A 57,671-nucleotide genomic window follows, 5' to 3' on the forward strand; every position below is an offset into this window, starting at 1 on the left:
TGGCTCATGCGCCTCTACCTCGCCTCAACCTCACCGGCCCGCCTCACGCTCTTGCGCTCCGCAGGAGTCGAGCCGTTGACGATCGCGCCAGGAGTGGACGAGCCGGCGACGGTCGCCGAAGCGGAGGCCGAGCTGGGGCCGTTGTCCGCGGCCGACATGGTGCAGCTCCTCGCCCGCGCGAAGGCGGAAGCGGTGGTCGGGGCGGAGGTGCATGACGCGCCCATCGACGGACTCATCCTCGGCGGGGACTCGGCGTTCGAGGTCGACGGTGTGATCTACGGCAAGCCGCACGAGGCATCCATAGCGCGCCAGCGCTGGCACGCTCAGCGTGGCCGCACCGGTGTGCTGCACTCGGGCCACTGGCTCATCGATCACACGGGCGGCCGGGTGCAGGGTTCGGCGGGGGCGGTGGCGGAGGCATCCGTGACGTTCGCCGACGACATCGACGATCACGAGATCGACGCATACGTCGCGACCGGCGAGCCCTTGAAGGTTGCCGGCGCGTTCACGATCGACAGCCTGGGCGGACCGTTCATCACGCGGGTGGACGGCGATCCGAGCACGGTCGTTGGCCTCTCGCTGTCGACGCTCCGCTCCCTGGTGAAGAGGCTCGGCTACCGATGGACCGACCTCTGGGGCTGAGCGGGACCTGCGCTTCTGACTGCGTGGATGCCGCGGCCGTTGTAGGCATCCGAAAGGCCTTTGGGCGAGGTTTGTGCTCGCCATTCAAAAAACGACACCTGTGCACCAATAGGCTTGAAGACTGTGCCCCACATCTCGAAGGTCCTGATTGCCAACCGCGGCGAGATCGCGGTGCGAGTCATCAGGGCGGCCAGGGACAGCGGAATCGCGTCTGTCGCGGTCTACGCCGACCAGGACAGGGACGCCGTGCACGTGCGCCTCGCGGACGAGGCATACGCGCTCGACGGCTCGACCAGCGCTGAGACCTACCTCTCGATCGAGAAGCTGCTCTCGGTGTGCCGCCGCTCCGGGGCCGACGCCGTGCACCCCGGTTACGGATTCCTCGCCGAGAACGCGGACTTCGCGCGTGCCGTCATCGACGCCGGCCTGATCTGGATCGGCCCCGGTCCCGAGGCGATCGAACGCCTGGGCGACAAGGTCTCGGCACGTCACGTCGCGGAGAAGGTGGGCGCCCCGCTCGCGCCCGGCACGCTCAACCCCGTTGCCAACGCGGACGAGGTGCTCGAGTTCGTCGACCAGTACGGGCTGCCGGTCGCCATCAAGGCCGCGTACGGCGGCGGCGGTCGCGGTCTCAAGGTGGCTCGCGAGCGCGACGAGGTCGCCGAGCTGTTCGAGTCCGCAACTCGCGAGGCGATCGCGGCTTTCGGTCGAGGCGAGTGCTTCGTGGAGAAGTACCTCGACAAGCCCCGGCACGTCGAAACCCAGTGCCTCGCCGACGCACACGGCAACGTCGTCGTGGTGTCAACGCGCGACTGCTCACTGCAGCGCCGCCACCAGAAGCTGGTGGAGGAGGCGCCAGCCCCCTTCCTCACCGACGCGCAGCGCGATCAGCTCTACGCCTCGTCCAAGGCGATCCTCAAAGAGGTCGGATACCTCGGCGCGGGCACGTGCGAGTTCCTCATCGGGCAGGACGGCACCGTCTCGTTCCTCGAGGTGAACACCAGACTGCAGGTGGAGCATCCGGTCTCGGAAGAGGTAACGGGCATCGACCTGGTGCGTGAGCAGTTCCGCATCGCCGAAGGCGGTGTTCTCGACTACGACGACCCGGAACCGCGCGGCCACTCATTCGAGTTCCGCATCAACGGCGAGGATGCGGGACGCGGCTTTCTGCCCGCCCCCGGCCCCGTGCACGTGTTCAAGCCAGCCGCCGGTCCTGGTGTGCGCGTGGACTCCGGCGTGCAGTCCGGCGATGTCATCTCCGGCGCATTCGACTCGCTCCTTGCCAAGCTCATCGTCACAGGCTCCAGCCGCGAAGAGGCGCTCGAGCGCTCTCGTCGTGCCCTGGGCGAGTTCGAGGTCGCGGGCCTTCCCACCGTGCTGCCGTTCCACCGCGCGATCGTGCGCGACCCGGCCTTCGCGCCCGCGGACGGGCATCCGTTCAGCATCTACACGCGCTGGATCGAGACCGAGTTCGTGAACGAGCTCGAGCCGTGGAGCGGCGAGGCCGCTGAACAGCCCGAGACCGAGCCGCGGCACAGCGTCGTGGTCGAGGTCGGCGGCAAGCGGGTCGAGGTGAGCCTGCCGACGAAGCTGCTCATCGCGGGCGGCGGCAAGGCATCCATCGGGCACGCGCCCAAGCGCAAGGCGGCATCGCACTCGGTTACGACGGCGACGGGCGACTCCGTCACCGCGCCCATGCAGGCCACCGTCGTGAAGCTCGCTGTGGGCGAGGGCGACCAAGTGGTCAAGGGCGACCTGATCCTCGTGCTCGAGGCCATGAAGATGGAGCAGCCGCTGACCGCGCACAAAGACGGCACCGTGAAGGGCATCAACGCCCAGGTCGGCACGACCGTCTCGAGCGGGCACCTGCTGCTCAACATCGTCTGACGGCCGGGCGCGAGAGCGTCCACGTTCGGCCGCTCGACGCCCGTCGCAATCCCTTGCAGCACTGCAACGGGGACAGCACCCTCTTCTTCTATGACATGCCGGGGTGTGACGACGCCCTCGGCTCACGAGAGGGAGGGCGCGCGTGACAACTCGAACCCATGAGGCGCCGTCGAAGGCGTCGACGGATCGCCGGTTGCGTCGGCACATCGGCCCGGTCGGCCTGCTGTTCGCCGCGATCGGATCGATCATCGGATCCGGATGGCTGTTCGGCGCATTCAACGCATCGAAGATCGCGGGTCCTGCCGCCATCTTCTCCTGGCTCATTGCCGGCGGCCTCGTGATGCTCATCGCACTCACCTATGCGGAGCTCGGACCGATGTTCCCCATCTCCGGCGGGGTGGTGCGGTATCCGCACCTGTCGTGGGGCACGTTCGCGAGCTACTCGCTCGGCTTCGTCACCTGGCTCTCCACGGTCTCGGTGCCGGCGATTGAGGTCGAAGGTGCTCTCACCTACGCCACGAAGTTCGCCGGATTCACCACGGCTGTCGGTCAGGGCCACGACGAAGTGCACGTACTCACTCCGCTAGGAATGGGCACGGCCGCGCTTCTCCTTGCCGTGTTCGTGCTGCTGAATTGGTTCGGCGTGCGTCTGTTCGCACAGATCAACAACGTGCTGGTGTGGTGGAAGCTCATCGTCATCGCGCTCGTGATCGTGGTCTTCCTGGTCACAGCGCTCGCAACCACGACCATGGGAACGCCCGCCAACTTCACGTCGCACGGATTCACGCCTGGTGGCATCCCAGCGATCTTCCTGTGCATCTCGACGGCGGGCATCACGTTCTCGTTCCTCGGATTCCGGCAAGGCATCGAGCTCGCCGGCGAGACGACCAACCCGAAGCGGAACATCCCCCTCGCGGTCATCGGATCGGTGCTGATCTGCTCTCTGATCTACGCAGCGCTTCAGGTCGCGTTCACGCTCGGAGTTCCCGGAAGCACGCTGGACAAGTCACACGGATGGCTTGGGTTGAGCTTCACGAACGATTTCGGCCCGCTCGCGGCCATCGCGACCGCCGGAGGACTTACCTGGTTGGCCATCCTGCTGTACGTCGACGCGGTCGTTTCGCCCGCCGACACCGCTTTCGTCTATACGACGATCGCCTCGCGCGTGGCCTACGCGCTAGGCCGAAACCGTGACGTTCCCTTGGCCGCTGCGAGGACGAACAGGTGGGGCGTGCCGGCGATCAGTCTCGTTCTCACGTGGGTGGTCGGCCTCATCCTGCTGCTGCCGTTCCCCAGTTGGCAGCAGTTGGTCGGATTCATCACGAGCGCGACGGTGATCAGCTTCGGAGTCGGTCCGCTTGTCGTCGGCGCCATGCGACGCGAGATGCCGCACCTCGAACGCCCGTTTCGCCTGCCAGGCGGCGACACCATACCGCTGCTGGCATTCTTCGCCGCGAACCTCATCATCTACTGGGGCGGTTGGGAGACGAACTACAAGCTGTTCATCTGCGTGCTGATCGGCTACGTGCTGCTCGTCGTGTTCCAGCTGATCGGCCGAAGAACGGGCGGTCAACCGCCCATCGACTTCCGACGAGGCGCAGTCTGGGTGCTGCCGTGGTTCGCTGCGATGGCTCTCATCAGCTGGACGTGCGATCCAGCGCATCATCCCGTGCTGTTCTGGTGGGCGTTCCTGTTCAATGCGGTCGTGACCGTCGCGATCTACTACATCGCCATGGCGACGCGTCTCCCGAGCGAGCGCACGCAGGAGCTGATCGCGAACGTCGAGGGCGAGTCGGAAGACGTGGTCCAGCCGTGACGCACGAGGCATCCTCGCGGCCGACGGCCCTATCGACTGCTACAGAACGATGTGCATTGCGCGCGCTGCGTCGGTGATGGAGTTCGACAGCGACGGGTAGACCGAGAACGCCCGGGCGACCTGGTCGACCGTGAGCCGGTGCTCCACGGCGAGCGCCAGCGGCAGGATGAGCTCGCTCGCACGCGGTGCCACGATGACGCCGCCGATCACAGTGCCGCTTCCGGTGCGCGCGAACAGCTTCACGAAGCCGTCTTTGATGCCCTGCATCTTGGCGCGAGGGTTCGACTTCAACGCCAGCTTGTAGATGTCGCCCTGCGCGATGCCCTCCTCGATCTCCCGCTGGCTCCAGCCGACGGTCGCGATCTCCGGAGAGGTGAAGATGTTGGATGCCACGTTGCGCAGCTCGATCGGCGTCACCGAGTCGCCGAGCGCGTGGAACACAGCGGTGCGTCCCTGCATGGAGGCGACGGATGCCAGCGGCAGCACGTTCGAGCAGTCGCCGGCCGCGTAGATGTTGGGCATCGAGGTACGGGCCACGCGATTGACGCGGATGTGGTGGCTCTCCGTGAGCTGCACACCGGCATCCTCGAGCCCGATGCCCGACGTGTTCGGAATGGATCCAACCGCCAGCAGGCAGTGCGAGCCCTCGACCTTGCGTCCATCGCTGAGTGTTGCGACGACGCCGTTCTCCGTGCGCTCCACGGATTCCGCTCGCGACTTCGATAGCACGGTCATGCCGTTGCGCCTGAAGACCTCCTCGAGCACGGTAGCGGCGTCGGCGTCCTCACCGGGCAGCACCCGGTCGCGGCTGGAGATGAGGGTCACCTTCGCGCCCAAGTATGTGTAGGCGCTGGCGAATTCGGCACCCGTGACTCCGGAGCCGACGACGATGAGGTGCTCGGGCACCGAGTCGAGTGCGTACAACTGCGTCCAGGTGAGGATGCGCTCCCCGTCGGGCATCGCGGACGGCAGCAGACGCGGCCTGGCTCCCACCGCGATCACCATCGTGTCGGCCTCTACGCGGTCGAAGTCCGTGCCGTTGTCCTTCGAGGTCGAAACGATCACGGCACCCGGCCCGTCGAGTCGGCCCTCTCCCGTGATGATCCGCACGCCGGAGTGCACCAGCTCGGTGCGCATGTCTTCGGACTGCTGCCTCGCGAGTCCGAGAAGTCGCTTGTTGACGGCCGAGAGGTTCACGGCGACCTCTGGGCGGATCGGCTTGCCCGCCTCTGTGCGCCCGAAGAACTGAACGCCGAGGTCGGCGGCATCCGGAATTGCGCGCGTCGCATCCGCTGTGGCGATCAGGGTCTTCGACGGCACGACGTCGGTCATGACGGCCGCCCCGCCGACGCCTGCGCGCTCGATGAGCGTCACCTCGGCCCCCAACTGGGCGCCGGCGAGCGCCGCCTCATACCCGCCGGGACCGCCCCCGAGTACAGCGATGCTCTGTTTACGCTCGAACTCGAAAGCCATGGCACCCATTGTCTCAGACCCAGAGAGCCCACTTTCCCGCGGTGCTACGCCTTGGCCTGCAGGAGGGGCCACCAACGGCGGATGCCGAACCGTGCGGAACGCTGGGGCCGGGGCAAGCCAATCTCCGAGAAGGCGAGACGCTCTAAGAGGCGGCGGCCTCGACGGCGCCGGACCCAACCACGCAGTATGCCAACCGCGGCGCGCCCCGCAGGGAGGGGCGCGCAAGACCAACGCAGCGGCGCGCGAGACCAACATAGAGTGGTCGACATGGCATCCGAGGACGCAGCTCATCCTTTCGACGATCCCGCGGCTGATCCGTTCGATATCGCGCGCATAGCGGCTCAGCAGCTGGCTGAGCGCACGGGCGTCGAGCATCACGACATCGCTCTCACGCTCGGCAGCGGCTGGGGCAAGGCCGCCGACCTGATCGGCGAGACGGTCGCGACCGTGCCGGCCGCGGACATCCTCGGGTTCCGGCCGCCCGCCGTTCCCGGGCACGTGGGCACCCTCCGCTCCGTGCGGCTCCCGAGCGGCAAGCACGCCCTGGTTCTCGGTGCACGCACGCACTTCTACGAGGACCACGGCGTCCGTTCCGTCGTGCACGGTGTGCGCACCGCTGCCGCCGCGGGTGCGACGACCATGATCCTCACCAACGGTGCAGGCGGCATCAAGCCGTCGTGGGGGCCGGGAACCCCGGTGCTGATCAGCGACCACATCAACCTGACCGCCTCCTCTCCCCTGGAGGGCGCGACCTTCGTCGACCTGACCGATCTGTACTCGAAGCGCCTGCGCGAGGTGGCACACGAAGTGGATGCCTCGCTCGACGAGGGCGTTTACGTGCAGTTCCGCGGACCGCACTACGAGACGCCCGCCGAGGTGCAGATGGCCAAGGCGATCGGCGGCCACATCGTCGGCATGTCGACGGCGCTCGAGGCCATCGCGGCCAGGCAGTCTGGCATGGAGGTGCTCGGAATGTCGCTCATCACGAATCTCGCGGCCGGCATCTCCGGCGAGCCGCTCAGCCATGGCGAGGTCATCGAGGCTGGGCGGGCTGCCGAGCCGGTGATCAGCGCCCTGCTCGCACGGATTGTGGAGCGACTGTGACCGGCGCGGCGGACGAGGCAGTGGCATCCGACGTCGTCGAGGCTGCTGAGGCGTGGATCGCGGACGATCCGGATGCCGAGACCCGCGCCGAGTTGCAGGCCCTGGTCGATGAGGCCGCCGGCGGCTCTGAGGCGGCTCTGGATCAGCTGCACGCACGGTTCGATACGCGACTGGCGTTCGGCACGGCCGGGCTCCGGGGCGAGATCGCCGCCGGTCCCAACCGCATGAATCGAGTGCTCGTGGCGCAGGCGGCCGCAGGGCTGGCCGCATATCTGAAGGAACAGGCATCCGCTGGAGGGGCGCGCGCGACGCCCCTCGTCGTCATCGGCTACGACGGCCGCAAGAACTCGCATGTCTTCGCCCGCGATACCGCGGAACTCATGGAGGGAGCGGGAGTGCACGCCGTGCTGCTGCCGCGCCTGCTGCCGACTCCCGTGCTCGCGTTCGCGGTGCGACACCTCGACGCGTCCGCGGGGGTCATGGTGACGGCAAGCCACAACCCGGCCCGCGACAACGGCTACAAGGTGTACCTGGGCGGCGAAGATCACGGGTCGCAGATCGTTCCTCCCGCTGACGCCGAGATCGCCGCGCACATCGACCGTGTCGCGAGAGGTCGCATCAGTGAGCTGCCGCGCTCGGATGCCTACGAGATGGCAGACGAGTCGCTGGTCGACGCATACGTGGCAGCGACCGCTGCCGTCGCCGCGCCGGGCGGCGCGGGCCTCGGTGACGGGGGTGAGCCGCAGCCGACCGGACGGCACGCAGCCCAGCCTTCAGCCGAAGCATCCGGCCTGCGTGTCGTGTACACGGCCATGCACGGGGTGGGCTGGAACACCGCACGAGCCGTGTTCGAGGCGGCAGGGCTGCCGACGCCCATCACCGTGCCCGAGCAAGCCGAGCCGGACCCCGACTTCCCGACGGTCGCCTTCCCGAATCCGGAGGAGCCCGGCGCGCTCGACCTCGCGTTCGCGCTGGCCCGCGAGAGCGCCGCCGACCTCGTCATCGCGAACGATCCGGACGCGGACCGGCTGGCCATCGGCATCCCGGACGCAGCCGACGAACAGGGATACCGAAGGCTGAGCGGCAACGAAGTGGGCACTCTGCTCGGGTGGACCGCCGCCGAGCAGGCGGCCGAGCGCGGTGCGAGCGGAGCGCTCGCGGCATCCATCGTGTCCTCGCCCGCCCTGGCTGCCGTAGCGGATGCCTACGGGCTCGGTTTCGAGGAGACGCTCACCGGATTCAAGTGGGTGAGCCGCGTCCCCGGCCTGCTGTTCGGGTACGAGGAAGCGCTCGGTTACCTCGTGAATCCGCAGACCGTGCGCGACAAAGACGGCATCTCGGCGGCAACCGCCGCGCTCGCCCTTGCGGTACGGCTGCGCGCCGAAGGCAAGACTGTGGCCGACCGGTTAGACGAATTCACGCAACGGTTCGGCGCATACGCGTCTGATCAGATCTCCATCCGAGTGACGGAGCTGAGCCGAATCGGCGGAATCATGGCGGGTTTGCGAGCGGAGCCGCCCGTGCGGCTCGGCGAAGCGCACGTCTCCCGCATCGATGACCTTCGCGACGGTTGGGGCGAGCTGCCGCCAAGCGACGTGTTGCGCATCCTGTTGGACGACGGATCCCGAGTGATGGTGCGCCCGAGCGGTACTGAGCCCAAGCTGAAGATCTACATCGACGCGTTCGACGATTCCGATACTGACGTGGCGGGTCGCCGCGCGGCAGCGCAGGCTCGCGTGGCGGCCTTGCGCGACGCGATCCGAGCGCTCGTCGACGAGGCTCCCATCGAATAGGAGGCCGGCGAAATCCGACGGATGTGTCGGATCCGGGGCTCGGCGTTCGTAGCAGTGGTGAGACCGTCCAGAACGGGCGGCACTGATGCGGAGGAACGCGACATGAAGCTCACCACAATGACGCAGATCACGGTCGACGGCGTGATGCAGGGAAACGGCGGGGCGACCGACGAGGATCGCCGGAACGGATTCGACCGCGGCGGCTGGGCGCTGGGCAAGGGCGACGACGAAACGGTCGCCTTCATCAACGAGGCATACCAGCGCGCCGACGCGTACCTGTTCGGCCGGCGCACCTACGACCTGTTCGCCCGCTCCTGGGGATCGCTGACCGAGCAGGATGTGCCCGGCTGGGAGCCCGTCATGCGCGCGCTGAACTCGCGGCCGAAGTTTGTGGCGTCGACGACGCTCACCGACACTGCCTGGTCGGGCACGACCGTCCTGTCTGGCGACCTCGCCACCACCATTGCCGAGTTGAAGGCTCGCCCCGGCGGCGAGCTGCAAGTGCACGGCAGCGGCACCCTGGTCAGGTGGTTGCTCGAGCGCGACCTGGTCGATGAGCTGACGCTCATCGTCATTCCCGTTGTCCTCGGACAGGGAGCACGGCTGTTCCCGGATGCCGGCCCCGACCGCGCGCTCGAACTGCTCGAGTCGCGCGCGGACTCGAAGGGCGTCACGGTGCAGGTCTATCGACCGGCGGGATCCGCGCAGTATGCACCGCCCCGATACTCCGACCACGACAACTGAAACCCGAGCCCCAGCGGCCTCGACACGAAGGAGATGATCGTCACATGCAGTATCTGGTTTCCGTGATCGATGAGAAGAGTAACCCGCCCGATCCAGAGAGGCGGCCCGCGATCAGCGAGTTCAACAAACAACTGATCGCGGCGGGTTACTGGGTCTTCGCCGGTGGACTCGCCGACCCCGACGCGGCAACGGTTATCGACAACCGGGGCGATGAGACGGTGTTCAGCGACGGACCATTCGTCGAGTCGAAGGAGTACCTCGCCGGCGTGTGGGTCTGGGACGTTCCCGATCTGGACGTGGCGCTGCGACTCGCGACCGAAGCCTCGAAGGTCTGCTTTCGAAAGCTCGAGGTGCGGCCGTTCCTGTGAGCGATGTGCGGGAGGCGATCACTCGAGCTCACCGAGACGAGTGGATGCGAGTGGTCGCCTCCCTGACGAAGCGTTTCGGCGACCTTGACATCGCGGAAGAAGCCGCTGCCGAGGCGTTCGCCACGGCAGTCGAGCGCTGGCCGGCCAACGGCGTACCGCCGAACCCGGGCGCCTGGCTGACGACCACCGCCAACCGGAAGGCCATCGACAGGATCCGACGCGAGAACAAGCGCGACGACAAGCACAGGGAGGCTCTGCTGGTGCACGACGCCGACCCGCCAGAACCGCTCGGAGCCATCGATGACGACCGCCTGCGACTGATCTTCACGTGCTGTCACCCGGCGTTGGCTATGGAAGCCCGCCTGGCACTGACGCTCCGCATGGTCGTCGGTCTCACCGTGCCCGAGATCTCCCGTGCCTTCCTGGCCCGGGAGGCTGCGATCGGGCAGCGGATCACACGCGCGAAGGCCAAGATCAAAGCCGCCCGCATTCCCTACCGGATGCCGACCGCCGAGGATCTTCCTGCCCGTCTCGCCGGCGTCCTCGCCGTTCTGTATCTCCTCTTCAACGAGGGCTACCTGGCCACGGGCGCCGACACGGATCCGATCCGACGCGACCTGACTGCCGAGGCGATCCGGCTCGCCCGTCTGCTGCACGGCATCCTGCCAGAGGATGGCGAGGTGACCGGCCTTCTGGCGCTGATGCTCCTCACCGAGGCGCGTCGGAGGGCACGCGTGTCGCCCGATGGCGAACTGATCGCGCTCGCCGAGCAGGATCGGAGCACCTGGGACCCTACCCTGATATCCGAAGGGCACGCTCTGGTACGGCAGCGCCTCGCGGCAGCCGCGGCCGGGACACCGCCGGGTCGTTACCAGATCCTCGCAGCGATCAACGCGGTGCACACGTCTGCCGCGAGCATCCACGACACCGACTGGGCACAGGTCGTGGCCCTCTACGACCAGCTCGTGCGGGTCGACCCATCACCCATCGTCGCTCTCAACCGCGCCATCGCCGTCGCCGAGCTGGACGGGCCCCAGGTCGCACTGGCAGCCATCGACGACCTCGAGGACAGGCTCGGCGACTACCACGCGTACCACGTCGCCCGGGCGGATCTGCTCCGCCGCCTCGGCAGCACAGAGCAGTCGCGAGTGGCATACGACAGGGCGATTCGGCTGACCGGCAATACCGCGGAGACCGCACACCTGCAACGCCGCCGGGACCAACTGGATTAGCGCCGGCCGGACGTGTCGGGCCGCGACGCCTTGCGGTCGTCTGCGGCGCTCCAACTCAGCCGAGAGCCTGCTCGAGCTTCTCCTCCAGCTCAGAGACGTCGAAGTAGTTGTCGACCACGACGATGTCGGCGTTGGTGCGCGGGATGCGCTCGACAAGTTCCGGCGACGTCAGGATGACCTGGGCATCCGCCCCCGTCGTGGCAAGGCTCGCGACATCGGACGCGCTCACATCGGCCGAGATGCCCAGGCGTTCCAACGCGCGTTCGGCGTTCACCTTGAGGATGGCGGATGTTCCGACACCCGCACCGCAGATCGCCACGATCTTCACTCGTGCCTCCGTCCGCCGTCTGTTGTATCGGCGCGCGGCCGCGCCGTTGATGCTTCGTTGCCTATTAGTGGTGCTGCTCGAGTCGTGACCGCCGCGCGCCTCAGCGTGCGGCCGCCGACACGTCGTTGGGCAGGTCTGTGGCGCCGATCACTCGCCACACGTCGTCCGCCGTGGTTGCAGCGGCCAACGCAGGTATGGCTTGCGGGTCGTTGAAGACGTTCGCGAGTTCTGCGACCGAGTGCACGTGGGCATCCGACGTGGCCACGGCCAGGCCGACCACGACGCTGACGGGATCATTGTGCGGATGCCCGAACGTGACGGGTGTTGCGAGCGTGACGACCGAGAGGCCGTCGGCCAGCACATCGGGGCCCGGCCGAGCGTGCGCCAGCGCGAGGCCGGGCGCGATCACGATGTATGCGCCGAATTCGTCGACCACCTGGATCATGCGTGCCGTGTAGCTGTCACGTGTCGCTCCCGATCGGCGCAGTGCATTCCCGGCCAACCGCACCGCGGCGCGCCAATCCGACGCGTGCACACCGAGGTCGATGGCAGAGTCGGGCAGCGGCGGAAGCGACATGATCACAAGCGTATCGCTCCCCCCTGTCAAAGCCTCGTCAGGCGGCGTCGAAGCCCGCCGAGATCGCGTCGGCGATGTCTTCCCGGTCTTCAAGCGGCAGGAAGGCCGACCGCGCCGCGTTGAGCTGGAACGTCTCGAGATCGTCGAGGTCGTAGCCGAAGGCATCCGCGAGCAGGGCGAGCTCCCTGCTGAGCGATGTGCGGCTCATCAGCCGGTTGTCGGTGTTCACCGTGACGCGGAAACCCAGCTGGTAGAGCAGGTCGAATGGGTGGTCGACCAACTCGTCGCCCCACGCCTCGATGGCGCCCGTCTGAAGGTTGGACGAAGGGCTCAGCTCGAGCGCGATCTCCCTGTCCTTCACCCACTGCGAGAGCCTGCCGAGCGAGACGTAGATGTTCTCGTCGTCCTGTCGCTCGACGGTGATGTCTTCGGCGAGGCGCACACCGTGACCGAGCCGCAGGGCCCTGCCGTCGATGAGCGCACCCTGGATGCTCGTGAGGCCGTCCGCCTCCCCCGCGTGCACCGTGGTCGGAAAGTAATGCTCGGCGAGGTAGTCGAAGGCGACGCGGTGGTTGCCCGCGGGGAACCCTGCCTCTGCACCCGCGATGTCGAAGCCGACGACGCCCGCATCCCTGTGTCGCACCGCGAGTTGCGCGATCTCGAGCGCGCGGTCGGCGTGACGCATGGCAGTGACGAGCTGTCCGACCCGGATGCCTCCTCCCGCTGCGCGCACGTCGGCCACGCCTTGCTCCAGCCCGCTCTGCACGGCCTCGACGGCCTGATCGAGGCTGAGTCCGCGGCTCACGTGCTGCTCGGGCGCCCAGCGCACCTCGCCGTATACGACACCGTCGGCGGCGAGGTCGAGCACGAATTCCCTGGCCACTCTGGCCAGGCCGTCGCGGGTCTGCATGACAGCGGTCGTGACGTCGAACGTCTTCAGGTACTCGACCAATGACCCGGAGTCCGACTGCTTCGCGAACCACGCGCCGAGGGCATCCGGATCGGTCTCCGGCAGGTCCAGTCCGATCTCGTCGGCCAGCTCGACGATGGTCTGCGGACGCAGCCCGCCGTCGAGGTGATCATGCAACGACACCTTGGGCAGTGTGCCCACCTCGACGCCGTCGACGACGTAGTGGGGGGTGCTGGTGGGCTCGGAATGCTCTGCGGGGACAGGGGCTTCGCTCATTGCTCCAGGTTATGGTGCTCGGGTCTCTCCCGCACTGCCGCAGCCGCCGGTCGGAACCTGTCGCACGCGCCAATGATCACAAGCGACGGGGCGCGCGGCGAGCCGTCAGTCGATGCGTTCGACGACGAGAGGTCCTCGCGGAGGCGCCGAGTCGGCGATGTCCCACGCGCCCTCGAGCGCCTCGAGTGCGCGCTCGAAGCGCACCGGGTCATCCGTCGACAGCGTGAACAGCGGATCGCCCTCTGACACCCGGTCGCCGAGCTGCGCGTGCAGATCGATTCCTGCCGCGTGCAGCACCGGGTCTTGTTGCCTGGCACGGCCAGCGCCGAGGCGCCACGCGGCAACGCCGAACGCAAGGGCATCCTGCCGCGCCACGACTCCCGAGCGCGACGCCGTGACCGTGTGGGTCTCTCGCGCGCGCGGCAGCGGGGCATCCGGATCTCCGTCCTGAGCCCGGATGATTGAACGCCACGAATCCATGGCCCTGCCGGACTTGAGGGCCTCCTCGACGTCGGCGTCTGGCTGACCGGCCAGGCGCAGCATCTCGCGAGCGAGCGCGAGCGTGAGCTCCACGATGTCGCCGGGGCCGCCGCCCGCGAGCACGTCCACCGACTCGCGCACCTCGTTGGCGTTCCCGATGGCCCGGCCGAGCGGGGCATTCATATCGGTCAGCAACGCGGATGTCGCGACACCGGCATCCTGCCCGAGCTCCACCATGGTGCGCGCCAGCTCGCGTGCGCTGTCGAGGTCGCGCATGAACGCACCCGAGCCGAACTTGACGTCGAGCACGAGCGCGCCCGTACCCTCCGCGATCTTCTTGCTCATGATCGACGATGCGATGAGCGGGATAGCCTCGACCGTTCCCGTGATGTCGCGCAGCGCGTACAGCTTCTTGTCGGCCGGCGCGAGTCCGGCACCTGCCGCGCAGATCACGCCGCCGACACCGCGCAACTGCGCCAGAAGCTCCTCGTTGCTGAGGGATGCCCGCCAGCCCGAGATGCTCTCCAGCTTGTCGAGCGTGCCACCGGTGTGCCCCAGCCCGCGGCCAGACAGCTGGGGGACGGCGACGCCGAACGATGCGACAAGCGGCACGAGCGGCAGCGTGATCTTGTCGCCCACCCCGCCCGTCGAGTGCTTGTCGACCGTCGGCTTGCCGAGATCGGCGAAGCTCATCCGCTCTCCACTGGAGATCATCGCGAGGGTGAGATCCCTGATCTCGCGCCGCGACATCCCGTTCAACAGCACCGCCATGGCCCACGCCGACATCTGCTCGTCGGCGACGTAGCCACGCGTGTACGCGTCGATCAGCCAGTCGATCTGCGCGGTCGAGAGCTCGCCGTGGTCGCGCTTTGCTCTGATGAGGTCGACGGCGTCGAATGCCTCAGGCATGGAACTCCTCGAGATCCCGGCGACCGAAGGCATCCGGGATCACCTCGTCGATGGAACGGATGCCCGAGACGGTTTCCAGAAGCATGCCGGGCACGGAGTGTTCATACAGCAGCTGCCTGCAGCGTCCACATGGCATGATGACCTCGCCGTCGCCGTTCACGCAGGTGAATGCGACGAGCTGCCCGCCCCCTGTCATGTGCAGCATCGAGACCAGCGAGCACTCGGCGCACAGCGTGAGGCCGTAGCTGGCGTTCTCGACGTTGCACCCAGACACGACGCGGCCGTCCGTGGCGAGGGCCGCGGCCCCGACGGGGAACCGGGAGTAAGGGACGTACGCCCTTCTCATGGCTTCTTCGGCTTCGGTGCGCAAAGCGCCCCAATCGATGTCGCCTGCGTGCTCGAGCTCGAAACTCATTGCGTCCTTCCCCGTGCTCAGGACTTGATGTACGGCTTTCCGGATGCTGCCGGCCCGCGCACGTAGCCCACGAACCCTGCCACGGCGAGGATCGTCACAACGTAGGGCAGCATCAGCAGGAACTCGCTCGGTACCGGCGAACCGACCGCCGCGAGGGTGTACTGCAGGTTGCTGGCGAAGCCAAACAGCAAGGCTGCCAGCGTGGCGCGGATCGGATCCCAGCGCCCGAAGATGACCGCGGCGAGCGCGATGTATCCCTGCCCTCCCGTCATGTCTTGACTGAAGGAGCCCACCGATCCGAGCGTGAAGTATGCACCGCCGAGGCCGACGATGGCGCCGGCTAGCGAGACGTTCCAGAACCGGGTGCCCGAGACGTTGATGCCGACGGTGTCGGCGGCTTGAGGATGCTCGCCCACCGACCGCAGACGCAGACCCCAGCGCGTGTGGAACAGCCCGATGTAGACCGCCGCGACAGCGATGTACATGAGGTACACGATGATCGACTGGTCGAACAGCACGGGTCCGATCACCGGGATCGCCGACAGCCCTGGAATCGGGAGGTTCGGCAGCCGCGGCGGGTCGTTGAGCAAGGTCGAGTTCTTGGCGAGCACCTCGCTGTACAGGAAGTTCGTCAAACCGAGCACGAGCACGTTGATCACGACCCCAACGATCACCTGGTCGACGTAGTACTTGATCGCGAATGCGGCGAGGATGAACGAGACGAGCACGCCGGCCACGAGGGCCGCCAGCAGGCCGAGCCAGATCGACCGCGTCATGCTGCCGACCATGGCCGCAAGGAACGCACCGCCGAGCAGCTGACCCTCGATCGCGATGTTCACGACGCCGCTGCGCTCGGAGAGCACGCCGCCCATGGCGCCGAAGATATACGGCACGCTCAGGCTCACCGTGCCCAGGAGCAGGCTCGTGATGGGCAACGGGCGTGAGCCGGCTCCCGCGGCCCAGGTCAGGAACGTGACAACGAAGAGGAAGGCGAACACACCCGAGTACCAGAGCGGAACCCGGGCGAAGCGGCCAACCAGCCACCAGCTCAGCGCGGCCATGACCGCGAGGATGACCGTGAGCACGACGCATGTCAGCGTCGTCGGGAGCACGAGTTGGGGCAGGCTCAGCGCCACTCGTCCACCAGCGAACGTGAACGTGGTGTCGCCGCCGCGGCGCAAGACCACGAAGAGCACGATCGACAGCACGGCGACCGCGCTGAGGATGATCGGGGTCTTGTAGCTGCGGACGATCGTCTTCTCGAGAACGATCGGCGAGGCATCCGGAATCGTGTGATCTGCCGTGGTGGTCATTCCGCTGCCACCTCCTTCGGAGCGATGGATGCCTGCGTCGACTTCGACCGCCTCTTGCTAGGCGGGCGCCTGCCCGGGGTCGGAAGCCGGAAGATCGCCCGCACGAGCGGCGGGGCCGCGATGAACAGCACGATGAGCGACTGCACGACGAGCACGATGTCGATCGGGATGTCGTTGGCCGCCTGCATGAGGAACCCGCCGGCTTTGAACGCGCCGAACAGCACGCCTGCGATGAAGATGCCGAGTGGCCGGGACCGGCCGAGCAAGGCGACCGTGATGGCGTCGAACCCGATGCCGGCGTCGATGCCCGAGCCGAAGCCAGTGGTCGAGGTGCCGAGCACCTGGCTCGTCGCGGCCAGTCCCACGAGGGCGCCGCTGATCACCATTGCCCAGACGAGGGCGCTGTTCACGCTGATGCCGGCAACGCGCGCTGCGTGCGGGTTCTCGCCGACGGCACGGAACTTGAATCCCAAGCTGGATCGCTCGAGGAGCCACCAGACGAACACCGTCGCAGCGATGGCGATCACGAAGCCCCAGTGCAGCGAGTACTGCGGCCCGAATATCGGCGGCAGGATCGCGTTGGGCAGGATCGCCGGCGACTTCGGGTTGTTGGTGCCGGGCGCCTGCAGGGCACCAGGCGTGCGAAGCAGGTACGAGATGAGGTAGAACCCGATCCAGTTGAGCATGATCGTGACGATCACCTCGTGCGCGCCGGTTCGCGCCTTCAGCACACCCGCGACGGCGGCCCAGACGGCACCACCGACGGCTCCGGCGGCCAGCGCGACGATGAGGTGGATGACCGGCGGCAGGTGGAACGACCAGCCGACCCAGCCGCACAGCGCCGCGGCAATGAGCATCTGCCCTTGCGCGCCGATGTTGAACATGCCGGTGCGGAACGCGAGGCCCACGCCGAGCCCGGCGGCGATCAGGGGCGTCGCGAACGTGAGCGTGTCCATGAACGGGCGGATGCCCGTCGCGAACGTCGGGCGCCCGAAGTTGTAGATGGATCCCTGGAACAGGGACGTGTACGCACCCGAGACGACGTTCCAGATGGCCTGCAGCGTGTCCGTCGGGCGTGCGAAGAAGTATCCGGCGGCGTGTTGAACGCCCGGATCGGTCAGCGCGATAAGGATGGCGCCGGCCACGAGGGCCAGCACCACGGCGAGGATGGAGATGACCACGCTGCCGCCCATGATCTGGCGAACGGCGTCATTCCACCGATTCGACTGGTCGTCTTCGGGTGGCACGGAGGTGCCGGACTCCAGCGCGACATCGGCTTCTCCCGCCGCGCTCTCCTCGGCCAGCTGGTCGCTCACGCGGCCTCTCCTCTCGGGTTCCCGTGGTCTGGCGTGGGCACCGAGGTGCCGGGTCCGGGACCGGTCGGGTGCGAGGCATCCGGTCGCTCCCCCGCCATCATGATGCCCAGCGTCTCTCGGTCGGTTCCGCCGGGAACGATTCCGACGATGCCGCCCCGGTACATGACGGCGATGCGGTCGGCGAGCGCGTCGACCTCGTCGAGCTCGGTCGAGACCACGATGACCGGGATGCCCGAGTCACGCGCCTCCACGATGCGCTTGTGCACGAACTCGATCGAACCGACGTCGAGCCCTCGCGTCGGCTGCGCGGCGACGAGGAGGCGCAGCTCGCGGCTGAGCTCGCGAGCGAGCACGACCTTCTGCTGGTTCCCGCCGGAGAGGGTGCCGACGGGGGTGTCGATGCTCTGGGTGCGGACGTCGAACTCGCGCACCTTCTCGGTGGCGAATTCGGAGCGATACCGAAGGCGCAGTCCTCCGGATTTGACGAACGGCTCGGAGTCGGAGCGGTCGAGCATGAGGTTCTCCGCTATCGAGAATCCACCGACCAGGCCGTCTTCGTTGCGGTCCTCGGGCACGAAGCCGACTCCGGCCTCGAGCACCTTGCGCACGCTCTGCCCGTTGAGCCTCTTGCCGTCGAGCAGGATCTCGCCCTCGACGTGCTCCTGGAGCCCGAGCAGCGCCTCGGTCAGCTCCGTCTGCCCGTTGCCCTGCACGCCGGCGATCGCGAGGATCTCCCCCGCACGTACGTCGAAGTCGACGTGATTGACGACCAGCTGGCCGAGGTGGTCGATGACGGTAAGGCCGCGCACCTGCAGTGCGGCGTCGCCCGGCGTCGCCGGTTCTTTGTGCACCATCAGTTCGACCGCGCGTCCCACCATGAGCGACGCCAGTTCGGCGTTGCTCGCGGTCGGGGATGCCTCCCCCACCACCTTGCCGAGCCGCATGACCGTGATGCGGTCCGCCACCTCGCGCACCTCGCGGAGCTTGTGAGTGATGAAGACGATCGCCGTGCCTGCGTCGCGCAGCTGCTTCATGATCGCCATGAGCTCATCGGTCTCTTGCGGAGTGAGCACGGCGGTCGGCTCGTCGAAGACCAGCACCTTCGCGTCGCGCGAGAGCGCCTTGATGATCTCCACGCGCTGCTGAACGCCGACGGGTAGGTTCTCGATCAGCGCGTCGGGGTCGACGTCGAATCCGAAGCGCGACGAGATCTCTTGAACGCGTGTGCGGGCATCCTTGTGGTTGAGGAAGCCGGCGAAGCCCGTGCTCTCGTGGCCCAACATGACGTTCTCGGCCACGGTGAAGACCGGAATGAGCATGAAGTGCTGGTGCACCATGCCGATGCCCGCCTTCATGGCGTCGCCTGGGCCCTCGAAGTGCTGCACGACGTCATCGAGCAGGATCTCGCCCTCGTCGGCCTGGAGCAGGCCATAGAGCACGTTCATGAGTGTCGACTTGCCCGCGCCGTTCTCGCCCAGGATGCAGTGGATCTCACCCGGCTCGACGGTGAGCGAGATGTGATCGTTGGCGGTGAGTGAGCCGAATCGCTTGGTGATACCGCGAAGTTCGAGCTTCATGGAGTCAATCTACCTTTCACCGTCTTCCGCGCTGAGAACGGGGCGAGCTGGTGGCGGTGTCGCGTGCTGATTGCGCCAGTTCGGTGCGACTGCGCCCGAAAAGGTGGCGCAGTCGCGCCGAACTGGCGCACTCGCCGGGTACTGGAGCGTTGCTGACCGGACAAGCGTGTCGGGAGGCCATCCCCGAGGAGACGGCCTCCCGATACGGTCCGGTAGACGGGTCGGTCAGGACTTCGGCGAGGCCGGAGAGGTGACCTTGATGGAGCCGTCGATGATGCCGGCCTTGATCTTGTCGAGCTCCGACTTCAGGTTCGGGTCCACCTTCGACGCGAAGTCGTGGAACGGAGCGAGTCCGACGCCGTCGTTCTTCAGGGTTCCGACGTAGGGCGTGTTGGAGAACTTGCCCTTGGCCGCCTGCTCGACGACCGCCGAGGTGGAGGGCTTGATGCCCTTCATCACCGAGGTGAGCAGGATGCTCTGCACCTTCGGGTCGGTGTTATAGACATCCGCATCAACACCGATCATCGCGATCTGCTTGCCCGAGTCGGTGATGGCCTGAGCCGCCGACTGGTAGATCGGGCCACCGACGGGCATGATCACGTCGGCACCCTGGTCGATGATGCCCTGTGCGACCTGCTTGGCCGTGTCGTTGGCGTCGAAGCCACCGGTGAAGGAGCCCTTCTGGCTGTCGACATCCCAGCCGACGACCTGCACGTTCTTGCCCTTCTGCTGGTTGAAGTACTTCACGCCGTCCACGAAGCCGTCCATGAAGATGGTCACGGTCGGGATCTGCATGCCGCCGAAGGTTCCCACGACGCCGGACTTCGAGTAGCTGGCTGCTGCGTAACCGCCGAGGAACGCCGCCTGCGCCGTGTCGAAAATGATCGGCTTGACGTTGGGTGCGGTGATCGAGTTGTCGTCGATGATCGCGAAGTTCGTGTCGCTGTTCGCCTTGGCCGCGGCCTTTGTGGCGTCAGCGAGCAGGAAGCCGACCGTGATGACCAGGTTGCAGTTCTGGTCGACCATGCTGTTGATGTTCGGTGCGAAGTCGTTCTCGGTCTTCGACTCGGCGCTCTTGTACTTCGTGCCGAGCTGCTTCGCCGTGTCGACCAGGCCCTCGAAGCCCAGCTGGTTGAACGAGTGGTCGTCGAAACCACCGGAGTCGGACACCATGCACGGCAGGAACTTGGATGCCGCGGCACTCGTCGTGCTGCTCGACGACGGCGCCTGCCCGCAGCCGGCCAGCAGGGCGAGCGCACTTGCTGCGGCGAGTCCCGCCAGCGCTACCTTGCGAACTTTCAATGTCACGTTGTCCTCCAGCTGAAGAAGATCTGCGCGAGCGCGCGAGACGTCGATCGACGTTACCCAACGTTACGAACCGCTTTGATTGCGGTACGAACTTCTTAACGTCGCCGTTATCATCTTGTTTCTTTTGAGCATCGTCCGGCCACCGCGTGCTCAAAAGTGCAGTCGATACGGGGTGGAATCCGCAAACGCGCACACGTCCGATGGGGGGCTTCGATACGCGCCCTTGGCGCTACTCAGCCGGGGTGAGGGTCAACCCGCGGTGCGGTCCGGTCAGAGCACCTCGGTGGAGCCTGTAAGACGCAACGCCTCGACCACGGACTTGACGCGCTGCGCGTTCTCGCTCGTCGTGACCAGCAGCGCATCCGGGGTGTCCACGACGACTACGTTCTGAATGCCGATCAGGCTGATCACGCGCCCGGTCTGGCTGACCACGATGCCACTCGAGGCATCCGAGAGCACTCTCGCGTTCTCGCCGAGGATGGCGAGGTCTGTGGCACGCCCCCCGCTGTTGAGCTTGGCGAGCGAGGCGAAGTCACCGACGTCATCCCAAGCGAAGTGGCCGGGGATGACGGCGAGCTTGCCCGCGGCGGCGGCGGGCTCGGCGACCGAATAGTCGATCGCCACCTTGGTCAGCGACGGCCAGATGCGGTCGACGGCAGGTCCGCGGGTCGCGGGGTCATCCCACGCCTCGGCGAGCTCGAGAAGTCCGGCGAGGAGCTCTGGCTGCGACTTGCCGATCTCCTCGAGCAGCACGGACGCGCGCGAGATGAACATGCTCGCGTTCCAGAGATAATCGCCGCTCTCGAGGTAAGAGGTGGCCGTCTTCAGGTCCGGCTTCTCGACGAAGGAGAGCACCTGGCGTGCTGAGGAAGCTCCTTCGATCTCCAGCGCATCGCCCACGTGGATGTAGCCGAAGCCGACTGCCGGCTCCGTAGGCGTGATGCCGATCGTGGTGATGTATCCGGCTCGCGCGGCCGCGACGCCCTCGATGACGGCCGCGCGGAAGAGCGGTTCGTTGCCGATCACGTGGTCTGCGGCGAACGATCCGACGATGACGCCGGGCTCGCGGCGCTCCAGTATCGCTGCGGCCAGGCCGATGGCCGCCGTGGAGTCCCTGGGCTCGCTCTCGAGCACGACGTTGTGGTCGGCGAGCGCGGGGATCTGCCCCTCGACCGCCGCCCGGTGCGCCCGCCCGGTCACGATCATGACGCGCTGTGCCCCGCTCAGGGGCGCCAGCCTGTCCCAGGTTGCGCGCAGCAGTGTCGAGCCCGACCCGGTGAGGTCGTGCAGGAACTTCGGTGCGTCGGCTCGGGAGAGCGGCCAGAGCCGCGACCCGACGCCGCCGGCGGGGATGATGCAGTAGAAGTCCTGCAGTGGCAGTGCGCTCATGCCTCCCACAATAGGCTGGCCCCCGGTTTCGACACCCGACGGCGAGGCCGAGGGTTACGGCCGCCGACGAGAGCGGTTCAGCCGTGGTTCATCCGCATGCCACGGGGCACGGCGACCATGAGCGCATGCGGGTCGCCATCGTGAGCGAAAGCTTTCTGCCCACCGTCAACGGCGTGACCACAAGCGTCTGCCGAGTACTGGACGAATTGCGGGGGCGCGGCCACGACGCCACCGTCATTTGTCCCGGCCCTGGCGCACCACGCGAGTATGCGGGTTTTCCCGTGCACTCGGTTCCCTCGATCGCCTACCGGCAGTTCCCGCTGGGCATGCCGAACGGGCACGTGCAGCAGGTGCTCGCAGACTTCGCGCCCGACGTGCTGCACGCGGCGTCCCCGTTCCTTCTGGGCGCTCAGGCCATAGCCGCAGCCGGCCGGCTCGGTGTGGCGACGGTCGCCGTGTACCAGACGGATGTCGCCGGCTACGCCAAGCGCAATCGCCTGGGTCTCACCACGAGCCTCGCCTGGCGGTGGGTGCGGTGGGTGCACAACGGCGCCGATCTCACGCTCGCGCCGTCGACGGCATCCGCTCGCGACCTCGACCGGGCCGGCATCGTGCGGGTGCGGCTCTGGGGCCGCGGGGTCGACCTCGTGCGGTACCACCCCAACAACCGCCGCCGCGCCGACGCCGCAGCACTGCGCGAGCTGCTCTCTCCCGACGGTGAGGTCGTGGTCGGGTACGTCGGTCGCCTCGCCCCTGAGAAACAGGTCGAGCGGCTGGCGGCATTGCGCGGCATGGACGGCATCAGGGTGGCGATCGTGGGCGATGGGCCGAGCGAGGTCACCGTACGCAGGGCGTTGAAGCGGATGCCCGTCGCCTGGTTGGGAAGACGCGGCGGCGACGACCTCGGTGCAGCATACGCCGCCATGGACGTCTTCGTGCACACGGGTACCGAGGAGACGTTCGGGCAGACCGTGCAGGAGGCGCATGCCACGGGCATCCCCGTGGTCGCACCGAACGCGGGCGGCCCCATCGACCTCGTGCAGCCGGGAGTAGACGGGTATCTCGTCACGAACGACGCGGAGCTGCGCGACGCCGTGCAGGGTCTCGTCGACGACGGCGCTCTGCGCAGGCGGATGGGCGAGGCGGGCCGGCGAGCGGTGCTCCACTCGTCGTGGGCCGAACTGTGCGACGAACTGCTCACCCACTACGAGGCAGCGATCGCGCACAGGGCGGCATCCGGCGCGCGCCTTCAACGTGCTCTTGACTACTGAGCCCGCGAGCCTGCGGCAGCGCAAAAAGGGTCGGCATCGCCCACGCAGGCTTAGGGTGTCACGGGGCGGCGCCGTCGCCCAGGCTTTGACCCAGTTGCAGCCGAAGGAGGCGAACCATGGCCGAACGCAGGCGACGTGTCATCCCCATCCCGTTCCGAGCGCGAACACGGCCCGTTGCGTCGCAGCCTTCGCCTGGGCCTGTGGAGCAGCCTGCCCAGCGAACCCGAAGCACGATCGTCGACGCAGCCATCTACGCGGACGGACGGCGTATCTCCTCCCCCACCTCGCTGGCCGACACCTACCGCGCGCTGCACGAGACGCCGGGCGGTGTGGCCTGGATCGGTCTCTACCGGCCGAGCGAGACGGAGCTGCACTCGTTGGCGCACGAGTTCGACCTGCATGAGCTCGCCGTCGAAGACGCCATCTCGGCGCATCAGCGACCCAAGCTGGAGCGCTACGACGATGTGCTGTTCGTGGTGCTGCGTGCCGCGAACTACCTCGACGTTCCCGAAGAGGTGTCGTTCGGTGAAGTTCACGTGTTCGTCGGGCCGAACTTCGTGATCACGGTGCGGCACAGCGAGTCGCCGGATCTGTCTCAGGTGCGGCATCGCATGGAGCACGACCCGGAGCTGCTCGCCCTAGGGACGCAGAGCATCCTCTACGCGATCGTCGACGCCATCGTCGACGGCTACGCTCCCGTCGTCGCCGGCCTCGCCAACGACATCGACGAGATCGAGACGCAGGTGTTCGCCGGTGAGGCAAACGTGTCACGTCGCATCTACGAGCTTTCGACCGAGGTGATCGACTTTCAGAGGGCGACGCATCCGCTCGCGGCCGTCATGGAGGCGCTCGAACTCGGCAGCGAGAAGTACGGCGTCACGCAGGAGCTGCAGCGCAATCTGCGCGACGTCGCCGACCACCTCACCCAGGTGAACGAGCGCGTCGACGACTTCAAGAGGATGCTCCGCGACATCCTCACGGTGAACGCCACGCTGGTCAGCGAGCGGCAGAACGCACGCATGACCGACCTCTCGGAGAGCGCGAACCGCCAGGGCGAAGAGGTGAAGAAGATCTCGTCGTGGGCGGCGATCCTGTTCGGGCCGACGCTCATCGCGGGCATCTACGGCATGAACTTCAAGGTCATGCCGGAACTGCATTGGGAGTACGGCTACCCGATGGCGGTCGGGCTCATGGCGCTCACGAGCGTCATCCTCTACGTGGTGTTCAAGCGACGGGGCTGGCTCTAGACGATCCGCTCAGCGACCATCGGCCGCGGCAAGCAGTTCGGCGGCAGTCTCGACGAAGCGGATGTGATCGTCCACCGAGTCGCTCGGCACCATGACGCGCAGAACGATCTCGTCGACCGCGTCGCGGTACTGGTGAATGCGGTCCGGGAATGTCGTTGCGTCCATCACGGTCTGCTCCGCACGGATGCCCAGTCTCTCGAAGTTCGCCGCGTAGGCGGGAGCACCGGCGTAGCGCCTGGTCTCCTCGGCCAGCCGGGCGTCGGCCTCGTGGTCGAGTGCGGTGCGGACGTAGAGCGCGACGTGCGTCTCGGATGCCAGCGCGTGCGCCTCGGCCGCCTGTTCGCGCGCGACGCCTGGCGTGAGCCAACTCAGCAGCGGCCCATCGGCCTGCCGCGCCGCGAGGCTCCGCATCTTCGGGCCGAGCGCGCCGACGAGCACACGGGCAGCGCTCCCCTCGTGCAGCTCGTCGACGGCATCCGAGACCAGCGAGAGCGCGCCCTTGCGCGTCGCGCCCGCCCCGATGCCGAGCACCAGCCGATGCTCCGGGATGCCTCCACGTTGCACAGCATTCACGATCTCGTCCGGATGCCTGCGATCCACGGGAACGACGCCGGTCGCCAGCACGAGGTCGTGCGTGGCATCCGCCGCTGCTGCAAGCGCAGCGAGTGAGTCCCCGCCAGGCGTGTCGTTCACCCACAGCGAGCGGAAACCACATCGCTCGACGACGGAGGCGAGACGGGCGATCGAGTCGGCGCCGAGCGTTCCGGCGACGCCGATGGAGACATCCGCTGTACTCATGCCTCAAGGGTGCACCATCGTCGCGTTCTTGGGCAGGGCGCTGGAGCGCACGGTCAGCCGGAAAGCGGACGGTCCGCCGGAAGGAATACGTCGTCGGACCCGACAGGTCGGCTGTTTTCCGGCCGAACACGCGAGGAATTCAGGGGTGGCGAATTTGTCTCGACGTCGAGACAGTTAGGCTGTCGTTGAAAGCGAGCCCTCGGGCCGGGACGTAGACTGATTCAGCGCTGATTCCGCGTGCCGTCGCGCCGCGTGAGGCGCTCGCGCAAGGTACCTATCAGGGAGGGTCGTCCGTGCCAGCAGAAACGGCAGACACTCTCGAGCCGACGAGGAATCGGCCCGGGGGAACGCTGTACCGGGGTCGGGAAGGCATGTGGTCGTGGGTGCTTCACCGCATCACCGGCGTGGCGATCTTCTTCTTCCTGCTCGTGCACATCCTCGACTCGGTCGTGCTCGGCATCAGCCCGCAGGCCTACAACGCGGTCATCGGCACGTACAAGAACCCCATCATGGGCCTCGGTGAGACGGCCCTCGTCGCGGCCATCGCGTTCCACGCGCTGAACGGCATCCGCATCATCCTGATCGACTTCTGGAGCAAGGGCGCCAAGTATCAGAAGGTCATGTTCTGGACCGTGATCGTGCTGTGGGTCGTGCTCATGCTCGGGTTCGCTCCCGTTCACCTGCACAACGTCTTCTCAGAGGGAGCAGCGTCGTGACCACCATCGAGGCCCCCCGCACGCCCGCACGCCCGCCTCGTTCTAAGGGCGTGAACTGGGAGAAGTGGGGATGGGTCTACATGCGCGCCTCTGGCGTGCTGCTCGTCGTGCTGATCTTCGGTCACCTCATCGTCAACCTCGTGCTGGGCCAAGGCATCAAGGCCGTCGACTTCGGGTTCGTCGCAGGCAAATGGGCAGACCCGTTCTGGCGCGTCTGGGACGGCCTGATGCTGTGGCTGGCGCTCATCCACGGCGGCAACGGCATGCGCACCATCGTGAACGACTACGCCAGAGGCAGGGCGGTGAACCGCACGCTCAAGGTGCTGATCCTGCTGGCCGTCGTCGTGCTGATCCTGCTCGGCACCTACACGGTCACGTTCTTCGACCCGTGCCCCAGCGGAGCACCAGCGCACCTGCTGCCCGACTTCTGCTCGACCATCACCAAGTAAGCCACGACGGCGCTACGACGAGAACCGAAAGCTACGGAACCCCCACGTGACTGAACAGATCGCAGACGGAGCCGTGATCGACGGCGTGCATTACCACCAGTTCGACATCGTCATCGTCGGCGCAGGGGGCGGAGGCATGCGCGCCGCCATCGAGGCCGGACCGCACGCGAAGACCGCCGTCATCTCCAAGCTCTACCCCACCAGGTCGCACACGGGCGCGGCGCAGGGCGGCATGGCCGCGGCGCTGTCGAACGTGGAGGAGGACAACTGGGAGTGGCACACCTACGACACCGTCAAGGGCGGTGACTACCTCGTCGATCAGGATGCCGCCGAGATCCTCGCGAAAGAGGCGATCGACGCGGTCATCGACCTCGAGAACATGGGTCTGCCGTTCAACCGCACCCCAGAGGGCAAGATCGACCAGCGCCGGTTCGGCGGCCACACCCGCGATCACGGCAAGGCGGCCGTGCGCCGTGCGTGCTACGCGGCGGACCGCACGGGGCACATGATCCTGCAGACGCTGTTCCAGAACTGCGTCAAGCTCGGCATCAACTTCTTCAACGAGTTCTACGTGCTCGACCTGGTCATGACCGAGGTGGACGGCCAGCGCCGGCCAGCGGGTGTCGTCGCCTACGAGCTCGCCACCGGCGAGTTGCACGTGTTCCAGTCCAAGGCCGTGATCTTCGCGACCGGTGGTTTCGGCAAGATCTACAAGACGACATCCAATGCCCACACGCTCACGGGTGACGGGGTCGGCATCATCTGGCGCAAGGGCCTGCCGCTCGAGGACATGGAATTCTTCCAGTTCCACCCGACCGGGCTCGCGGGCCTGGGCATCCTGCTGACGGAGGGCGCGCGCGGCGAGGGAGCCATTCTGCGCAACGGTTCAGGTGAGCGCTTCATGGAGCGTTACGCCCCGACCATCAAAGACCTCGCACCGCGCGACATCGTGGCTCGGAGCATGGTGCAGGAGGTGCTCGACGGCAGGGGCGCTGGTCCGAACAAGGACTACGTGCTGCTGGACTGCACGCACCTCGGCGCCGAGGTGCTCGAGACCAAGCTGCCGGATATCACCGAGTTCGCCCGCACCTACCTCGGCGTCGACCCGGTCGTCGAGCCGGTTCCGGTGATGCCGACGGCGCACTACGCGATGGGCGGCATCCCGACGAACACCGACGCAGAGGTGCTCATCGACAACGACACGGTCGTGCCGGGCCTGTACGCGGCGGGCGAGTGCGCATGCGTCTCGGTGCACGGATCCAACCGCCTAGGCACGAACTCGCTGCTCGACATCAACGTGTTCGGCAAGCGCAGCGGCCGCAATGCGGTCGAGTACGTGAAGACGGCCGACTTCGTGCCGCTGCCGGATGATGCAGCGGCGGGCGTTCGAGGCATGCTCGAGAACCTGCGGAACTCGAGCGGCACCGAGCGGATCGCGGCCATCCGCAAGGAGCTCCAAGACGAGATGGACCGCAACGCCCAGGTGTTCCGCACGGATGAGACGCTCGCAGCCGTGACCGAGACGATCCACGGGCTGCGGGAGCGCTATCGGAACGTGCAGGTGCAGGACAAGGGCAAGCGGTTCAACACCGATCTGCTCGAGGCCGTCGAACTCGGATTCCTGCTCGACCTCGCCGAGGTGGTCGTGTTCTCTGCTCGCAACCGCAAGGAGAGCCGCGGCGGCCACATGCGCGACGACTACCCGAAGCGCGACGACGAGAACTACATGAAGCACACCATGGCCTACCTCACCGGCGACCCGCACTCGTCGAACCCGGCAGACCACATCAAGCTCGACTGGAAACCCGTCGTGGTCACCCGCTACCAGCCGATGGAGAGGAAGTACTGATGTCCACCGCCGTCGCGACAGACGCGCCAGAGCAGGACCAGGCATCCGAGGCGCCCGAGCCGATCAAGTCGTTCATCGTCACGCTGATCATTCGGCGCTTCGACCCGGATGTGGACAGCGAGCCGCACTGGGAGGACTTCGACGTCGAGGTATACCCGACGGACCGCATCCTGGATGCTCTGCACAAGATCAAGTGGGAGCAGGACGGTTCGCTCACGTTCCGCCGTTCGTGCGCACACGGCGTGTGCGGCTCGGATGCCATGCGCATCAACGGCCGCAATCGCCTGGCATGCAAGACCCTGATCAAGGATCTCGACGTGCAGAAGCCCATCTACGTCGAGGCCATCAAGGGTCTGCCGCTGGAGAAGGACCTCGTCGTCGACATGGATCCGTTCTTCGCCTCCTACCGTGAGGTTCAGCCGTTCCTGCAGGCCAGCTCGGCACCGCCTGAGGGCAAGGAGCGCATCCAGTCCGTCGCAGACAGGGCGCGCTTCGACGACACGACCAAGTGCATCCTGTGCGCCGCGTGCACGTCGTCGTGCCCCGTGTTCTGGACCGACGGTCAGTACTTCGGACCGGCGGCCATCGTGAACGCCCACAGGTTCATCTTCGATTCTCGCGACGATGCAGCCCAGGTGCGCCTTGACATCCTCAACGACAAAGAGGGTGTGTGGCGCTGCCGCACCACGTTCAACTGCTCGGATGCCTGCCCCCGTGGCATCCAGGTGACGCAGGCGATCGCAGAGGTGAAGCAGGCGATCATGCGCGGTCGCCCCTAGGCGGCAAGGACTCGCTCGTCGGCTCGCCGGCAGGGCGGCTCAGTACCAGAAGCTCAGGTACGGAGCCTCGTTCGAGCGGAAGGTCGTGTCGAAGCGATCCAGTGCCCCAGGCGTGAGCTCGGCGACTCGTCCGGCGTGGGCGAGGGCCGACGTGCGCCACGCACCGAGGTAGAGGGCGGAGAGGGTCGCGACGTCCAGGCGAAGGTCGGCTGGGGCATCCGTGCGCGTGACCCGGCTGCTGCCGTCGGCCGCGACCTCGAGCAGATACGTTCCCGCCGCGAATCCCAAGCGGTCGTCGACGGCGATGCTGAGCGAGCCAGGCACGTTGTAGCGGCGAGCCTCCAGCACCGCCTTCACGTCGAGGATGCGCAGCCAGTGGTGGTCGTGCAGCACAACGGTCGCGGCCCGTTGGTCCCGGATGAGCCAGAGCACCGGCTCGTCGGGCGCCGCCACCTCGCTCTTCACGGTGGCGACGAGGTCGAGTTCGATGAGGTAACGCCACAGCGCGGCGTACGCCTCGTCGGTCGCGGAGCGGAAGAAGCGGATGTCGACGGTGTGCTTCGAGAAGTCGCTCGGCTCCGGTTTGAGGGAGTAAATGACGAATCCCTGCGGCGTTCCGTCTGCGTCGTCGTAGCGCACGGCACGTAGCGATGCGCTCTTCTTGTCACGGTCACCGATGGTGCCCGCCAGCTTTCCCCAGATGAAGTCGTCGACCGTGAAGTCGCCCGGCGTCTGCAAGCGAGCCCGCTCGAAGACGTCGCGGCACGTGTCGGCGAGCGTCTGGAGTGAGACGAACCCGAGTCTTCCCTGGGCACCGGCTGCGGCGCCGGAACTCGACGCGGCTCGCCACCCGGCGCGCTTCGTGTCGATGACGAGATCTGCGGTCTGGGTTGCCGGGCCGAAGCCGTATCGCTCGTAGATGGTCGCCTCCGACACCGTCAGCGAGGCCATCGGCACTCCGGCAGCCGCCGCTGCGCGCAACTCGCCCTCGAGAAGCGCTCGCGCGATGCCTCTCCTGCGGTGCGTCGGCGCTACGGTCACCGAGCTGATCGCCCACGAGGGCAGCGTGCCCCCGGGAACCGTGAGCTCGCCGACCCAGGTTGCGGTGGTCGCCACGGGGACGGACGGTTCCGGAATGCCGTCGTCCCAAACCCCTACGGTGCGACGCTGTGCGGTGTACCGCACGTGCTCGTCGACCGTCTCGGGCTCCGGGGTGCGGTCGTGGAAACCGCGGAAGTCGGCCTCGTCCCACGCTGCGACCTCGTCGCGGTTCGAACCATCGACGAGTCCGAGCCGCAGGCCCTGCGCGGCGAGGGCGTCAGCCGACGTGGAGTCGAGGGGAAGTTGCGTGGCGTCCATCCCCCCAGACTATGGGCGATTGAGGTGAGGCCGTGGGAGCTTGCTCACACGGCCGAACCGATTGAGCCCGTGAGCGGCGCAGCCGCGATATGGGCGATTGAGGTGAGGCCGTGGGAGCTTGCTCACACGGCCGAACCGATTGAGCCCGTGAGCGGCGCAGCCGCGATATGGGCGATTGAGGTTTGGTCTGCGAGCTAGCTCGCATGACCGAACCGATTGAGTCCGTGAGTTGCGATGCAACGATATGGGCGATTGAGGTGGCCGAACCGATTGAGCCCGTGAGCGGCGCAGCCGCGATATGGGCGATTGAGGTGAGGCCGTGGGAGCTCGGGTTCTGGGGGTTGGTTTCGATACGCCCGCTTCGCGGGTTACTCAACCGGCGGTAGCAACCCGCCCCTGCAATCGGCGGTAGATGGCCGATGATCGGTGACCGGGTCAGTCGACGCTGGTGAGCGCCTCGGCGACGAGGGCACGGGCATCCGCTGCGCTGGTCTGTACGACGGTGCGCGCCGCCAGTTCACGTGCCTGTTTGAGGGTGACCTTCGCCAGGGTGGCCCGCACGTCGGCGAGCGCTCCTGGCGACATGGAGAGGTCCTGGGCTCCGAGGCCGACGAGCACGACGGCCAGCAGCGGATCGGATGCGGCCTCGCCGCACACGCCGACCGGTGTCTTCGACGCGTGGCCTGCATCGCCGATCAGTTTGATGAGGCGGAGCACTGCCGGATGCCACGGGTCCTGGTAGCGGGCGACGGATCCGAGCATGCGGTCGGCGGCCATCGTGTACTGGGTGAGATCGTTCGTGCCGACGCTGACGAAGTCGCACAGCGGCGCGATCTGGTCGGCGAGCACCGCGGCGGACGGCACCTCGACCGTCACGCCCACGGTCGAGAGTTCGAGCGATCGGGCCAGTTCGATGAAGTAGATGGTCTCGGCGACGTCGGCGACCATCGGCGCCATCACCCAGAGGTCGGCTCCCGTGTCGCGCTGGGCCGCGGCGAGCGCCGTCAGCTGGTCGCGCAGCACGTGCTCGTTCTCGCGTAGCGCGCGGATGCCGCGGCGCCCGAGCGCCGGGTTCTCCTCCTGCGACTGCCCGAGGAAGGCGAGTTGCTTGTCTCCTCCGGCATCCAGTACGCGAACAACGACCTTGCGACCGGTGAACGCGGCCATGAGGTCGCGGTAACGGGAGCGCTGGAGGTCTACGGGCGGCGCTTTGCGGGCATCCAGGTAGAGGAACTCGGTTCGGAACAGCCCGACGCCCTCTGCACCCAGAGCGACGGCGGGAGCGGCCTCCTCGGGGGATCCCACGTTGGCAAGCAGCGGGACCGGCATGCCGTCCGCCAGAGCTCCCGGAGTCAGCGGACGTGGTGTCACGACCGTACCGCCACGTTCTGCGGCGGCATCGATCGCTGCGCTATCCGGATTGATCACCACCTGACCGTGCTCTGCGTCGACGATGACCGTCTGGCCGTTGACGATGACGTCGCTGCCTGCCGCGCCCACGACAGCGACGAGGTTCTTGGTGCGCGCGAGGATGGCGGTGTGCGACGAGTTGCTCCCGTCGCGCGTGACCACCCCGAGCACCTTGCCGAGGTCGAGCGTCGCGGTGTCTGCGGGAGCGAGGTCGTGTGCGACCAGTACGAACGGCGCGTCGGACTTCGGCACGGTCGGCAGCGCGACACCGCGCAGCCTGGCGATCACTCGTCGTGCAACGTCGCGCACGTCGGCGCCGCGCGCCGCGGGGTTCTCGCCGAGGCCCTCGAGAACCTTCGCGTACTCCTCGTAAGCCTCGAACACGGCTCGCTCGGCCGTCTTGCCGTCGCCGATGCGCCTGCGAATGTCGTCGACGACCGCGGGGTCCTGTGCCATCAGGGACTGCGCCTCGAGGATCTCCTCGGCATCGCCGCCGGCCCTGCGACCGAGTTCGACGAGCTCACCGGTCACATCGGACAGCGAGGTCTGCACGCGACGGTATTCATCGGATGCCTCGGCGCGCGACTCGACGTCTTCGGGTTCGCCGATCGGGTCAGGCATGCGCAACGCGGGTCCGACGGCGACTCCGTGGCCAACGCCGATGCCCGTGATCTGGATCGACACGGCCCCCAGCCTATGCCGCTCGGCGCGTGGCCCGGAATCCGCGCCGGAGGTGCGTACAAGCGGCGGTATCGCAACACGGCTTAGTGTGATGCCGTGGCACGGCGAAACGCGAAGTCGGTGGATGCCTCGCCCGCGGACCACGAAGGGGAGGCGGGCGCGCGGTCATCCGTCGCCCAGCGTGCGAGCCGGATCAAGCAGCTCGAGGCACAAGCGGAGCACGAGCGCGAAGAACTGACCGAGCGACTCGAGGAGTTCGCAGACCCGCTGCGCGATCGCCTCGTCGGCCCGGCTCGCCGGGTGAACAGGTGGTGGCGCTGGGTCGCCTCGCTCAAGCCGTACCGGGTGTGGGTGCAGTTCTCGCACAACGACGGCAATCTCCGCACCGCGGGCATGTCGTACCAGTCCCTGTTCGCCGTCTTCGCCGCACTATGGGTCGGCTTCTCGATCACCGGCGTCTGGCTGACGGCGAATCCGGCGCTGTTCCGCTCCCTCATCCGAATCGTCAACGACGCGGTGCCCATGCTCATCGGCGTCGACGGCGAGCCCGGTGTGATCAGCGAGTCCACTCTTCGATCTCTTGGGGCCGGATATGGCTGGTCGAGCGTCATAGCCCTGGTGGGCCTGCTCTGGACCGCCCTCGCCTGGCTGTATTACACACGTCAGGCCGTGCGAGCCATGTTCGATCTGCCGCGAGACGAGCGCAACTACGCGCTGCAGAAGATCACGGACCTTGGACTCGCCATCGTGTTCGGCGCCGTGCTCATCGTCTCGGCTTCGGTGTCGCTCATCACCACCGAAGCGGTGCGCTCCGTGCTCGACCTCATGGGCATCGACAACTCGTTCTTGTCGACCTTCACCGCGAGCGTCATCGGATTCGCGATCTCGATCGCCCTGAACTTCGTCGTGCTCGCCGCCATGTTCCGCGTGCTCTCGCGCGTCGTCATCCCTTGGCGATCCCTCGTGCTCGGCACTCTGCTCGGCGCGGTCACGCTGAGCGGCCTGAGCGCGCTCAGCGGCCTGCTCATCGGCGGCGCCTCACGCAATCCTCTGCTGGCCACATTCGCCGTCTTCGCCGGACTGTTGCTGTGGTTCAACCTGATCTGCCGCGCCATCCTCCTCGCCGCGGCCTGGATCGCCGTCGGCATGTCGGAACGCGGAATAGAACCACGAAGGCGCACTCCCGAGCAGCTCGCATACGAGAGTGCGCGCGCCGAACGATCGGCGCGGCTGCTCGTCGCCCGGGCCTCGCTCGACGACGCCGAACGCAAGGCGGCCGCAGCGCACGGGCTCGCCAAGTGGTTCGCGAATCGCGAGGTACGGGATGCCCGCCGGGAGCTGGAGAGGATCGCGAGCGAACCTGAACCCGCCGCGCCTGGCAAGCGCGGTTGGTGGGCCGCCATCGCCACCCCGCGGCCACCCGGCTCGACCGAGCGTGTCAGCCGCCGCCGCTAACCTTGTTGCATGCCCTCATCCCGCCGAACGCTGCGCATCGCTACGGTCAACGTCAACGGAGTGAGGGCGGCGTTCCGTCGCGGAATGGGCACGTGGCTCGACGGCCGAGGGGTGGACATCCTCGCGCTTCAGGAGGTGCGGGCGACCACCGACGACCTGACCGCGCTGCTCGGCGACGAGTGGGACGTGCTGCACGACGCGGCGACGGCGAAGGGCCGGGCCGGGGTCGCGCTTGCGAGCCGAGGGAAGGCATCCATTCACCGCGTCGAGCTCGGCGACGCCGACTTCGACACGGCGGGCAGGTGGCTCGAAGCCGACTACGAGGTCGACGGCAGCATCGTCACGGTGGTGAGCGCGTACGTGCCGTCGGGTGAGGCCGACACCGAGAAGCAGGTGTACAAGTACCGATTCCTCGACGCCATGGATGCCCGCATGAAGGCTCTGCCTCAGCACAACGAGCTCGCGACGGTGATGGGCGACCTGAACATCGGTCACCGCACGCTCGACATCAAGAACTGGAAGGGCAACGTGAAGCGCGCAGGCTTCCTGCCAGAGGAGCGCGTCTACCTGGACAAGATCCTGGGGGCCGAGAACGACGAGGGCTACAACGACGGCGCCGGATACGGCTGGGTGGACGTCGGTCGCAAGGCGGCCGGCGAGGTCGACGGGCCATACACGTGGTGGAGCTGGCGCGGCAAGGCGTTCGACAACGACACCGGCTGGCGCATCGACTACCAGCTCGCGACGCAGAAGCTGGCCGAGAAGGTCGTCGACTATCACGTCGACCGGGCGCCCTCGTACGCCGAGCGATGGTCGGATCACACCCCGGTCGTCGTCGACTACTCGCTCTGACCTTCACACCACTCCCCTTCTTCCATCGGCATCAGAGAGATCTCCATGAGCAAGCCACGCCTCTTCTCCGGCATCCAGCCGTCGAGCGACTCGTTGCACCTCGGCAACTACATCGGCGCGCTGCTGCAGTGGCGAGAACTGCAGAACACGCACGACGCGTTCTTCTGCATCGTCGACCTGCACGCGATCACCGTCGCGCAGAATCCGAAAGAGCTCGCCGCCCAGACGCGCGGCCTTGCCGCGCAGTACATCGCCGCCGGCATCGACCCCACCGCCTCGACGCTGTTCGTGCAGTCGCACGTTCCCGCGCACGCCGAGCTCGCATGGGTGCTGAACACGATCACCGGCTTCGGCGAGGCCAGCCGCATGACGCAGTTCAAAGACAAGTCGTCACGCTACGGCGCCGAGACCACGAGCGTCGGCCTGTTCACCTACCCGATGCTGATGGCGGCGGACATCCTGCTATACGGCGCCGTCGACGTTCCGGTCGGCGACGACCAACGGCAGCACGTGGAGCTGACGCGCGACCTGGCGGAGCGATTCAACTCGCGGTTCGGCGAGACGTTCGTGGTGCCGAAGGCGATCATCCAGAAGGAGAGCGCCCGCATCTATGACCTGCAGAACCCGACATCGAAGATGTCGAAGTCTGCGGAGTCGGTCGCCGGTCTCGTCCTGCTCCTTGACGAGCCCAGCGTGACGCGCAAGAAGATCATGCGCGCGGTGACCGACACGGATTCCGTCGTGCGCTTCGACCGTGAGGAGAAGCCGGGCGTCTCGAACCTACTCGTGGTCTACGCGGCGCTCAGCGGTCAGAGCATCGAGGCGATCGTCGACGAGTACGAGGGCCGCGGATACGGCGACCTCAAGAAGGGCCTCGCCGACGTCGTGATCGCGGAGTTCGAGCCGGTGCGAGCGCGTGCGCTCGAGCTGCTCAGCGACCCAGCCGAGCTGGATCGACAGTTGGCGGCGAACGCTGACAGGGCATCCGAGGTCGCCGAAGCGACGCTGGAGAAGGCGTACGAGCGGGTCGGCCTGCTGCGGCGCGTGCGGTTGTAGGCATGGGGCGGTCCGAGCGCGGCATGGCCGAAGAGGGCGTGCCTTCAGACGGCTCGCAGCCGGGCCCGATGGAAGGGCGCGAACCGTCGGATGAAGCCAGGGCCGTGCTCTTCGACCTGGACGACACGCTCATGGCGCATCGCGAAGCCGTCGGGGAGGCGCTGCTCGGGCACCTGCGTGCGCTCGGGCATCCGTATGACCCGTCGAACGCCGACGCCGAGGTCGCGTACTGGCGAGCGCTTGAGGAGCAGCACTACCACCGGTATCTCGGCGGCGAGATCGGTTACGACGAGCAGCGACGAGAACGGGCGCGGGACTTCGCGGTCAGGCACGGCGTGGCGCTCGCCGTGGAGGAACGCGAGCCGTGGTTCCGCGCCTACTTCGAACGGTACGAAGCGTCCTGGCGTCTGTACGACGACGTGCTGCCCAGCCTGGACGAGTTGGAACGCCGCATTCCGGACGTGCGGTTCGGGGTGATAACGAACGGCGAGCTCGACAGGCAGCTGCGCAAGCTGGACGCCATCGGGGTGCGCGACCGGTTCGACCTGGTCGTCGCCTCCGGGGAGGTCGGAGTGACGAAGCCGGATGCTCGCATCTTCCGGATCGCCTGCGAGCGGCTGCGCGTGCAGCCGAAGCGGGCGGTGTACGTCGGCGACCGGCTTCTGACGGATGCCGTGGGCGCGACTCGCGCCGGACTCACGGGCGTGTGGCTTGACCGGTACGGCGACACGGTGTGCGACGACGAACGGTCGACGGCCGATGCTCTGAACATCTCCAGGATCACGTCGCTGGGGCAGTTGCCGCAGCTCGTCGGCTGAGCGGCGGAGAGGCGACCACGCCGAGCGGGTCAGGGGCACTCGGGCAGTCACTGGGTGACGCGGGAATACGAACGGCGCGTGCACGTTGGGTAGGGTGTACGTAGTGCTCCGGGGTCGGTGAGAGTCCGAACCGGCGGTGAAAGTCCGCGAGCCGAGCAATGTGCAACTGCTGATGAAGCAGGGGCGCGTGGCGAGGTTGAGCCGGTGGAATTCCGGCACCGACGGTGATGGCGCGCTCAGCTTCGGCTGGCGCGGCAGAGTCCGGATGGGAGGCAGCACTCGCACGGTTGTGTCAAGCATCCGTGCCGTCGGCGATGCCGACAAGCCCCGGAGTCCGTCCGGACCGGTTGCAGAACCGGTCGAGGAAGATGGCCCGGTCCGAACGGATCGGGTGGGACCGACGGAGACCGGGATGATCGAGACAGGGTTCGAAGCGCCCATGCGGCGTGCGCTCGAACTCGCTGCGCTCGGACCGGAACACGGCGTGAATCCGCGAGTGGGGTGTGTCATCCTCTCCCCCGACGGCGATGTCCTCGCCGAGGGCTGGCACCGCGGAGCCGGCACTGCCCATGCCGAAGTCGATGCGCTGTCGAAGCTCGTGCCCGGTCAGGCATCAGGCGCGACCGCCGTCGTCTCGCTCGAACCGTGCAACCACACCGGACGCACCGGCCCCTGCAGCGAGGCACTGATCGCGGCCGGCGTCTCACGCGTCGTCTACGCAGTCGACGACCCCGGCCAGGCATCGCACGGCGGGGCCGACCGCCTTCGCCTGGCCGGCGTCGAGGTGATCTCCGGAGTCGAAGCGGATGCCGCGACGCGGCTCCTGCAGGACTGGCTCACGGCCGCGCGCCTGGGCCGCCCCTACGTCACGCTGAAGTGGGCGAGCAGCCTCGACGGCCGGGTCGCGGCTGCCGACGGCAGCAGCAGGTGGATCACGGGTACCGCGGCGCGGCAGCACGTGCACGAGCAGCGTGGAGCATCTGACGCCATCATCGTCGGGACAGGCACCGTGCTGGCAGACGACCCCAGCCTGACCGCGCGAGCCGACGCAGGAGAGCTGATGGTGCGACAGCCTGTGCCTGTCGTGCTCGGCGACCGGCCGGTGCCACAGGATGCCGCGGTGCGCAGGCATCCGAACGCGCCGATCTTGCTCAGCGGACACGACCTCGCCGCCACGCTCGTCGAGCTGCGCGACCGCGGGGTCCGCAGGGCTTATGTGGAGGCTGGGCCGACGCTGGCCGCCTCGTTCGTGCGCGAGGGACTCGTCGACGAGTTCCACATCTATCTCGCGCCGACACTGCTCGGCGGGGCCCGCACGGCGCTCGGCGACATCGGCGTAGCCGGCATCGCGCAGCAGCACAGACTTCAGACCCGACACGTCGAGCAGCTCGGTGACGACGTGCTCGTCGTGGCCACCAACAGGGCACGGCGCAGCCTCAACGCTTGGGAAGCGGAAACGGCAGATATGCGATCGCGACCCCCAGAAACCCGACGGCCGACTGCCGCCATCGACGGACGTGGCGCGACCGAAAGTCACACCACCGAACGACGAGCCGAAGAAGCGGCTCAGACCGAACCGACTCAGCAAGGAGCATGAGGATGTTCACCGGAATCATCGAAGAGCTCGGCGAGATCATCGCCGTCGAGAAGAGCAACGACGCAGCGCGCGTCACCGTGCGCGGGCCGCTTGCGGTGCAAGGCGCGAAACACGGCGACTCGATCGCGGTGAGCGGGGTCTGCCTCACCGTCGTCGATCAGACGGAGGACTCGTTCACCGCCGACGTGATGGCCGAGACGCTCTCTGTGAGCACGCTCGACGACGCGGCACCCGGCACGGCGGTCAACCTGGAGCGTGCGGCGCTCGTCGGAGACCGGCTCGGCGGCCACATCGTGCAGGGGCACGTCGACAGCATCTCGACGGTGCTCGGGGTGACCCCTGGGGATGCCTGGAGCGTGGTGCGCTTCAGCCTCTCTCCCGAGATCGCGTCGCTCGTGACGCGCAAGGGGTCGGTCGCGGTGGATGGAGTGTCGCTCACCGTGTCGGCGGTGAGTGACGCGGATGCCGTGCAGCAGTGGTTCGAGGTGTCGCTCATTCCCGAGACGCTCACGGCCACGACGCTGGGACGCCTCGAGGTGGGCGATCGGGTGAACGTGGAGACGGACATCCTCGCCAGGCACGTCGAGCGCATGCTGGCTGTCGAACAGGCATCCGCACGGCATAGGGCATCCGATGTGAGGAGCGAGGCATGATGCTGGCGACTATCCAGGAGGCGCTGGATTCGCTGCGCGCCGGCCGACCGGTGCTCGTGGCGGACAACGAGAGCCGCGAGAACGAAGGCGATGTGATCCTCGCCGCCGAGACGGCGTCGCAGGAGTGGATCTCATGGTTGGTGCGGTACACCTCGGGTTTCGTGTGCGCTCCCCTCACGAATGAGTTGGCCGACAAGCTCGAGCTGCCTGTGATGGTGGTGGACAATGAGGACTCCCGCGGCACGAACTACACGATCACCGTGGACGCCGCCGACCGGCTTTCCACCGGGATCAGCGCCGCTGATCGCGCGCACACGCTCCGCGTGCTGGCCGACCCGTCGTCGACCGCACGCAGCCTGCACCGCCCCGGCCACATCGTGCCCTTGCGTGCGGTGGATGGTGGAGTCCGCGAACGCGACGGACATACCGAGGCCGCCGTCGACCTGCTCAAGCTCGCCGGCATGACGCCCGTCGCCGCGATCGCCGAGGTCGTCTCGGAAGACGGCGAGATGATGCGGCTGCCGGAGCTCATCGAGTTCGGCCAGCGTGAGAACGTGCCGGTCATCACGATTGAGGCGTTGATCGATTACCTGCAGGAGTTCCACTGGGACACCCCGCTCGGACCTGTGCCGTCGGTGCCCGAGAGCTCTCGCGTGATCTTCGAGGTGGAGACGACGGTGCCGACCACACACGGCCCGTTCCGCATGCGCGCCTACCGTGACCGTATGACCGGTGCCGACCATGTCGCCATCATTGCGGGAGAGCCGGGCGAGAACGGATCGCTGGTGCGCGTGCACTCCGAGTGCCTTACGGGCGAGGCCTTCGGCTCGCTGAAGTGCGAGTGCGGCCCCCAGCTGGATGCCGCCCTCGACACCATCCAGCGTGATGGCGGCGTGGTCGTCTACCTGCGCGGGCACGAGGGTCGAGGCATCGGCCTGATCAACAAGCTGCGCGCCTACCGGCTGCAGGAGGACGGGCTCGACACGCTGGATGCGAACCTCGCGCTCGGGCTGCCGATCGATGCACGCGACTACGGTGCGGCATCCGCGATCCTCGCCGACCTCGGTCTGCGCTCCGTGCGGTTGCTTACGAACAACCCCGACAAGGTGCGGCAGTTGAACGAGCATGGCGTCGTGGTCGAGGAGCGGGTGCCGCTCATCGTCGGCTTGGGCGCCCTGAACGAGCAGTACCTTGCCACGAAGCGCGACCGCCTCGGCCATCTTCTGCCAGCTGGCCTGTCGGAGGCGAGCCTGCCCGATGGCGAGTACGAACGGGATGCCGCCGCCACCTCCGACGACGAGTTGATCGCGCACCACGTGGCAGCTCCTGCACCCGCGCGAGACGAATCAGCATCCGAGACCCCCCGTTCCACGAAGCAGAAAGGCACGACCCGATGAGCGGAGCCGGCGCACCGGACCAGGAGACGTTGAACGCCGAAGGACTGAAGGTGGTGGTCGTCGCCGGCACGTGGCACGAGACGATCGCGGACGGGCTCATCGCGGGTGCCGAACGTGAGCTGAAGTCGTCAGGGGCCGACTGGAAGGTCGTGCGCGTGCCAGGCAGCTTCGAGTTGCCCATCGCCTGCAAGGCGGCACTGGATGCGGGTGCCGATGCGGTGGTGGCGCTCGGTGTGATCATCCGCGGCGGAACCCCGCACTTCGAGTACGTCTCGTCGGCGGCGACCGACGGGCTCACTCGCGTGGCCCTCGACGCGGGCAAGGCCGTCGGTTTCGGCGTGCTCACCCTCGACGATGAGCAGCAGGGGCTCGACCGGGCGGGGCTGCCCGGCTCGAAGGAAGACAAGGGAGCTGAGGCTGCCCGAGCGGCCGTCGCGACCGCCCTGACGCTGCAGGAACTGCGCAGGCCGGGCAGCTGAGAGGGCACGGGCCGGATGCGGCCCTGTCTGCTCCGCGGGAGATTCCTCCCCTGCCTACGGCTTCCAGACCATCAGCACGACGACGGCGAGCAGCAACAGGCTCGCGACGCCGCTCGCGCCTGAGATCATGCCGTAGCCTGCGGTCTTCGCGGCGGATGCCCCGGCGGCGGTCGGGTCCTCCGCCTCGACCGCGTTCTCGCCTTCGAGGTTGTCGGCGGCTCGTCGCATGGCGGGCACGACCACGAAGAGGGTGAGTGCCAGCGCCACGACGTAGAACACGATCGACAGCCAGATCCACGTTGAGGCGATCGTGGTGTGGTACTTCGGGTCGGAGAGCCCCATGGCGCCGAAGCCGAGGATGACGACGACCAGTGACAGCAGTCCGAAGATGTTGGTCGACTTCGCCAGAGTGCGCACCTGGCCTGCCTCGCCGGAGCGGAGAGCACGCATCGCCGTCATCGGCAGAATCGCCATCGGCCCGACGATGAAGACCGCCGCCACCACGTGCAGGATGTTGAAAATCAGGCTCGCCACGTTCATATTTCCACCCTATGGGCGATTGAGGCGAGAGCCGTGCAAGTGCAACTTGTACGGCCGAGCCGATTGAGCCCGTGAGCGCGCAGCGCGATATGGGCGATTGAGGCGAGAGCCGTGCAAGTGCAACTTGTACGGCCGAGCCGATTGAGCCCGTGAGCGCGTGAGCGCGATATGGGCGATTGAGGCGAGAGCCGTGCAAGTGCAACTTGTACGGCCGAGCCGATTGAGCCGCTCAGTCGAGGAACAGTGCGCGAAGCCGTCGTGTGGTCAGCACCATGCCGAGCACGGCCATGACGGCGAGGTACAGCACGTGCCACAGGATGCCAGCGCTCACCGCGCCCGTTGTGAGCGAGCGCACGAGCTCGACGCTCTGCCAGAGCGGTAACGCCTGGATGATCACCTGCACGCCTGGCGGGTACACCGACAGCGGGTAGAACGTCGCCGACAGCAGGAACAGCGGCAGCATGACGAAGTTGATGATGTCCATCTGCTGGAACGACTTCATGTAGCTCGTCACGCCCATACCGAAGCTCGCGAACGCGAGCGCGACGAGCGGCACGGCGGGCAGCGCCAGCAGTGCCCACCAGGACAGGTTCAGTCCGACCAGCTGCATGACGATCATGAACGCGATGGCGTAGCCGGTGCCCCTCAGGAGTGCGAGCCATATCTCGCCGAGCGCGACGTCGAAGGGGCCGAGCGAGGTGGCGAGCATCCCTTCGTAGAGTCGTGCGAAGCGAATCTTGAAGAACACGTTCCAGGTGGAGTCGTAGACGGCGCCGTTCATCGCTGCCGTCGCCAGCAGCGCAGGTGCGATGAACGCGGCGTATGGGATCTGCCTGCCGTCTCCAGCTGTGACCGTGCCGACGAGTGCGCCGAGGCCGATGCCGAGAGACAGCAGGTAGAACACCGGCTCGAACACACCAGAGACGACGACCAGCCAGTTGGTCGACTTGGTGGCCAGCCACCCGCGGTACACGACCGAACGTGCGTTGCCCGCGTAGAGGGATCCGACGCTCCTGGTCCCGCCGGATGTCTTCATGCTCGTCTCGAGATCCACTCGCGTCACGAGTACAACCTCTTTCTCGCGATGCGTCTGGTGAGCATCCAGAACGGCACGAACAGGGCGATCAGGTAGAGCACGTGCACGGCCACGAGCCACACCGGTTCCTGGGCGCCATACGAGACGATGCGCGCGAGCTGGGTGCCGTGCCAGATGGGCGATAGCCAGCCGATCCACTGCAGGTAGACGGGCATCGTGGCCAGCGGGAAGAACGTGCCGGAGAAGAGGGTGAGCGGCAGCATCACGAACCGCATGAGCATGGCGATCTGGCCCGTGTCGGTCTGGATGGTCGCGACATAGGCCATGATCGGAGCGCCGAATGCGAGCCCGACGAGCGTCGCGATGAAGACGCCGAGGAACGCCGTCGGCAGCGGAGTCGCCCCGAACAGCTGCATGAACAGCCAGTAAAGGATGCTCGAGCCCAGCAGGCGCGCGACCACCGAGATGACCATGCCGTCGATGATCTGCCCGGGCGTGATGGGCGACGAGCTGATACCGAGGAAGGTGGGGTTCCACTTGAAGCCCAGCATGATCGGGTAGGTGAACTCCTCGGACGCCACGGTGACGCCCGCCGTGCACAGCAGAGCCGGTGCGACGAACTGCAGATAGCTCACGCCGTCGACGGCGTGCGGGCCGAGGTTGGAGCTGACGAGCGCACCGAGCCCGACGCCCATGGCGAACAGGTACAGCAACGGTGTGCCGACGGCGCCGATGAGCACCGTGGAAACGTAGGAGCGCATGACGCGCAGCCGGTGCTCCGCCACGTACCACGCGCCGAAGCGCCGCGGCTTGGCAGCAACGCGCTGAAGCTCAGCCGTGCGGCTTTCGAGCACGCTCATTCGATCAGGCTTCTTCCCGTGAGCCTCAGGAACACGTCCTCGAGGCTCGAGCGCCGCACGAGCGAGGTCAGCGGACGGATGCCCGAATCGGTCAGACGCGCCAGCTCGGCCTCACCGTCGGCCGTGTACACGAGCACCCGGTCGGGAAGCGCTTCCACCCGGTCGCCTGCGTCGTGCAGGTGCTCCGCCATCGCGGCATTTCGGTCCGCACCGAACCGCAGCTCGAGCACCTCGCGCGTCGAATACTCCCTGATGAGCGACGCGGGCGTGCCCTCCGCCATGATCGTGCCCTTGTCGACGACGATGAGCCGGTCGCAGAGCTGCTCGGCCTCATCCATGTAGTGGGTGGTGAGCACGAGCGTCGTGCCCTCTTCCTTGAGACGGAACAGACGGTCCCACAGAATGTGCCTGGCCTGCGGGTCGAGCCCGGTCGTGGGCTCGTCGAGCAGCAGGATGCGCGGATCGTTCATGAGGCCACGCGCGATCGTGAGCCGCCGTTTCATGCCTCCGGAGAGGTCGGTGACCTTCGCCTTCGCCTTGTCCTGCAGCTGCGCGAAGGCCAGCAGGTCGTCCGCCTTGCTGCGCACCTTGGCCGTGGGCAGCCCGAAGTAGCGGCCGTAGACGATGAGGTTCTCGCGCACCCGGAGCTCCTCGTCGAGGTTGTCTGACTGCGGAACAACGCCCAGTTGCGAACGGATCTCCGGCCCGAACCTGTCGGGGTCGAGGCCCAGGATCTCCAAGGTGCCGCTCGTGCGTGTCGTGACCGCGCCGATCATGCGCATGGTGGTCGATTTGCCTGCACCATTCGGCCCGAGCAGACCGAACGACTCGCCCGGCGCGACCTCGAACGAGATGCCGCCCACGGCCGTGACATCCCCGTACTGCTTGACGAGGTCGGATGCGACGATCACCGGCGAAGACACGATCTCCAACGTAATCGAGACGTGCGACAGTGGCGCCCCCAGAGGTCAAGAGCAATGCGCAGCCGCCGTTGATACCCTTTCGGCGCCACCCCCGATTCGGAGCAAACATGACTTCAACCGCGCCGGCACGCCGTCCGTTCGGCCGCCCGAAGAAGGACGAAGGGCCTCGTGCCACCTTCGGCCAGCTGCTGCCCTACGTCTTCGAACACAAAGGCCCCATGGCAGTGGTCGTCGTGCTCAGCGTGCTTGGTGCCGCCGCGAGCCTCGCCCAGCCGCTGCTCGTCAGCCAGGTGATCGGCATCGTCGAAAGCGGCAAGACGCTTGGCCTGCTGGTGTGGGGGCTCGTTGCGCTCGTCATCGTCTCCGGGCTCATCTCCGGGTACCAGCACTATCTGCTGCAGCGCACCGGGGAGAGCGTCGTGCTCTCCTCGCGCAAACGTCTCATCGCACGCATGCTCAACCTCCCCATCAGCGAATTCGACGCCCGCCGCACCGGCGACCTCGTCTCCCGTGTGAGCAGCGACACGACGCTGCTGCGCGCAGTGCTCACACAGGGCCTCGTCGAGGCGATCGGCGGTGCGCTCACCTTCATCGGCGCGCTGATCGCCATGCTCGTCATCGACCCAGTGCTGCTCGGTCTGACCGTTCTCGTGATCGCCGTCTCGATCGTCGTCGTCGTGCTGCTCTCCGGGCGCATCAGGGTCGCCAGCCGCAAGGCGCAGGAACGGGTGGGCGATCTTGCTGCTGCAGTGGAGCGCGCGATCAGCTCGGTGCGCACCATCCGAGCCGCCGGCGCCACGTCTCGCGAGATCGAGAGCGTCGACGAGGATGCCACCGGCGCCTACCGCATGGGCGTGAGCGTCGCGAAGATCTCGGCTCTCGTCGTGCCGGTTGCCGGCATCGCCATGCAGGTGTCCTTCCTCGTCGTGCTCGGCGTTGGCGGTTTCCGGGTGGCCAGCGGCGCGATCACGGTTGCGAATCTGGTGGCCTTCATCCTGTTCCTGTTCATGATGATCCTGCCGCTCGGTCAGGCATTCGGCGCGCTTACGTCGGTCAACTCGGCACTCGGCGCGCTCGGCCGCATTCAGGAGATCATCGAGTTGCCCAGCGAAGACGCGTCGGATCTGCCGCCGGATCAGCGTGCCGTCATGGTCGGTCCGGCGAACGCGGCGGTGAACCCCGATGCCCCCGCCATCGCGTTCGAGAACGTGCGGTTCGCCTACCCCGAGGCCGTGATCGCCGCCAGAACGGCGCGCGAAACCGGGCCCGACGACGAATCCACGGCCGCCGAGGCCGTCGGGGCTTTCGCGGGGCGCGACGTTGTCGCCGAAGCGGAGAAGCGAGCAGGCACGGTGACGGCGCAGGCGGTCTCGGTCACGGGGCTGACGGCATCCGATGCCACGGCCGAGGCCGAGGAAGGCGTGCTGCACGGCGTCAGCTTCACGGTGCCGCGCGGCAAGCGAACCGCCCTCGTCGGGCCATCGGGTGCGGGCAAGAGCACGATCCTCGCCCTCATCGAGCGCTTCTACGATCCCGACAGCGGCGTCATCTCAATGGGCGGCCTCGACATCCGCACGCTCGACCGTGCAGACCTGCGAGCCCAGATCGGCTACGTGGAGCAGGATGCGCCCGTGCTTGCCGGCTCGCTCCGCGACAACCTCACGCTCGCGACGCCGACCGCCACCGACGCCCAATGCATCGACGTGCTGCACGCGGTGAACCTCACCGACGTGCTCGAGCGCAGCCCGCTCGGCCTGGCCGCGCCCGTGGGCGAGGACGGCGTCATGCTCTCAGGCGGCGAGCGCCAGCGACTCGCCATCGCCAGGGCACTGCTCGCCGCACCGCCCGTGCTGCTGCTCGACGAGTCGACCTCGAGCCTCGACGGCCCCAACGAGCAGTTGATGCGCGAGGCCATCGACGCGGTCGCCGAGAACCGCACCCTCATCGTCATCGCGCACCGGCTCTCCACCGTCGTCGACTCCGACCAGATCGTGGTGCTCGACAAAGGCCGGGTGGTCGGGGTCGGCACGCATTCGCAACTCGTGGAGTCCACACCGCTCTATCGTGAGTTGGCGAAGCACCAGCTGCTGGTGTGAGCTCGGCACGAGCTCGGGCTGACGTGGAGGAAGCATGCGAAGACGCGGCACGGCATCGCACGGTGATGTCGACGAGTCGTTCGACCGACTCGTCGACAGGCTGACGGATGTCGCGACTCGCGTCGGCACACGGGCGACGGACCGCTACACCGCCGCTCACGACGCATCCCACTACAGCCTGCTTCCCCGAGCGGTCGCCATCGCGAGCGACGAGCAGCAGGTCGCAGGCATCCTCGCGGCCTGCCGGACCGATGGGGTGCCTGTCACCTTCCGCTCGGGAGGAACGAGCCTCTCCGGGCAGGCCGGCAGCGACAGCGTCGTGATCGACACCCGGCGGGGTTTCCGGCGCATCGACGTGCTGGACGGTGGCGCGCGCGTTCGCACGCAGCCGGGCGCCACGGTGCGAGCGGTCAACACCCGGCTGGCCAGACACGGGACCAAGCTCGGACCCGACCCGGCCAGCGAGATCGCCTGCACCGTCGGCGGCGTCGTCGCGAACAACTCGAGCGGGATGTCGTGCGGCATCCATGCGAACACCTACCGCACGCTCGAGAGCGCGGTGCTCGTGCTGCCGAGCGGAACCATCATCGACACCTCCTCCAGCGATGCCGCCGACACCCTGCGAACAAGGGAGCCCGGCATCGACGCCGGACTGACTGCACTGCGCGACCGCATCAGGAGCAACTCGGAATCGGTTGCCACCCTGCGCCGCCTGCACTCGATCAAGAACACGATGGGGTACGGCCTCAACTCGTTCCTCGACCACGACGAGCCGATCGACATCCTCGAGCATGTCGTGATCGGTTCGGAAGGCACGCTCGCGTTCGTCGCGGAGGCCACCTTCCGCACCGTCCCCGTGCTGCCGTATGCGGCCACCGGCCTACTCGTGTTCGCGTCGCTGACGGATGCCACGGCATCCCTCGAGCAGTTGATCGCCGCCGGATTCGCCACCATCGAGCTGCTGGACGCTGCGGCTCTGCGCGTGGCACAGCTCGATCCGCAAGCACCACCGGCGCTGCGAAGGCTGGTCGTCGGGGGTCACGCGGCTCTGCTGGTGGAGTACCAGGAGCCGACGGCTGACGCGCTCGATGAGCGGCTGGCGCAAGCGCCAGGAGTGTTCGCAGCGCTGCAGCTCGACGCGTCATACGACCCGGAGACTCTGCTGTCGACGGACGCAGGCGAGCGGGCCGACCTGTGGCACATCAGGAAGGGCCTCTACACCGCGGTCGCCGGCGCCCGCCCGTCGGGCACGACGGCGCTGCTCGAGGACATCGCGGTGCCGGTCGACCGGCTGAACGAGACCTGCACCCGCCTCACCGCGCTGTTCAAAGAGCACGGGTACGAGGGCTCGGTGATCTTCGGGCATGCCAAGGACGGCAACATCCACTTCCTCGTGAACGAACGCTTCGACGGACCCGACTCGGTGAGCCGGTATCGGGCCTTCACCGAGCACTTGGTCGATCTCGTGCTCGCGCAGGGCGGCACGCTCAAGGCCGAGCACGGAACCGGCCGCGTCATGGCACCCTTCGTGCGCAGGCAGTACGGCGACGAGCTGTACGACGTGATGTGGCGGCTCAAGCGCCTCATCGACCCGGAAATGCTGCTCAACCCCGGCGTGCTCCTCACCGAAGACCCGGACGGCTACCTGAAGAACCTCAAGGTGGCGCCAACGGTCGAGCCCGAGGTCGATCGTTGCGTGGAGTGCGGCTATTGCGAGCCCGTGTGCCCGAGCAAGGACATCACGATCACGCCGCGCGAGCGCATCGTGATGCGCCGGGAACTCGAGAAGGCTCGCGCAGCGGGCGACGTGGACCTCGTGCGTGACATCGAGCGTGAGTACCGCTACGACGGAGTCGAGACCTGCGCGGTCGACGGCATGTGCCAGACGGCGTGCCCTGTGCTCATCAACACAGGCGATCTCGTCCGGCGGCTGCGCGCCGAGGGCAGCAACGCCATCGAGCAGCGAGCCTGGTCCTCGGCCGCCAAGCACTGGGGTGCGGCATCCGAGGCGGGAGGCGCCGCCCTGTCGGTGGCGAAGAGCGTTCCTGCCGTGCTCCCGGAACTCGCAACCCGCGCAGCCCGGACCCTGCTGGGTGCCGAGACCGTTCCGCAGTACTCCCCCGACCTGCCGGCGGGCGGAAGACCGCGCGCGAAAGCTGCAGCGGAGCATCCGGTGGCGATCTACTTCCCCAGCTGCACCAACACCATGTTCCGCGCGGTCGGCGACGGCGTCGCGGAGTCGTTCCTGCGCCTGTGCGAGCGCGCAGGGATCGAGGTGGCGACGCCGGACGGCATCCCGTCGCTGTGCTGCGGCACACCATGGAAATCGAAGGGTCTCACCGACGGTTACGCTGCGATGACCGACCGCGTCGTCGCAACGCTGCTCGAGGCCACGGATGCCGGCAGGCTGCCGGTCGTGTGCGACGCGTCGTCGTGCAGCGAGGGCCTCGAGGTCATGCTCGAGGCGGCAGCTGCGCGAGGCATCCGGGTGATGGATGCCGTGCAGTTCGTGGACGAGCACGTGCTGCCGGTGCTGCCGCAGGCGGACGCGGACGGCAAGGTCGAGTCGCTCACTCTGCATCCGACCTGCTCCTCGACCCGGATCGGCGCGAACCCGTCGCTGGTACGTGTGGCCGAGGCGGCCGCCAACCTCGTGACGATTCCCGACGACTGGGGATGCTGCGCCTTCGCCGGCGACCGGGGCATGCTGCATCCCGAGTTCACGGCGAGCGCCACGGCACCCGAGGCTGCGGAGGTGGCCGTTCTCGACAGCGTCGAACACGCGTCGCTCAACCGCACGTGCGAGCTCGGGATGACCAGGGCGACCGGCCGCGAGTACCGTCACGTGCTGCAGGTGCTCGACGACGTGCTTGGCCCACCGCCACCGCCACCGCGGGTCGAGTAGCGGCCGAAGGCCACCACCACCGCGGGTTGAGTAGCAGCCGCAGGCCGCGTATCGAAACCCAGGAGCCGGTCAGTACCGCAGGCGATACCGCAGCGACTCCAGTTCGGCCATCAGCGCCGGCGGCACCCGACCGCCGAAACGGCCGAAGAAGTGCTCGGTCAGGTCGCACTCGGCCAGCCATGCCTGCGGGTCGATCTCGAAGAGCTGGTCGAAGGCATCCGGTTCCAGCTCGAGTCCGTCGAGGTCGAAGGATGCCCGCGCAGGCACCCTGCCGAGGCTCGCGTCCACGGCGGCCGCGGTGCCCTCGAGCCGGCCGACGATCCATGCGATGACGCGCATGTTCTCGGCGAACCCAGGCCACAGGAACGAACCGTCCGTGCCCCTGCGGAACCAGTTCACCTGGAACACGGCGGGAGCGTTCGCACCCAGCTGCTCTCCGATGCTCAGCCAGTGCGCCCAGTGGTCGGCCATGTTGTACCCGCAGAACGGGAGCATGGCGAACGGGTCGCGCCGCAACTCGCCGATCGTCCCCTCTGCGGCGGCCGTACGCTCCGAGGCGATCGTGGCGCCGAGGAACACCCCGTGCTTCCAGTCCCTGGCCTGCAGTACGAGCGGCACGTTCGTGGCACGGCGGCCGCCGAACACGATCGCGTCGATCGGGACGCCGTCCGGGTCTTCCCAGTCGTCAGCGATGGTGGGGCACTGCTCAGCGGGCACCGTGAAACGCGAGTTCGGATGGGCGGCGGGGCGACCGGCATCCGGCGTCCAGTCCTCGCCGCGCCAGTCGATGAGGTGCTTGGGAGGGTCGTCGGTCAGCCCCTCCCACCACACGTCGCCGTCGTCGCGAAGTGCCACGTTCGTGAAGATCGTGTTGCCCCACAGCGTCTCCACCGCCGATCTGTTGGTCGACTCCCCCGTTCCCGGTGCCACGCCGAAGAAGCCTCGCTCGGGATTGATCGCTCGGAGCCGGCCGTCGGCATCCGGCTTGAGCCACGCGATGTCGTCGCCGATCGTCTCGACACTCCACCCGGGCAACCGGGAACGCAGCATCGCGAGATTCGTCTTGCCGCATGCCGAGGGGAATGCCGCGGCGATGTGGTGGGCCCGGCCCGCAGGCGACGTCACCTTGATGATGAGCATGTGCTCGGCGAGCCAGCCCTCCTCGCGAGCCATCTGAGAGGCGATCCGAAGAGCGAAACACTTCTTGCCGAGCAGCGCGTTGCCGCCGTAGCCGCTGCCGTACGACCACACCTCACGGTCGTTCGGGAAGTGCACGATGTACTTCGTGTCGCTGCACGGCCATGCGACGTCCGAACGACGGATGCCGTCGGCATCCGCGAGCGGGTACCCCACGCTGTGCACGGTGCGCACCCACGGGCGGCCCTCCTCGATCAGGTCGAGCGCCCCTCGTCCCATTCGCGTCATGATGCCCATCGAGACGACCACGTATGGGGAGTCGGTTATCTCCACGCCGAGCTGTGAGATGGCACCGCCAAGCGGTCCCATCGAGAACGGCACGACGTACATGGTGCGGCCGCGCATGCTGCCTGCGAAGACGTTGTCGAGTTCGCGACGCATCTCTGCGGGCTCTCGCCAGTTGTTGGTCGGGCCGGCGTCGTGCTCGTGTTCTGAGCAGATGAACGTGCGCGCCTCCACCCGAGCCACGTCGCTCGGATCGGTACGGGCGAGGTAGCTGCCCGGCCGCCATTCCGGATTGAGCTTGATGAGCTGCCCACTCGCGACCTGGAGCTTGAAGAGCCGATCGGCTTCCGCGCGCGACCCGTCGCACCAGACGATCTCGTCGGGCTGGGTGAGTTCGGCGATTCCTGCGACCCATGCCGCCAGATCCGGATCGCTCGTTCCTGTTTCGGTGCGGGATTCCGTGCTCGACCCCTCGAGCTCTGCACGGTGCGCTCCGAAGGAGGTAGCCGGGCGGATGTCGGTGCCCTCGTCATCCGCCCGGCTGGTCTGTGTCGCGGCAGGCGCAGCTGCGGCCAGGTCCGGCCGGGCCGAACCGTTCTGCGTCCGAGGGGCCAGGCTCCAGGGTCGCCCCGCTTGTCGCGGCTGCGCCGGTTCTCGGGCAGCTTGCCGCTCGTGAGATTGCGGGTTCTGCGTCTTCGTCGTCTCCTGCGCCTTCTTAGGCCTCTGGATGATCGTCATACCCGCTCGTCCTCGTCTCTTCGATGCAGTCGTCCGCTACGCCAGCCTCGTTGCCGAGCCGCCGTCCTTTTCACTCTCGCGCCACTTCGACCGCTCATGATCAGACATCCGCGCTAAAGAATCTGGATTCTTTTGCTACCGTGAACGAATGGATGCCGACACCGCAGACGTCGCCACGATCGGTCACCGGATTCGCCATTTCCGCACGCGCTCAGGGCTGACGCTCGAGCGCGTGAGCGAGACCGTTGGCCTGTCCCAGAGCCAGCTCTCGATGATCGAGAACGGAAAGCGCGAACCGAAGCTCACGGTGCTGCAATCCATCGCGAGCGCCATCGGCGTCGACCTGGCGACCCTTCTCGTGGCCGAACCTCCGGACGAGCGCACGGCATACGAACTGGAGCTCCGGCGCGCGCAGAACTCGCCCCTCTACACCACGCTCGGGTTACCCGTCGTGCGGCCGACAAAGGGCACGCCGACGGAGACGCTTGCCGCACTCGTCGGCCTGCACAGAGAGCTCGCCAGGCAGGCGAGCAAGGCCATCGCCACACCGGAGGAAGCCAGGCGCGCGAATACCGAGCTTCGCGAATGGATGCGCGACCGCGACAACTACCTGCCCGAGATCGAGCGGATCGCGGAGGAGCAGGTGAAGGCATCCGGTCACGTCTCAGGAGCCCTCACGCACCGAGAGGTGAGCGTGATGGCCAAGCGGCTCGGCTTCCAGCTCGTCTACGTCGACGACCTGCCCAACTCCACCCGCTCCATCACCGACCTGGAGAACGGGCGCATCTATCTGCCTCCTGCCTCCATCCCCGGCGGCCACGGCCTCCGCTCGATGGCGCTGCAGGCCCTCGCACACCGCCTGCTCGGGCACGAGAAGCCGTCCAGCTACGCCGAGTTCCTGCGCCAACGGCTGGAGATCAACTACTTCGCCGCATGCTGCCTCATGCCGCAGAGCGCCGCCGTGTCGTTCCTGCAGGAGGCGAAGAAGGATCGCGACCTCGCGGTAGAGGATTTCCGCGACGCGTTCGGGGTGACGCACGAGGCGGCATCCCTTCGCCTGACCAACCTCATCACGGTGCACCTCGGAATCAGGATGCACTTCCTTCGCGTGGGCGAGGACGGCGCGCTCTACAAGGGGTACGAGAACGACGGACTGCCGCTGCCGAAGGATGTCACAGGGGCCATCGAGGGCCAGCCGGTGTGCAAGAAGTGGAGCGCGCGCGACTCGTTCGCACAGACGAACCGAACGACCGAGCTGTACCAGTACACGGACACCCCCGCGGGCACCTACTGGTGCGCCACGCAGACCGGACGCGGCGACGACGGCAGCTTCACGATCACTGTTGGCGTGCCGTTCGCGGATGCGAAGTGGTTCAGGGGGCGCGAGACCACGGCGCGCGTCACATCGACGTGCCCAGACCCGTCGTGCTGCAGGGTTCCGGATGCCTCGCTCGAGGCGTCGTGGGCGGACAAGGCCTGGCCGAGCGCGCGGCTGCACGCGCACATCCTCTCGCCGCTACCGACCGGCGTCTTCCCGGGCGTCGACGACGCCGAGCTGTACTCGTTCCTGGACGCGCACTCCGGCCCCCTGGGCGAGTAGCGGCGCGCACCGCCGCGTATCGAAACCGCACCAATGCTGAGCCGGGTTTCGATACGCCGCTTCGCGGCTACTCAACCCGTGATACCCGCGACACGAAACGTCACTTGGGCTGCATGCGGATGGCGCCGTCGAGCCGGATGACCTCACCGTTGAGCAACGGGTTCTCGACGATGTGCCGGGCGAGCGCGGCGTATTCCCCGGGCGTCCCCATGCGGGACGGGTGCGGGATCTGCTCCTCGAGCGAGCGCTGCACGTCTTCGGGCATTCCCGCCATCATCGGCGTCTGCATGATGCCGGGGGCGATCGTCATCACCCTGATGAGCAGTTTCGACAGATCGCGCGCGATGGGCAGCGTCATCGCCGCCACTCCGCCTTTCGACGCAGAATAGGCCGCCTGCCCGATCTGGCCGTCGAAAGCGGCGACGGATGCCGTGCTGACGATCACACCGCGTTCCCTCGTGGCGGGAACGCCTGGCAGCGACTGCGCCTCCACCGGCTCGTTGCCTGCCATGGCGGCGGCAGCGAGCCTGATCACGTTGAATGTGCCGATCAGGTTGATGCGGATCGTGCGCTCGAACCCATCAAGGGCGAGCGGGCCATCCCGGCCCACCGTACGACCCGCCGTGGCGATACCGGCGCAATTGATGGCGATCCGCAGCGGCGCGAGCGACTGGGCTGCGTCGACGGCCGCCTGCACCTGATCGACGTCGGTCACGTCCGCAGCGGCGAACACGCCGCCGAGCTCAGCTGCCGCCTCTTCCCCGCGTGAGGATGGCAGGTCGACGATGACCACCTTCGCCCCGGCCTCCGCGAGCACTCGAGCCGTGCCGTTGCCCAGGCCGGACGCACCGCCCGTGACGATCGCGCTACATTCCTGAATCCGCATATACCCCTCCGGTTGTGTGTATTGCGTCGCCGCCGCGCCTCATAGCCGTTCGATGATGGTGGCGTTCGCCATGCCGCCGCCCTCACACATCGTCTGCAGGCCGTAGCGCCCGCCGGTGTGCTCGAGCCGGGCAAGCAGCGTGCCGAGCAGTCGCGTGCCGCTCGCGCCAAGCGGGTGGCCGAGGGCGATCGCTCCGCCGTCGGCATTGAGGCGGTCGGGGTCGGCATCGAACTCCTCCAGCCAGGCCAGTGGAACGGGCGCGAACGCCTCGTTCACCTCGTACGCGTCGATCTCGTCGAGGTTCAGTCCCGTCCGCTTGAGGATGCGACTGGTCGCCGGCATGATCCCGGTGAGCATGTAGAGGGGATCGCTTCCCGTCACGGCGAACGCGTGGAATCGGGCACGGGGCTTCAGACCGAGTTGTTCTGCGCGTCTGGCGCTCATGATGAGCGCAGCCGATGCCCCGTCGGTCAGCGGGGAGGAGTTGCCGGGCGTGATCTTCCAGTCGAGTTCAGGGAACCGGGCCGCCAGGGCATCGGTGCGGAACGACGGTGCGAGACCGGCCAGCCCGTCGACGGTGGTCGCGGGCCGCACCGTCTCGTCACGGGTGACCACTCGGGTGCCGCCGTCGGCATCCTTCACCTCGACCGGAACGAGTTCGCGGTCGAACTCCCCGGACTCCGCGGCTTCGGCGGCGAGCCGGTGCGAGCGAGCGCTGAATTCGTCGAGTTCGTCCCGGCGGAACCCGTACTTCTGGGCGATGAGTTCGGCCGACACTCCTTGGCCGACGAGACCGTCGGGGTAGCGTGCTGCGAGGCGGCTGCCGTAGGCATCCCGTCCGAGCGTCGAGGTTCCGATGGGCACGGCGCTCATCGATTCGACCCCACAGGCGATCACCACGTCCTGCATGCCCGACATGATGGCCTGCGCCGCAAATGTGGCGGCCTGCTGGCTCGACCCGCACTGCCTGTCGATGGTGGTTCCCGGGATGTGCTCGGGGAAGCCCGCCGCGAGCGCCGCGTTGCGGGCCACATTGAAGGACTGCTGCCCGACCTGGCCTACGCACCCCGCGATCACATCGTCGATCGCCCCCGGATCGAGATCGTTCCGACGCACGAGTTCGGCCAACAGGTCTCCGAGCAGATCGACCGGATGCACGCCGCTCAGCGCGCCTCCCGGCCTGCCGCGGCCACTCGGGGTGCGCACGACATCGACGATGACGGCCTCTTCGACGCTCATCGCTCCAGCCTACGGCGCCGACCCGTCGAGACGCGTTGCTGCCTCGTGCACGAGAAGAAGGCGTGGGGCGAGTTCGTCGAGCGATCGCTCGGCCTCGCGCGTGATGCGATCGGCCGCAGCGGCCAAGGTCATCGAAGAAGGATGCTCCGCCCGACTCGACCAGTCCCGCAGTTCCGCAGCGAGCAGCATCCGATCACGGTGGTCGCCCAACGAGTCCTGCAGTTGCTGACAGGTTTGTGCCATCGTGGCGGCGTTTTCGGCTTCCTGTCGCAGCGCCGCGTGCTCGTCGGCCGCCCAAGCCACGGCTTCCGCCGAATAGCGCAGCCGCCGCACTGCCTTGCGCAGCGAATGCAGTCGCTCGAGGTCCTCCGTCGTCGCCGCCTTCGCTGCGCGCGTCACGCGATCCGATGCTCGCACCAGGGCCCGCGCGAGCACCTCGACGACGGGCGCGCCGCCGTCCGGACCGCCATCGGGATGCATCGCCAGACGCCGCAGGTTCGCCGCCAACGCCGCGTGCTCCGCTGAGTCGAGATACCTCACAGCACGCCCTCTCGTCGCTCGAACCCTGGCCTGGGCCGACGCGATCGGTTCGGCGAGGGCGGAGCGCAACTCGGGCGAGGCATCCCCAAGCTCCTCCAGCGCGTGCAGCCGCACCTCGGCGTCGCGGGCCGCCCCGAGCACGAAGCCCAGCTTCTTGAGACCCCGCGCGGACTCGTCGAGCCGGCCCGCATCGAACACTGACGCATAGACCGAAAGGATGCTGCGCACGGCCCGAACCCGCGTGCGCGCCTGGTGCAGCGCGTCAGCAACACCTCGACGGGTCGCCGCCTCGAACTCCTCGAGGTCGGAGATGGTGTGGGCCAGGGCCGAGCGCACCACGTCGAGGGAGGTCATGCCTTCTACTCTGCCGTGTCCGCTCGTCGTCGTTCCAGATGCTGTCGCATGACGGGATCGACCGTGAGGCCGATCGCACGCTCGAACGCGGCGTCCGCTTCCGCCTGGCGACCTGCCCTGGCGAGGAGGTGCGCCCGGGTGGCCCAGGCGGGTTGGAAGCGCACGATCCGGGGTTCGTCTATGCGATCGAGCTCGGCGAGCGCGGCTTCCGGGCCATCGACGTCCGCACGCGTCGCGGCCAGCGCCACCCTCGCGCCCAGCGTGGGCGCAACGGTCACGAGGGCCTGGTGCAGCGTCAGCAACGTCTCGTGGTCGACCTGGCCGGTGCGAGCACGGTCGTCATGGGCCGACTGGATGGCGGCCTCGAGCTGAAACCGACCGATCGCCCGCAGTTCACCCCGCCCGTCGATGACCAGTCGGCTCGCGCCGAGAAGATGACGCTCTCCGCGAGCGATGAGGCCGGCATCCCAGAGGCTCACATCCTGCTCGTCCACTGGCACGAATCGTCCACCGGAGTCGAGCCGTGCGGATGCCCGCGCCAGGGACAGGCAGATGAGGGCGGCCAGCCCGAGCACCTCGGGCTCACGTGGGAGCAGTTGCGCCGCGATCTCGGCGAGCGCGAGCGCCTCGACGCTCAGCGACTCGCTGCCGGGCGGCCCGCCCTCCGCAGTGCCTGCGACGATGGGCCAATCAATGGCGTAGGCACCGTAGATCGCCTCGAGTACGGCGGGAAGACGCTCGCCGAGCGCATTGGTGTTGGGCTCGGCGAAGGGGATGCCAGCCTCTTTGATGCGGCGCTTGGCCCGCACCAGCCGCTGCGCCATGGCGGGCGTGGGCACGGCGAACGCGCGCGCGATGTGCTCGGCGTCCAGGCCGAGCACGGTCTGCAGCATGAGCGGAGTGCGCACTCCCGGGTCGATCGCGGGATGCGCACACACGAAAAGCAGCGCCAGCCTTCGGTCTGGAATCTCGTCCGGCTCGGCTCCGGCGGTCCTTTCAGCCGCAGGCTCGTGGACCGGTTCGGTGTCGAGCGATGCCGTCCGATGCCCTACCGAACGCAAGCGGTCCAGCATGCGGTGACGTGCGGTGACGACGAGCCAGCCGGCCGGGTTCGCCGGAATGCCGTCGCCCGGCCAGGCACGCAAGGCGCGTTCGAACGCATCCTGCAGGCAGTCTTCGGCAAGCGCGATGTCGCGCGTTCCCGCGACGAGCACGGAGAGCATCCGGCCGTACGACTCACGCACGACCTGCTGCAGCGCAGCTCGGACTGCGCCGTCGGGCTCCTCGTCCGTGCCGCGCTGCGAGCGGTCCGTCAGCTCGGCCACACCCACTGGCCGTCGACGAGCGAGATCGCCGAAGGGCGCACCTCCATCACGCCATACTGCGCTCCTGGGCATTTCTCGGCCCACGCCAGCGCGGCATCCAGGTCGGGCACATCGATCACGAATGCACCGGCCAACTTCTCCTTGGTGTCGGCGAACGGCCCGTCCTGCACGGTCAGCCCGCCGTTGCGCAGCGTGACCTGGGTCGTGTCGGCGACAGGCCGAAGGATCTCGCCGGCCACAAGCACTCCAGCCTTCGCGAGCGCCTTGCCGTACTCGGTGAAGGCCACCTTGAACGGCTCCATGTCTTCTTCGGTGATATTGGCATCCTGCGCCTCGAGCGCGTTCAGGAGCAGTGTGTACCGCATGTTCGTCATCCTCTCATCGCGCCGCTGGCGCGGCGCCTTCACAGTGATGACGATCGAGGGGTGCCCGAATCGACAGACGCCCGGCTCCGGCTGGGTCGCTGCCCGGAAGATCGCCCAGC

Annotated in this window: 49 protein-coding genes and 1 riboswitch; of the genes, 25 read left to right on the top strand and 24 right to left on the bottom strand. The window is 67.5% G+C overall.

The window, feature by feature from the left end:
- The first annotated feature begins 6 nt into the window (after window positions 1-6).
- From ACO2Q7_RS16520 to ACO2Q7_RS16530, 3 genes are all read left to right on the top strand, one after another.
- Complete coding sequence (locus tag ACO2Q7_RS16520; RefSeq protein WP_423356805.1) at window positions 7-642, top strand: Maf family protein; 636 nt, start codon at window positions 7-9, stop codon at window positions 640-642.
- A 123-nt stretch (window positions 643-765) separates the two neighbouring features.
- A complete protein-coding gene (locus ACO2Q7_RS16525; RefSeq protein WP_423356806.1) occupies window positions 766-2,529 on the top strand; it encodes an acetyl/propionyl/methylcrotonyl-CoA carboxylase subunit alpha in 1,764 nt (587 codons plus the stop codon).
- 142 nt (window positions 2,530-2,671) lie between these two features.
- Complete coding sequence (locus ACO2Q7_RS16530) at window positions 2,672-4,345, top strand: APC family permease (protein ID WP_423356807.1); 1,674 nt, start codon at window positions 2,672-2,674, stop codon at window positions 4,343-4,345.
- Between the two features lie 39 nt (window positions 4,346-4,384).
- Here the strand turns inward: ACO2Q7_RS16530 and ACO2Q7_RS16535 are convergent, their stop codons facing one another.
- Entirely contained in the window at window positions 4,385-5,818 is a 1,434-nt protein-coding gene (locus ACO2Q7_RS16535) for an NAD(P)H-quinone dehydrogenase (protein ID WP_423356808.1), read from the bottom strand.
- Window positions 5,819-6,085: 267 nt separating this feature from the next.
- Between ACO2Q7_RS16535 and ACO2Q7_RS16540 the strand changes: the two genes are divergently transcribed.
- The 5 genes from ACO2Q7_RS16540 (at window position 6,086) to ACO2Q7_RS16560 (ending at window position 11,059) form a co-directional block, all read left to right on the top strand.
- Entirely contained in the window at window positions 6,086-6,922 is an 837-nt protein-coding gene (locus ACO2Q7_RS16540) for a purine-nucleoside phosphorylase (protein ID WP_423356809.1), read from the top strand.
- On the top strand, window positions 6,919-8,715 hold the full coding sequence (locus ACO2Q7_RS16545; RefSeq protein WP_423356810.1) for a phospho-sugar mutase: 1,797 nt from the start codon (window positions 6,919-6,921) through the stop codon (window positions 8,713-8,715). Before ACO2Q7_RS16540 ends, ACO2Q7_RS16545 begins: the two co-directional genes overlap by 4 nt.
- 102 nt (window positions 8,716-8,817) lie before the next feature.
- A complete protein-coding gene (locus ACO2Q7_RS16550; protein WP_423356811.1) occupies window positions 8,818-9,459 on the top strand; it encodes a dihydrofolate reductase family protein in 642 nt (213 codons plus the stop codon).
- Window positions 9,460-9,503: 44 nt separating this feature from the next.
- Complete coding sequence (locus tag ACO2Q7_RS16555; RefSeq protein WP_423356812.1) at window positions 9,504-9,827, top strand: YciI family protein; 324 nt, start codon at window positions 9,504-9,506, stop codon at window positions 9,825-9,827.
- A complete protein-coding gene (locus tag ACO2Q7_RS16560) occupies window positions 9,824-11,059 on the top strand; it encodes an RNA polymerase sigma factor (protein ID WP_423356813.1) in 1,236 nt (411 codons plus the stop codon). Before ACO2Q7_RS16555 ends, ACO2Q7_RS16560 begins: the two co-directional genes overlap by 4 nt.
- A gap of 55 nt (window positions 11,060-11,114) precedes the next feature.
- On the opposite strand, the gene ACO2Q7_RS16565 is transcribed toward ACO2Q7_RS16560, so the two are convergent.
- The 10 genes from ACO2Q7_RS16565 to ACO2Q7_RS16610 form a co-directional block, all read right to left on the bottom strand.
- Complete coding sequence (locus ACO2Q7_RS16565) at window positions 11,115-11,387, bottom strand: PTS sugar transporter subunit IIB (protein WP_423356814.1); 273 nt, start codon at window positions 11,385-11,387, stop codon at window positions 11,115-11,117.
- Window positions 11,388-11,487: 100 nt separating this feature from the next.
- Window positions 11,488-11,964 (bottom strand): PTS sugar transporter subunit IIA, encoded by a 477-nt coding sequence (locus ACO2Q7_RS16570; RefSeq protein ID WP_423356815.1) that lies wholly within the window; start codon window positions 11,962-11,964, stop codon window positions 11,488-11,490.
- 37 nt (window positions 11,965-12,001) lie between these two features.
- Entirely contained in the window at window positions 12,002-13,150 is a 1,149-nt protein-coding gene (locus tag ACO2Q7_RS16575; protein ID WP_423356816.1) for an adenosine deaminase, read from the bottom strand.
- A gap of 105 nt (window positions 13,151-13,255) precedes the next feature.
- Complete coding sequence (locus ACO2Q7_RS16580) at window positions 13,256-14,539, bottom strand: thymidine phosphorylase (RefSeq protein ID WP_423356817.1); 1,284 nt, start codon at window positions 14,537-14,539, stop codon at window positions 13,256-13,258.
- Window positions 14,532-14,954 (bottom strand): cytidine deaminase, encoded by a 423-nt coding sequence (locus ACO2Q7_RS16585; protein WP_423356818.1) that lies wholly within the window; start codon window positions 14,952-14,954, stop codon window positions 14,532-14,534. Before ACO2Q7_RS16585 ends, ACO2Q7_RS16580 begins: the two co-directional genes overlap by 8 nt.
- 17 nt (window positions 14,955-14,971) lie before the next feature.
- Entirely contained in the window at window positions 14,972-16,267 is a 1,296-nt protein-coding gene (locus ACO2Q7_RS16590; protein WP_423356819.1) for an ABC transporter permease, read from the bottom strand.
- Complete coding sequence (locus tag ACO2Q7_RS16595; protein ID WP_423356820.1) at window positions 16,264-17,583, bottom strand: ABC transporter permease; 1,320 nt, start codon at window positions 17,581-17,583, stop codon at window positions 16,264-16,266. The genes ACO2Q7_RS16590 and ACO2Q7_RS16595 overlap by 4 nt, the downstream gene beginning before the upstream one ends.
- Complete coding sequence (locus ACO2Q7_RS16600; RefSeq protein ID WP_423356821.1) at window positions 17,580-19,160, bottom strand: ABC transporter ATP-binding protein; 1,581 nt, start codon at window positions 19,158-19,160, stop codon at window positions 17,580-17,582. Before ACO2Q7_RS16600 ends, ACO2Q7_RS16595 begins: the two co-directional genes overlap by 4 nt.
- 225 nt (window positions 19,161-19,385) lie before the next feature.
- On the bottom strand, window positions 19,386-20,468 hold the full coding sequence (locus tag ACO2Q7_RS16605) for a BMP family lipoprotein (RefSeq protein ID WP_423356822.1): 1,083 nt from the start codon (window positions 20,466-20,468) through the stop codon (window positions 19,386-19,388).
- Between the two features lie 270 nt (window positions 20,469-20,738).
- Window positions 20,739-21,857, bottom strand: coding sequence for a mannose-1-phosphate guanylyltransferase (locus tag ACO2Q7_RS16610; RefSeq protein WP_423356823.1), 1,119 nt, complete (start codon window positions 21,855-21,857; stop codon window positions 20,739-20,741).
- Between the two features lie 125 nt (window positions 21,858-21,982).
- On the opposite strand from ACO2Q7_RS16610, the gene ACO2Q7_RS16615 reads away from it, so the two are divergent.
- Window positions 21,983-23,128 (top strand): glycosyltransferase family 4 protein, encoded by a 1,146-nt coding sequence (locus tag ACO2Q7_RS16615; protein WP_423356824.1) that lies wholly within the window; start codon window positions 21,983-21,985, stop codon window positions 23,126-23,128.
- 116 nt (window positions 23,129-23,244) lie between these two features.
- On the top strand, window positions 23,245-24,375 hold the full coding sequence (gene corA / locus ACO2Q7_RS16620; protein ID WP_423356825.1) for a magnesium/cobalt transporter CorA: 1,131 nt from the start codon (window positions 23,245-23,247) through the stop codon (window positions 24,373-24,375).
- A 9-nt stretch (window positions 24,376-24,384) separates the two neighbouring features.
- Here corA and ACO2Q7_RS16625 read toward each other — a convergent pair whose 3' ends face one another.
- Window positions 24,385-25,173, bottom strand: coding sequence for an LLM class flavin-dependent oxidoreductase (locus ACO2Q7_RS16625; protein WP_423356826.1), 789 nt, complete (start codon window positions 25,171-25,173; stop codon window positions 24,385-24,387).
- A 293-nt stretch (window positions 25,174-25,466) separates the two neighbouring features.
- Between ACO2Q7_RS16625 and sdhC the strand changes: the two genes are divergently transcribed.
- The 4 genes from sdhC to ACO2Q7_RS16645 are packed head-to-tail and all read left to right on the top strand — an operon-like array spanning window position 25,467 to window position 28,966.
- Window positions 25,467-25,889: a succinate dehydrogenase, cytochrome b556 subunit gene (gene sdhC, locus ACO2Q7_RS16630; protein ID WP_423356827.1), complete on the top strand. Its 423-nt coding sequence runs from the start codon at window positions 25,467-25,469 to the stop codon at window positions 25,887-25,889.
- Complete coding sequence (locus ACO2Q7_RS16635; protein WP_423356828.1) at window positions 25,886-26,338, top strand: succinate dehydrogenase hydrophobic membrane anchor subunit; 453 nt, start codon at window positions 25,886-25,888, stop codon at window positions 26,336-26,338. The genes sdhC and ACO2Q7_RS16635 overlap by 4 nt, the downstream gene beginning before the upstream one ends.
- A gap of 46 nt (window positions 26,339-26,384) precedes the next feature.
- Window positions 26,385-28,187: a succinate dehydrogenase flavoprotein subunit gene (gene sdhA, locus ACO2Q7_RS16640; RefSeq protein WP_423356829.1), complete on the top strand. Its 1,803-nt coding sequence runs from the start codon at window positions 26,385-26,387 to the stop codon at window positions 28,185-28,187.
- On the top strand, window positions 28,187-28,966 hold the full coding sequence (locus tag ACO2Q7_RS16645) for a succinate dehydrogenase iron-sulfur subunit (protein ID WP_423356830.1): 780 nt from the start codon (window positions 28,187-28,189) through the stop codon (window positions 28,964-28,966). The genes sdhA and ACO2Q7_RS16645 overlap by 1 nt, the downstream gene beginning before the upstream one ends.
- A 39-nt stretch (window positions 28,967-29,005) precedes the next feature.
- On the opposite strand, the gene ACO2Q7_RS16650 is transcribed toward ACO2Q7_RS16645, so the two are convergent.
- Window positions 29,006-30,325, bottom strand: coding sequence for a GNAT family N-acetyltransferase (locus tag ACO2Q7_RS16650; protein WP_423356831.1), 1,320 nt, complete (start codon window positions 30,323-30,325; stop codon window positions 29,006-29,008).
- Between the two features lie 435 nt (window positions 30,326-30,760).
- Window positions 30,761-32,413, bottom strand: a complete 1,653-nt coding sequence (gene ptsP / locus ACO2Q7_RS16655) for a phosphoenolpyruvate--protein phosphotransferase (protein WP_423356925.1) — start codon at window positions 32,411-32,413, stop codon at window positions 30,761-30,763.
- 99 nt (window positions 32,414-32,512) lie between these two features.
- Here ptsP and ACO2Q7_RS16660 point away from each other — a divergent pair, with 99 nt between their 5' ends.
- The 8 genes from ACO2Q7_RS16660 (at window position 32,513) to ribH (ending at window position 40,723) form a co-directional block, all read left to right on the top strand.
- A complete protein-coding gene (locus tag ACO2Q7_RS16660; RefSeq protein WP_423356832.1) occupies window positions 32,513-33,871 on the top strand; it encodes a YihY/virulence factor BrkB family protein in 1,359 nt (452 codons plus the stop codon).
- A gap of 9 nt (window positions 33,872-33,880) precedes the next feature.
- Window positions 33,881-34,723 carry an exodeoxyribonuclease III gene (locus ACO2Q7_RS16665; protein ID WP_423356833.1) on the top strand — a complete coding sequence of 281 codons (843 nt, stop codon included), beginning with the start codon at window positions 33,881-33,883 and terminating at the stop codon, window positions 34,721-34,723.
- Window positions 34,724-34,768: 45 nt separating this feature from the next.
- Complete coding sequence (gene trpS, locus ACO2Q7_RS16670) at window positions 34,769-35,779, top strand: tryptophan--tRNA ligase (RefSeq protein ID WP_423356834.1); 1,011 nt, start codon at window positions 34,769-34,771, stop codon at window positions 35,777-35,779.
- A gap of 2 nt (window positions 35,780-35,781) precedes the next feature.
- On the top strand, window positions 35,782-36,597 hold the full coding sequence (locus ACO2Q7_RS16675; RefSeq protein WP_423356835.1) for an HAD family hydrolase: 816 nt from the start codon (window positions 35,782-35,784) through the stop codon (window positions 36,595-36,597).
- 101 nt (window positions 36,598-36,698) lie between these two features.
- Window positions 36,699-36,878: riboswitch (FMN riboswitch) on the top strand.
- A gap of 131 nt (window positions 36,879-37,009) precedes the next feature.
- The gene (ribD, locus tag ACO2Q7_RS16680; RefSeq protein WP_423356836.1) at window positions 37,010-38,194 is read left to right on the top strand and encodes a bifunctional diaminohydroxyphosphoribosylaminopyrimidine deaminase/5-amino-6-(5-phosphoribosylamino)uracil reductase RibD; all 1,185 of its coding nucleotides are present in this window, start codon (window positions 37,010-37,012) and stop codon (window positions 38,192-38,194) included.
- A 2-nt stretch (window positions 38,195-38,196) separates the two neighbouring features.
- Complete coding sequence (locus ACO2Q7_RS16685) at window positions 38,197-38,847, top strand: riboflavin synthase (protein ID WP_423356837.1); 651 nt, start codon at window positions 38,197-38,199, stop codon at window positions 38,845-38,847.
- Window positions 38,844-40,244: a 3,4-dihydroxy-2-butanone-4-phosphate synthase gene (ribB, locus tag ACO2Q7_RS16690; RefSeq protein ID WP_423356838.1), complete on the top strand. Its 1,401-nt coding sequence runs from the start codon at window positions 38,844-38,846 to the stop codon at window positions 40,242-40,244. Before ACO2Q7_RS16685 ends, ribB begins: the two co-directional genes overlap by 4 nt.
- The gene (gene ribH, locus ACO2Q7_RS16695) at window positions 40,241-40,723 is read left to right on the top strand and encodes a 6,7-dimethyl-8-ribityllumazine synthase (protein ID WP_423356839.1); all 483 of its coding nucleotides are present in this window, start codon (window positions 40,241-40,243) and stop codon (window positions 40,721-40,723) included. The genes ribB and ribH overlap by 4 nt, the downstream gene beginning before the upstream one ends.
- A gap of 54 nt (window positions 40,724-40,777) precedes the next feature.
- Here the strand turns inward: ribH and ACO2Q7_RS16700 are convergent, their stop codons facing one another.
- The 4 genes from ACO2Q7_RS16700 to ACO2Q7_RS16715 all read right to left on the bottom strand — a co-directional run bounded on the left by ACO2Q7_RS16700 (window position 40,778) and on the right by ACO2Q7_RS16715 (window position 44,082).
- Entirely contained in the window at window positions 40,778-41,263 is a 486-nt protein-coding gene (locus ACO2Q7_RS16700; protein WP_423356840.1) for a DUF2269 family protein, read from the bottom strand.
- A 229-nt stretch (window positions 41,264-41,492) separates the two neighbouring features.
- Entirely contained in the window at window positions 41,493-42,299 is an 807-nt protein-coding gene (locus tag ACO2Q7_RS16705) for an ABC transporter permease (protein WP_423356926.1), read from the bottom strand.
- Between the two features lie 23 nt (window positions 42,300-42,322).
- Entirely contained in the window at window positions 42,323-43,159 is an 837-nt protein-coding gene (locus ACO2Q7_RS16710; RefSeq protein ID WP_423356841.1) for an ABC transporter permease, read from the bottom strand.
- A complete protein-coding gene (locus tag ACO2Q7_RS16715) occupies window positions 43,156-44,082 on the bottom strand; it encodes an ABC transporter ATP-binding protein (protein ID WP_423356842.1) in 927 nt (308 codons plus the stop codon). The genes ACO2Q7_RS16710 and ACO2Q7_RS16715 overlap by 4 nt, the downstream gene beginning before the upstream one ends.
- A gap of 107 nt (window positions 44,083-44,189) precedes the next feature.
- Here ACO2Q7_RS16715 and ACO2Q7_RS16720 point away from each other — a divergent pair, with 107 nt between their 5' ends.
- Together ACO2Q7_RS16720 and ACO2Q7_RS16725 are read left to right on the top strand one after the other, a co-directional pair.
- On the top strand, window positions 44,190-46,178 hold the full coding sequence (locus ACO2Q7_RS16720; RefSeq protein ID WP_423356843.1) for an ABC transporter ATP-binding protein: 1,989 nt from the start codon (window positions 44,190-44,192) through the stop codon (window positions 46,176-46,178).
- A 34-nt stretch (window positions 46,179-46,212) separates the two neighbouring features.
- Window positions 46,213-49,083 (top strand): FAD-binding and (Fe-S)-binding domain-containing protein, encoded by a 2,871-nt coding sequence (locus ACO2Q7_RS16725; protein WP_423356844.1) that lies wholly within the window; start codon window positions 46,213-46,215, stop codon window positions 49,081-49,083.
- A 69-nt stretch (window positions 49,084-49,152) separates the two neighbouring features.
- On the opposite strand, the gene ACO2Q7_RS16730 is transcribed toward ACO2Q7_RS16725, so the two are convergent.
- Window positions 49,153-51,243 (bottom strand): phosphoenolpyruvate carboxykinase (GTP), encoded by a 2,091-nt coding sequence (locus ACO2Q7_RS16730; protein WP_423356845.1) that lies wholly within the window; start codon window positions 51,241-51,243, stop codon window positions 49,153-49,155.
- A gap of 148 nt (window positions 51,244-51,391) precedes the next feature.
- Here ACO2Q7_RS16730 and ACO2Q7_RS16735 point away from each other — a divergent pair, with 148 nt between their 5' ends.
- A complete protein-coding gene (locus ACO2Q7_RS16735; RefSeq protein WP_423356846.1) occupies window positions 51,392-52,843 on the top strand; it encodes a helix-turn-helix domain-containing protein in 1,452 nt (483 codons plus the stop codon).
- 100 nt (window positions 52,844-52,943) lie between these two features.
- On the opposite strand, the gene ACO2Q7_RS16740 is transcribed toward ACO2Q7_RS16735, so the two are convergent.
- From ACO2Q7_RS16740 to ACO2Q7_RS16760, 5 genes are read right to left on the bottom strand one after another with little or no spacing between them, the layout of a single operon-like run.
- Window positions 52,944-53,729: a 3-hydroxyacyl-CoA dehydrogenase gene (locus ACO2Q7_RS16740; protein ID WP_423356847.1), complete on the bottom strand. Its 786-nt coding sequence runs from the start codon at window positions 53,727-53,729 to the stop codon at window positions 52,944-52,946.
- Between the two features lie 39 nt (window positions 53,730-53,768).
- Complete coding sequence (locus tag ACO2Q7_RS16745; protein ID WP_423356848.1) at window positions 53,769-54,968, bottom strand: thiolase family protein; 1,200 nt, start codon at window positions 54,966-54,968, stop codon at window positions 53,769-53,771.
- 9 nt (window positions 54,969-54,977) lie between these two features.
- Window positions 54,978-55,862 (bottom strand): CHAD domain-containing protein, encoded by an 885-nt coding sequence (locus ACO2Q7_RS16750; RefSeq protein WP_423356849.1) that lies wholly within the window; start codon window positions 55,860-55,862, stop codon window positions 54,978-54,980.
- A 5-nt stretch (window positions 55,863-55,867) separates the two neighbouring features.
- A complete protein-coding gene (locus ACO2Q7_RS16755; protein WP_423356850.1) occupies window positions 55,868-57,187 on the bottom strand; it encodes an RNA polymerase sigma factor in 1,320 nt (439 codons plus the stop codon).
- Window positions 57,175-57,552: a YciI family protein gene (locus ACO2Q7_RS16760; protein ID WP_423356851.1), complete on the bottom strand. Its 378-nt coding sequence runs from the start codon at window positions 57,550-57,552 to the stop codon at window positions 57,175-57,177. The genes ACO2Q7_RS16755 and ACO2Q7_RS16760 overlap by 13 nt, the downstream gene beginning before the upstream one ends.
- Between the last annotated feature and the right edge of the window lie 119 nt (window positions 57,553-57,671).

Source organism: Rathayibacter sp. KR2-224 (assembly GCF_049446075.1).
Taxonomy (GTDB): Bacteria; Actinomycetota; Actinomycetes; order Actinomycetales; family Microbacteriaceae; genus Humibacter.

Excerpts from the sequence above, each read along its gene's own strand:
- ACO2Q7_RS16720 (WP_423356843.1), top strand. The coding sequence starts at position 44,190 with ATGACTTCAACCGCGCCGGCACGCCGTCCGTTCGGCCGCCCGAAGAAG.
- ACO2Q7_RS16675 (WP_423356835.1), top strand. The coding sequence starts at position 35,782 with ATGGGGCGGTCCGAGCGCGGCATGGCCGAAGAGGGCGTGCCTTCAGAC.
- ACO2Q7_RS16705 (WP_423356926.1), bottom strand. The coding sequence starts at position 42,299 with ATGAAGACATCCGGCGGGACCAGGAGCGTCGGATCCCTCTACGCGGGC.
- ACO2Q7_RS16710 (WP_423356841.1), bottom strand. The coding sequence starts at position 43,159 with ATGAGCGTGCTCGAAAGCCGCACGGCTGAGCTTCAGCGCGTTGCTGCC.
- ACO2Q7_RS16760 (WP_423356851.1), bottom strand. The coding sequence starts at position 57,552 with ATGCGGTACACACTGCTCCTGAACGCGCTCGAGGCGCAGGATGCCAAT.
- ACO2Q7_RS16725 (WP_423356844.1), top strand. The coding sequence starts at position 46,213 with ATGCGAAGACGCGGCACGGCATCGCACGGTGATGTCGACGAGTCGTTC.
- ribD (WP_423356836.1), top strand. The coding sequence starts at position 37,010 with ATGATCGAGACAGGGTTCGAAGCGCCCATGCGGCGTGCGCTCGAACTC.
- ACO2Q7_RS16575 (WP_423356816.1), bottom strand. The coding sequence starts at position 13,150 with ATGAGCGAAGCCCCTGTCCCCGCAGAGCATTCCGAGCCCACCAGCACC.
- ACO2Q7_RS16750 (WP_423356849.1), bottom strand. The coding sequence starts at position 55,862 with ATGACCTCCCTCGACGTGGTGCGCTCGGCCCTGGCCCACACCATCTCC.
- ACO2Q7_RS16570 (WP_423356815.1), bottom strand. The coding sequence starts at position 11,964 with ATGTCGCTTCCGCCGCTGCCCGACTCTGCCATCGACCTCGGTGTGCAC.
- ribB (WP_423356838.1), top strand. The coding sequence starts at position 38,844 with ATGATGCTGGCGACTATCCAGGAGGCGCTGGATTCGCTGCGCGCCGGC.
- ACO2Q7_RS16645 (WP_423356830.1), top strand. The coding sequence starts at position 28,187 with ATGTCCACCGCCGTCGCGACAGACGCGCCAGAGCAGGACCAGGCATCC.
- ACO2Q7_RS16735 (WP_423356846.1), top strand. The coding sequence starts at position 51,392 with ATGGATGCCGACACCGCAGACGTCGCCACGATCGGTCACCGGATTCGC.
- trpS (WP_423356834.1), top strand. The coding sequence starts at position 34,769 with ATGAGCAAGCCACGCCTCTTCTCCGGCATCCAGCCGTCGAGCGACTCG.
- ACO2Q7_RS16555 (WP_423356812.1), top strand. The coding sequence starts at position 9,504 with ATGCAGTATCTGGTTTCCGTGATCGATGAGAAGAGTAACCCGCCCGAT.
- ACO2Q7_RS16540 (WP_423356809.1), top strand. The coding sequence starts at position 6,086 with ATGGCATCCGAGGACGCAGCTCATCCTTTCGACGATCCCGCGGCTGAT.
- ACO2Q7_RS16535 (WP_423356808.1), bottom strand. The coding sequence starts at position 5,818 with ATGGCTTTCGAGTTCGAGCGTAAACAGAGCATCGCTGTACTCGGGGGC.
- ACO2Q7_RS16520 (WP_423356805.1), top strand. The coding sequence starts at position 7 with ATGCGCCTCTACCTCGCCTCAACCTCACCGGCCCGCCTCACGCTCTTG.
- ACO2Q7_RS16585 (WP_423356818.1), bottom strand. The coding sequence starts at position 14,954 with ATGAGTTTCGAGCTCGAGCACGCAGGCGACATCGATTGGGGCGCTTTG.
- ACO2Q7_RS16700 (WP_423356840.1), bottom strand. The coding sequence starts at position 41,263 with ATGAACGTGGCGAGCCTGATTTTCAACATCCTGCACGTGGTGGCGGCG.
- ACO2Q7_RS16590 (WP_423356819.1), bottom strand. The coding sequence starts at position 16,267 with ATGACCACCACGGCAGATCACACGATTCCGGATGCCTCGCCGATCGTT.
- ACO2Q7_RS16650 (WP_423356831.1), bottom strand. The coding sequence starts at position 30,325 with ATGGACGCCACGCAACTTCCCCTCGACTCCACGTCGGCTGACGCCCTC.
- ACO2Q7_RS16740 (WP_423356847.1), bottom strand. The coding sequence starts at position 53,729 with ATGCGGATTCAGGAATGTAGCGCGATCGTCACGGGCGGTGCGTCCGGC.
- ACO2Q7_RS16745 (WP_423356848.1), bottom strand. The coding sequence starts at position 54,968 with ATGAGCGTCGAAGAGGCCGTCATCGTCGATGTCGTGCGCACCCCGAGT.
- ACO2Q7_RS16550 (WP_423356811.1), top strand. The coding sequence starts at position 8,818 with ATGAAGCTCACCACAATGACGCAGATCACGGTCGACGGCGTGATGCAG.
- ACO2Q7_RS16600 (WP_423356821.1), bottom strand. The coding sequence starts at position 19,160 with ATGAAGCTCGAACTTCGCGGTATCACCAAGCGATTCGGCTCACTCACC.
- ACO2Q7_RS16580 (WP_423356817.1), bottom strand. The coding sequence starts at position 14,539 with ATGCCTGAGGCATTCGACGCCGTCGACCTCATCAGAGCAAAGCGCGAC.
- ACO2Q7_RS16625 (WP_423356826.1), bottom strand. The coding sequence starts at position 25,173 with ATGAGTACAGCGGATGTCTCCATCGGCGTCGCCGGAACGCTCGGCGCC.
- ACO2Q7_RS16615 (WP_423356824.1), top strand. The coding sequence starts at position 21,983 with ATGCGGGTCGCCATCGTGAGCGAAAGCTTTCTGCCCACCGTCAACGGC.
- ribH (WP_423356839.1), top strand. The coding sequence starts at position 40,241 with ATGAGCGGAGCCGGCGCACCGGACCAGGAGACGTTGAACGCCGAAGGA.
- ACO2Q7_RS16665 (WP_423356833.1), top strand. The coding sequence starts at position 33,881 with ATGCCCTCATCCCGCCGAACGCTGCGCATCGCTACGGTCAACGTCAAC.
- ACO2Q7_RS16685 (WP_423356837.1), top strand. The coding sequence starts at position 38,197 with ATGTTCACCGGAATCATCGAAGAGCTCGGCGAGATCATCGCCGTCGAG.
- ACO2Q7_RS16730 (WP_423356845.1), bottom strand. The coding sequence starts at position 51,243 with ATGACGATCATCCAGAGGCCTAAGAAGGCGCAGGAGACGACGAAGACG.
- corA (WP_423356825.1), top strand. The coding sequence starts at position 23,245 with ATGGCCGAACGCAGGCGACGTGTCATCCCCATCCCGTTCCGAGCGCGA.
- ACO2Q7_RS16610 (WP_423356823.1), bottom strand. The coding sequence starts at position 21,857 with ATGAGCGCACTGCCACTGCAGGACTTCTACTGCATCATCCCCGCCGGC.